The following is a 55,933-nucleotide window of genomic DNA, read 5'->3' as shown; positions in this document are numbered from 1 at the left end:
AGGAAAAATTCGCGGTCGAGGATCACATCGTCGCCGGCGAGGAAGGTCTGGATCTTGGCGTCTACAGCGACACCGGGCTTCTGCCAAAGAAGGTCTGCCATGGGGGCTCCGGAAACAGGTCGGTATGGGGTTCAGTGCGGGATCGAGGTCAGTTCGTCAATGCCCAGCGCGATGTTGAGGTTCTGCATGGCCTGGGTGGCCGCACCCTTCAGCAGGTTGTCCAGGGTTGCCACCACAACCACCCGCTTGCCGCCCGGGGCCAGGGTGAAGCCGCCGACCTGCGCGCCGTGGCGTCCGGCGATTCGGCTCACCCAGGGCGCTTCGTCCACGACGTCGACCAGCGCTTCCCCGTCATAGGCCTGCTGGAAACGCTCGACGATCTGCTCGCGGGTCTGCACGCGGTTCAACCACAGGTTGGCGGTCAGGGTGATGCCCCGGAAATGCGGTGCCACGTGCGGCATGAACTCAACCGGCACGCCAAGGTGTGCCGCTACCTCGCGCTCGTGCACATGGTTGGTCAACGCATACGGCATCAGGTTGTCGGCCAGCAGTTCGACATTGTTCTTGTCCGACGGCGAGGTGCCGGCACCGGAATAACCGGACACGCCGAAGCACTGCGGTGGGCCGGCCAGCAGATCCAGCAACGGGTGGATCGCAAGCTGCATCGCAGTGGCATAGCAGCCCGGATTGCTGATGTGCTTCTGCCCGTTGTAGCGGCTGCGGGTGAGCTCCGGAAGACCGTAATACCAGGTGTTCTCGAAGCGATAATCGGCTGACAGGTCGACGATCACGGTGTCGGGCCTGGCCGCTTCAAGTGCCGTCACGAACGGGGCGGCCAGGCCATTGGGCAGGGCCAGGATCACTGCGTCCACGCCCTTGGCGGCGACCGCCTCGGCATCCAGGTTTTCGTAGCGCAGCTCGCCCTGGAACTCGGGATGGTGATCGGCCAGGCGCTGGCCAGCGCGCTCGCGCGAGGACACGAACGCCAGCTGCAGGCGCGGATGCGCAGCCACCAGCTTGATCAGCTCGGCACCGGTATGGCCACGGGCGCCGATGATGCCCAGGGTGAAAGTCGAATCGTTCATGCGTGGCTGTCCAGACGGTGCTGCAGGTGGCGCTTCACGCCCTGCCACTCCGCGTCGATGATGGAGAAGATGACGGTGTCGCGCGGGGTGCCATCCGGGTGCCGGCGATGATTGCGCAGCACCCCATCCTGCTTGGCACCCAGGCGCGCGATCGCCGTGCGCGATGTGGAATTGAACCAGCTGGTTTCAAACACCACGCTCAGGCACTGCAGGCGCTCGAAGGCGTGGCTGAGCAGCATCAGCTTGGTTTCCGAATTGACGCCGGTGCGCTGCACCGACTCGCCATACCAGGTGTAGCCGATGCTCAGGCGCGGCACATCCGGCTGCAGGTCGTAGTAGCGGGTGGTGCCGACGATCTGGTCGTTGGCATCGAAGACCACGAAAGGAAGCACCTTGCCCTCGGCCTGTGCCTGCAGCGCCGCCTGCACATAGCCGGTCATGGTTTTCGCATCCGGAACCTGGGTGTACCAGAGCTTTGAAAGCGCACCGTCGCCCAGCGCGCCGCGCAGGCCATCGATATGGCCCATCTGCAGCGGTTCCAGCCGCGCATGGGTGCCGGACAGCGTGGGAACCCGGGTCCAATCGGCATGGTTCATCGCGCTCAGCCCTCCAGGCTCGGTGCACGCACGGCACAGTGATCGACATAGGTCCTGATGCGGTCGATGCCATCGGCGCCGTACCAGAACACCTTCCAGTGGCCCTGCTTGTAGCAGCCATCGGATTCGGCGTAGTAGAAGTGGTTGATCGGATTGCCGTTGCGCGAGCGCCAGAACAGCTGCGGGGTTTCCTCCAGCATCACGTTCCAGACGGCGCGGCCAAGGCCTTCGCCCTGCGCATCATCGAGCACCGCGAACTTGTCCAGGTACACACCCTCGGCCTCGTCGGTGAGGATCACCGCCGTGCGGTAGTTCTCGCTGACGTAGGCGCGCAGCAGCGTGGTCTTCTGGAAATAGTCCGGCACCAGGGTGCGGCCGAAACTGGATTCGATCAGGCCCTTCAGGCGTGGCAGGTCCAGTTCGTTCCACGTGGTGGCGCGCAGCACTTTCTCGCCCTTGCGCACCAGCGTGCCCGAGCCCTTGTGGGTGAACAGTTCCTTGGCCAGGTCGGCCGGACGGGTGATCGACACCGACGATTCCAGCGGCAGGCGATCCAGCAGGGATTTGATCTGTTCGATCTTCACCTTCATGCCGCCGTGGATCCATGGCTGCGCGATCAGGTGGTCGTACTCGGTGGACAGGTTGATCGAATCGATCACGCTGCCCTCCTCGTCCAGCAGGCCGCCGGTGCCGGTCAGGAAGATGATCTTGTACGGCTGCAGTTCCTGCACCAGCTCGTTGGCGGCGAAGTCGGCGTTGACGTTGAGGATCTGCCCGCCAGCGGTCTCGCCGAGGCTGGTGATGACCGGAATCGAACCCGCGCGCAGGCTCGCTTCGATCGGCGCCAGATTGACCTTCTTCACCTCCCCGACCAGGCCGTAGGTGTCCAGGCCCAGGTACTCGGCTTCGAACACGCCGCCGGTGATGGAAGTGGCGCGCGCGCCATTCTGCTGCAACGCTTCGACAAGGCGCAGGTTCGACTGCTGGAACACCCGGCGCACGATCGCCAGCGCTTCCGGCGAAGTCACCCGCAGGCCGTTGACGGTCTGCTTTTCGATGCCCGCTGCCGACAGCTCCGCATCCAGCTGCGGGCCGGCGCCGTGCAGCACGATCGGGGTCAGGCCGACTTCCTGCAGGAACGACAGCGACGAGGTCAGCGCTTCCAGATCGTCGCGCAGGACGGCACCGCCGACCTTGACCACGGCAAAGCGCTTGGCGTCCAGCTGCGAGAAGCGCTTGAGGTACTGGCTGATCTCCTTCGCGCTGGCCATGCTGGAAAGCAGGCGCACGATGGTCTGGCGGGTCTGGCGGTGGGGCTGGAGTGCAGGAGACATTTCGGATTCGTCACAGGCGGCGGTCGCCGCGTTGCAGTTCCGCCGTGCCGGGGCACGACGGCGTTGTGGGTCGATCAGGCGCCGGCGCCGATGATGCGGTGCACGGCGTCGGTGTAACGCTGCAGCTGCTCCAGCGTCACGAACTCATCGGCGGTGTGGGCCTGGGCGATATCACCCGGGCCGAACACCATCGTGGTGTAGCCACCGGCCGAGAACAGCGATGCCTCGGTCCAGAAGTCCACGGCGTTGCCGATCGGCAGGTCCAGCGCGTCGGCCACGTCGCGCGCCAGCAGGCGGCGGTTTTCGGCTTCGGCGATGTCACCGGCCGGCAGGCTGGGGCCGCGGAAAGTTTCAGTGAACAGCGCCGCTTCCGGCTCGGCGAAGCCGGCGAAGGTAGCCAGCAGTGCATCGATGTCCATCGACGGCAGCGGGCGGAAACCAAAGCGCACTTCCGCAGCGGGCGCGATCATGTTGGCCTTGATGCCCCCTTCCACACGCCCGATGTTGAAGCGCAGCCCGGTCAGGCCGCCGAAGCGCGTCGAGGCCAGCGTTTCCACGTGATCCAGCGCGCGGTTGCCCCAGCGCATGGCCTGGTGCAGCGCGCTGGCGGCGGCATCCTGCTTGCCCGAGGCATGCCCGGCGCGACCGGCGAACTGCATCAGCACCGAGCTGATGCCACGATGCGCCAGCACCGCCTCGCTCATGGTCGGCTCGGCCACCAGCACCGCTTCATACGGAATGCCGCGGGCCAGGAACGCAGCGATGCAGCGCGGATCGTTGGCTTCCTCGTCGCTGGAGAACAGGAATGCGGCATCGCCATCACTGGCATTGGCCGCGGCCACCAGCGCGGCGGCCGCGCCCTTGATGTCGCACACGCCAAGGCCGACCACACGATCGTCCAGGCGGCGCATCACGTGCGGGTCGGCACTCCAGTGCGGCGAGTCCGGCACGGTATCCAGGTGCACGTTGAACAGGTACTTCGGCGTACCGCGCACGGCGTACAGGCTGACCGCACCGGCACCGTGATCGATCACCTCGACGTTGAACCCGGGCAGGTTCGTGCGCAGGTAATCGAAGATGCCGCCGGTGGTGATCGCACGCGGCGGATTCCGGGTGTCGAAGGACACCAGCGCCTGCAGGTGATCGAGCGTCTGTTCAAGCATGAATCAACAATTCCTGTGGAATGCCGCCGGGCATGGCCCGGCGCTACCGGAGCGCGTCTGGTGGAGAGCCCCCTTCTTGTTGAAGGGGGCGCGCCGAAGGCGCAGGGTTAAGGTGAAATGCGCGGGCTCGTGCTCAAGTCAACCACGGTTGACTTGAGCAAAGAGCGTCGAGCTCATGCCGAACAGCTTGATGAAGCCTTCGGCCTCTTCCACGCCCCAGTCGGCCGACTGTGCGTAGGTGGCGCCCTTGGCGTTGAGCAGGTGCGGCGACTTCACCGCCACCGCGTCGACGCGGCCGCCACGGGTCTCCAGCACCACTTCACCGTTCACCTTGGCCTGCGAGGACTTCAGGAAGGCCTCGATATCGGTCTTCAGCGGGTCGTGGTAGAAGCCTTCGTACACCAGCTCCACCCACTTGCGCGCCACGTCCGGCTTGAAGCGGTTCTGCTGCTTGGTCAGCACCGCATCTTCCAGCGCGCGGTGCGCGGCCAGCAGCGACACCAGGCCCGGGGCTTCGAACACGATGCGGCCCTTCAGGCCGATCACGGTGTCACCGGTGTAGACGCCACGGCCGACGCCGTATGGGGCGAACAGCTTGTTGAGCTGGGCCAGGATCTGCTCACCCGGCAGTGCCTTGCCATCGAGTGCGACGGCCTCGCCTTCAACGAACTTCAGGGTCACGGTCAACGCCTGCTCCGGCCACTCGCTGCGCGGTGCGCACCAGCCACGGGCGCCCTCGCCCGGTGCTTCCCAGCGATCGATCTCGCCGCCGGACATGGTCAGGCCCAGCAGGTTCTCGTTGATGGTGTAAGCCTGCTGCTTGGCGCGCACGCCGAAGCCGCGCTCTTCCAGGTACTTCTGCTCGTAGGCGCGGGTCTGGGTGTGTTCCTTCTGGATCTCGCGGATCGGCGCGATGATCTGGTAATCACCCAGTGCCTTCACTGCCAGGTCGAAGCGCACCTGGTCGTTGCCCATGCCGGTGCAGCCGTGGGCGATGATGTTGGTGCCCAGTTCGGCGGCACGCTTGAGCGCGGCATCGACGATCAGGTAACGGTCGGATACCAGCAGCGGGTACTGGCCCTGGTAACCCTCGCCGGCCCACACGAACGGCTTGACGAAGCCGGCCCAGATGGCCGGGCCGCCATCGACGGTGACGTGGCTGGTAACGCCCAGCTCGGCGGCACGCTTCTCGATGAAATCGCGCTCTTCATCATCGACACCACCGGTGTCGGCGAACACGGTATGCACGTTGTAGCCGCGCTCCTGCAGGTAGGGCACGCAGAAGCTGGTATCAAGGCCGCCGGAGAAGGCGAGGACGACGTCTTTGTTGCTCATGGGGGGTATGTCCTGGTAGCGCCGGGCCATGCCCGGCGGATTGTCTGGAATGCTTGAACGGCTGGAGAGAATCAGCGCCCGGCGACCGCTGCCATGATCGCCTTCTGCACGTGCAGGCGATTCTCGGCCTCGTTGATGGCGATGCACTGCGGCGAGTCCATCACCGCGTCGGTGGCCTTGACGTTGCGGCGCAGCGGCAGGCAATGGCTGAACACCCCGTTGTTGGTCAGCGCCATCTTCCGTTCATCGACGATGAAGTGCTTGAACTCGTCACGGATCGGCTTTTCCGGTTCCCAGTTGCCGAAGAACGGCAGCGCGCCCCAGCTCTTGGCGTAGACCACGTCGGCACCGGCATAGGCGCTGTCGATGTCATGGCTGATCTTCAGCGAACCACCGCTCTCGGCGACGTTCTGCTCGGCCCAGCCCATGTAGCGGTCATCGAGGATGTAGTCGGCGGTCGGGCACAGCAGGGTCACGTCCATGCCCATGCGGGTGGCGATGGTCAACGCCGAGTTGGCCACCGCGGTGTTGAGCGGCTTGGGATGGTAGGTCCAGGTCAGCACGTACTTCTTGCCGCGAAGGTCCTGGGTGCCGAAGTGCTCCTGCAGCGCCATCACGTGGGCCAGTTCCTGGCACGGGTGGGTGATGGTCTCCATGTTGATGACCGGCACCGGCGAATACTTCGCGAAGCTGTTCAGCACGATGTCCTGGCGGTCGTAGGCCCAGTCAACGAACTTCGGGAACGCACGCACGGCGATGATGTCGCAGTAGCGCCCCAGCACCTTGGCCACTTCGGCGATGTGCTCCTCGGTGTCCCCGTCCATCACCGTGCCGAGGTTGAACTCGATCGGCCATGCGTCCTTGCCCGGCTGCAGCACCACGGCGTGGGCACCGAGCTGGAAGGCGCCCAGTTCGAAGCTGGTACGGGTGCGCATGGACGGGTTGAAGAACACCAGCGCGATCGACTTGCCCTTGAGCTGGTCGCCGAGCTTGTTGCGCTTGAACAGTGCGGCCTGGGTCAGCAGCGCGTCGAGCTCGCTGCGGCTCCAGTCCTGGGTGTTCAGGAAGTGCTTGGGGGACATCATCTTTCCTTGCATGGCGGCGCCGCTGATCGACGCTGTGGAAGGTGGAAGGGAGAACCAGGAAGCTGGGGTGGAAGGTAAACGTTGCAGATGAAATCTTCGAAGCGCGGAAACGAAAAAACCCAGCCGGCGGGCTGGGTTTTTTTCGGACGAACAGCAGAAAGCTCCGGGTTACCCAGCGAGAATGTGGGGTTCCGGTCGACGGGCACGCGACGTCATGCCAGTGGCCTGGCGGGCGGCGCTGCTGTCGTGCTGGAAGTCGGTGAGCTTCATGGCCGACAATCTTTGCATGCGGCCGGGGCCGGCGCAAGGGGCCGGCGTCGCAGAATCACGGAGTGCCGGCCGCAGCCTGCTCCGAGCCCACCCAGGGCGTGATCGAAACCCGGATCTTCAGCCGGTTGCCCGGGTCTTCCGGCAGGCGGGAGCGGTACTTGGTGCCCTTGTAGACGTAGTCCACGTCGTAGGCGATGGGCCGGCGGAATTCACGCCCGACCGGCACGATGCGGCAGTCGCGGGTCAGCATCGGGCCAGTGTTGGCCGGCGCCGGCGCCGGCGTTTCGGCCGGAACCTCTTCCAGGCCCTCCTCGTCGCTGCGCTTGAACATCGAGCGCACCGAGTCCCACAGGCGGCCGATACGGCCCTTGTCTTCGACCGGCTCCTCGCCGGTCACGTTCACCGGGGCCAGGGTGCGGGTCGAAACCGGCTCGCAATGCTCCTCGGTCCGGGTTGCGCGCAGGGTCTGGAACACCGGCTCCACATTGAGCACCTGGGCGTAGTCGAACTTCACGTTCTCTACGATCACCACCCGGTTGCGGGGCTCGGCCTCCTGGGCCAGGACCACGGCAGGCAGCGCCGACAGGCAGGCCAGGGTCAGCAACGCGGTGGTTTTCATTGGCGAGGAGTGCAGGGACACGGCAATAGTGTAGGCAGTGGTGACCGCAAGGGGCTGAACATTACCCGTCCGCGCCGCTCCTGCCCACCCCACCTTGGGTGGGCTTCAGGTCCACCGGTGGCAGCGCGTCGCCCCAAAGCGCCCCGACACGTTCTAAAATCACAGGCTTGTCCCCCAGACACAGCCCCATGACCCTGCGCCTGCACAACAACCTGACCCGCCAGCTCGAACCGTTCACCCCGCTCGATCCGGCCTGTCCGACCCTGTATGTGTGCGGCCCCACGGTCTACAACTACGTGCACATCGGCAACGCCCGTGGCCCGGTGGTGTTCGGGGTGCTGGCCGACCTGCTGCGGCGGCGCTTCGGCGGCCTGCGCTACGCGCGCAACATCACCGACGTGGACGACAAGATCAACAATGCTGCGCGCGAACAGGGGGTGCCGATCAGCACCATCACCGACCGCTTCGCCGCCGCCTACCGTGAAGACATGGCCGCGCTGGGCGTGGCACCGCCGGACATCGAGCCGGAAGTGACCGCGCACATGGCGCAGATCATCACCATGATCGAGCAGCTCATCGCCAACGGCCATGCCTATACCGCTGAAGGCCACGTGCTGTTCTCGGTGGCCAGCTTCGAAGGCTACGGCAAGCTCTCGCGCCGCGACCCGGAAGAAATGCTGGCCGGGGCCCGCGTCGATGTCGCCCCCTACAAGCGCGACCCGGGTGATTTCGTGCTGTGGAAGCCGTCCAGCGACGACCTGCCCGGCTGGGAATCGCCGTGGGGCCGTGGCCGTCCGGGCTGGCACATCGAATGCTCGGCGATGGCCGCCGCCCATCTGGGCGAAACCATCGATATCCATGCCGGCGGCGTCGACCTGCAGTTCCCGCATCACGAGAACGAGCTGGCGCAGAGCGAATGCGCGCACGGCGGCAGGATCTTCGCCCGCTTCTGGCTGCACAACGGCATGCTCAACTTCGGCGGCACCAAGATGAGCAAGTCGATCGGCAACATCGAGCGCGTGCACGACCTGGTTCGCCAGCATCCGCCCGAAGCGCTGCGCCTGGCCCTGCTGTCGGCCCACTACCGGCAGCCGCTGGAGTGGTCCGATGCGCTGATCGAGCAGTCGGTGCGCACCCTGGACCGCCTGTACGGCACCTTGCGCGAGCTGGCGGCGATCGAGGCGACCGCGCAGATCCCGGCGTCGGTCGAGGCCACGCTGGACGACGATCTGAACACCCCGCAGGCACTGGCTGAAGTGGCCCGCATCGCCGCCGACGCACGTCGTGCCACCGATCCATCCGAGCGGGCCCGCCTGAAGAGCGAACTGCTCGGTGCTGGCCTGGCGCTGGGCCTGCTGCAGGCCGACCCGGCGCAGTGGTTCGGCACCGCCGCCAGCGATGAAGGCGACGATGCACGCATCCAGGGCCTGATCGATGAGCGCGCCGCCGCCAAGCAGGCACGCGACTTCGCCCGCTCCGACGTCATCCGCGACCAGCTTGCCGCCGAAGGCATCGTGCTGGAAGACACCCCGCAGGGCGTGCGCTGGTCGCGCAAGCGCGGCTGACCTGCCCTGCCCCGTGGCCGGTGCGCCGGCACGCCCCTACAGTAGAGACCGTTGTGACCGAATCTCCGTTCCCGCTTGAACCCACTGCCGCCGAGGCCCAGACCGCCATCGCCGAGGAATTCGGCTTCTTCGGCGACTGGTCCGAACGCTACCAGTACCTGATCGACCTCGGCCGCAAGCTGCCGGCCTTCCCCGAAGAATGGAAGAGCGAAGAGCATCGCCTGCTCGGCTGCCAGTCGATGGTCTGGATCGTGCCGGAAGGCAATGCGCAGTCGCTGCGCTTCCACGCCATCAGCGATTCGGCCATCGTCTCCGGCCTGATCTTCCTGGCCCTGCGCGTCTACTCCGGGCGCAGTGCGCAGGAAATCCTGGACACCGAACCCAGCTACATCCAGGACATCGGCCTGGCGCGCCACCTCTCGCCGACCCGCAGCAACGGCGTGGCCGCGATGCTGGCGTTCATCCGCGATACCGCACAGGCCCAGCTGCAGCGCGACCCCTCGTGAGCGCGCCTGCCACGGCCGAAGAGACCGCGCTGGGCCTGCTGTCCCGCCCCGGTTTTGCCAGGCTGCTGGCGTACCGCATCTTCGCGATGCTGTCCTACCAGGTCGTGGCGGTTACCGTCGGCTGGCATATCTATGAAGTCACCCGCAACCCGTTCTCGCTGGGCCTGATCGGCCTGGCCGAGGTACTGCCGTTCTTCTGCGTGGCGCCGTTTGCGGGTTATCTGGTCGACCACCTGCCGCGCCGCCGGCTGGGCATGGCGGCCTGCAGTGGCCTGATCGCCACCGCGCTGGTGCTGACCAGCGTGGCCATGGGCTGGCTGCCGATTGACGGCGTTTGGCCGATCTATGCCGCCATCGCGCTGACCGGCATGGTGCGCGCCTTCCTGTCGCCGATCTACAACGCGCTGTTCGCCCGGGTGCTGGCCCGCGATCAGTTCGCCCGTGGCGCCGGCCTTGGCGCCGTGGTGTTCCAGGCCGGCATGATTGCCGGTCCGGCGCTGGGCGGCGTACTGGTCGGCGTCGCCGGCAAGGGATTGTCCTACGCGGTGGCCACGGTCTTCGCGCTGGTGGCGATGGCCTGCCTGGCCACGTTGAAGGTGGAAGAACCGGTCCACAGCGGCCCGGCCGCGCCGATCTTCAAGAGCATCGCCGAGGGTGCCCGCTTCGTGGTGGGCAACCGGATCATGGTCGGTGCAATGGCGCTGGACATGTTCTCGGTGCTGCTTGGCGGCGTGGTGGCGATGCTGCCGGCATTCCTGCACGAGATCCTGCACCACGGCCCGGAAGGGCTGGGCATCCTGCGTGCGATGCCGGCGCTGGGCTCGGTGTGCGTGGGCCTGTGGCTGGCACGCCATCCCCTGCACCGCAATGCCGGCCGCGTGCTGCTGTTCGCGGTGGCCGGCTTTGGCCTGTGCGTGATCGGCTTCGGGCTGTCGCAGCACTTCTGGCTGTCGGCGCTGATCCTGCTGTTCTACGGGGCATTCGATGGCGTGTCGGTGGTGATCCGTTCGACCATCCTGCAGTTGGCCACGCCGGAAGAAATGCGCGGCCGGGTTTCCTCGATCAACGGCATCTTCATCAGCTCGTCCAACGAACTGGGCGCGTTCTATGCCGGCACGATGGCCAAGCTACTGGGGCTGGTCCCGGCGGTGGTGCTGGGCGGTTTCGCGGTGCTGAGCGTGGCCGGGATCACGGCATGGAAGAACCCGACGCTGCGGAAACTGAATCTGCGCGATCTGCAGTAGCGCTGCGAACAGCGGATTCGGCGGCGCCGGGCGTTTGGCTGGGGCCGTTGCTCTCCCTCGATGTTGGACTTGTCACTTTCTTTTCGCGAAAAGAAAGTAACCAAAGAAACGCTCCGCCATCCGCGAGCCGGCGCTACGCGCCGGTGCCCTGTGCTCCTCGGTCCGTCGAGGGACGGCGCGGAACTCGCTGCGCTCAGACACCCGCGCCTCTTCGCCCTCGCCGGACCTGCGGTGCTCGGCTCGCTACAAGGCGGGCCCAACAGCCGCGAGCGCACGCATGATCGCCCCAGGTAGAGCCAAGCCATGCTTGGCCGTTCTTGCTTTCCTTCTTGCTTTTGCTCTTCCTCTTCCCCCAAGCCTTCGGCCCGAGCCGAGCATGGGCTCGGCTTTACAGCAACCGCGCACGCAGGAAACGGTCGAGAGCCTGTGGGTGGGTCCGGGCAGGACCGTCCGCGGCATGGATGCCGCGGCCGAGCTTACAGGGATGTACTTGCAGCGTGTCCTGCCCGGACCCACCCGCAGGCTCCCCCTAACACCCGCAAGGCGCCGCTCTCCGCAGCCAACCAGCAACCCAACAAAAAACCCGGCCGAAGCCGGGTTTTTCGCATGACGTCACAACGACCGGGAATCAGTCGCCCTGCTGCTTCTGCAGGTGCTCCCAACGCTCCTGGGCGTCGATGGTGCGCTCGGCGGTCAGGCGCGCTTCGAGGCGCTCCAGGCCGATCTCTTCACCGGTGTCCACGCAATACCCGTAGTCGCCTGCTTCCAGGCGCTTGAGGGTGCTGTCGATCTTGCCGATCAGCTTGCGGTAACGGTCACGGGTGCGCAGTTCCAGCGAGTTCTCGGTCTCGCGGGTCGCACGCTCGGCCTCATCGCCGATGTCACGCACTTCCTCACGCAGGTTCTCGATGGTCTGCTTGGATTCCTCCACCAGATCAGCGCGCCAGTTCTGCAGGCGCTGGCGGAAGTACTCCTGCTGCAGCGTGCTCATGTATTCCTCGTCCGAGGCCGGCTTGTAGCCTGCGGGCAGGATCGGGCGGCCAGTGGCCTCGTCGGTCTTGTATTCGACCACCTTGTACTTGCTGCGCGGCGCGGGTGCCGCCGAGCGGGCGGCGACGGCCACAGCGACCTTGCCCACTGGGCGGGTTACGGTCTTCGGAGCGGAATCGGATTTCACGGCGGTTTTAGCAGGCGATTTCGAAACGGGCACGGGATTCTTGGATTGCGGGGCGGTCGATGCGGCAGAAGCGGCGGCCGGGGCCGGCTTGGGGGCCGGTTTGGCTGCTGCCACTGCTGCGGTCTTGGCCGGGACAGACTTGGCCGGAGCCGGCTTGGCAGCTGGCTTCGGTGCGGACTTCACTACGGGGGCCGGCGTCGGCTTGGCCGCCGCCGGTGCAACATTCCTGGCAGCCTTGGCAGCAGGTGCCGGCTTGGCAGCTGCAGCCTTCTTCGCTGCCGGCTTGGCAGCAGGCGGGGCGACAACCTTCTTCACCACCGCCTTGGGCGCTGGCTTGGCGGCTGCCTTCTTCGGTGCCGGCTTGGCGGCGGTCTTCTTCACCGGCGCAGCCTTGCTGGCGACCTTCTTGACCACCGGCGCCTTCTTGCTGGCAGCGGCAGGCTTGGCCTTGACCGGCGCAGCAGGCTTCTTGGCCACTGCCGGCTTGCTGGCCTTGGCCGGCGATTTCTTTGCGGTAGCCTTCCTGGCCGCCGGTTGTGATGACGCTGCCTTGGTCGCCGGCTTGCTGGCCGGCTTCTTGGCAACGGGCTTGGCCGCCAACTTCTTCACAACAGGCTTGGCGGTTTTCTTGGCGGCCTTGACGGCCTTCTTTGCAGTTTTTTTAGCAGCCACGAAACGCTCTTCCTTGGATTCCCCGGGGCCCGGGAAAGCGGGCCTTTATAGCCTACCCGACCGGCAGCAGCAACCTCGGGGGCCCGCTCCATTCAGTCCAGGAGACAACGGGCCCAAAGGCGCGGTCCGACGAACACGGACCGCCTTGCGCGGTACGGAACCTGTCCGGCACCTGGTGGGTGCCGCGAGCGGTCGCAGGTCATTGGCGACATGCGACCAACAGCCCATCCTGCACAAATGCGGCCTTCATGCCAACTGGCATAAGATGACTGGGTGATCTCGCGCCTGCTCATCGCCCTGCTGCGCTTCTACAAGCGCTTCATCAGCCCCCTGCTGGGGCCGCGCTGCCGTTTCGTACCCAGTTGCTCTGAATACGCGATGGAAGCGATCTCGCGCCATGGCCCGTTGCGCGGCAGCTGGCTGGCGGCGCGCCGCCTGGGCCGCTGCCATCCGTTCCATCCCGGCGGCTTCGATCCAGTGCCCGAATCTCCCAACGCCCCCTCTTGCCGTTGCACAGGAAAACACTGACATGTCCTCCACGCTCATCACCAACGCCCGCCTGGTCAATGAAGGCCGCACCTTCGACGGCGACCTGCGCATCGAGAACGGCCGCATCGCGCAGATCGGCTCCGGGCTGACCCCGCGCGACGGCGAGCAGGTGGTGGACGCGGCCGGGCGCTGGCTGCTGCCGGGGATGATCGACGACCAGGTGCACTTCCGCGAACCGGGCCTGACCCACAAGGGTGACATCGCCAGCGAATCGGCCGCGGCCGTGGCCGGTGGCCTGACCAGCTTCATGGATATGCCCAACACCAACCCGCCAACGCTGGATTCGACCATCCTCGAAGCCAAGTACGAGCTGGCACGCGGCCGCGCCTGGGCCAACTACGGCTTTTACCACGGCGCCAGCAATGACAATCTGGAAGCCATCCGCGCACTGGACCCGAAGAAGGCCCCCGGCGTGAAGGTGTTCATGGGCGCCTCCACCGGCAACATGCTGGTGGACAACCCGGAAACGCTGGACGCGATCTTCCGCGAATGCCCGACCCCGATCATCACCCACTGCGAAGACACGCCGATGATCGATGCCAACCTGAAAGCCTTCCAGGAAAAGTACGGCGACGCGCTGACCCCGGAGATGCACCCGGACATCCGTTCGCGCGAGGCCTGCATCAAATCGACGCGGCTGGCGATGTCACTGGCGCGCAGGCACGGCACCCGCCTGCACGTGCTGCACATTTCCACCGCCGATGAGCTGGCGCTGTTCGAGAAGGGCCCGCTGATCCGCGCCGATGGCAGCCGCAAGCAGATCACCGCCGAAACCTGCGTGCACTTCCTGCACTTCGCGCGCCCGGACTATGCAACCAAGGGCAACCTGATCAAGTGCAACCCCGCCATCAAGGACGTGGCCGACCGCGAGGCGATCACCGCCGCGCTGGCCGACGACGTGCTGGACGTGCTGGCCACCGACCATGCCCCGCACACCTGGGAAGAGAAACAGAAGCCCTATGCACAGGCGCCGTCCGGCCTGCCGCTGGTGCAGTACGCGCTGGTCGCCGCGCTCGAGCGCGTGCACGAAGGCAAGCTGACCCGCGAACAGGTGGTACAGAAATTCGCCCATGCACCGGCCCAGCTGTTCGATGTGGAGGAGCGTGGCTTCCTGCGCGAAGGCTATTTCGCCGATCTGGTGCTGGTGGAGGATGTGCCGTTCACCGTCAAGCGTGAGGATGTGCTGTCCAAGTGCGGCTGGTCGCCGTTCGAGGGCACGACGTTCCGTTCGCGCGTCGCCTCCACCTGGGTCAACGGCCAGTTGGTGTGGGACGGCAGCAAGCTGGTGGGCGAACCCGCCGGCCAGCGCATGACCTACGACCGCTGATGCGTCCGGCTCTCATGATAGGGGCGCTGCTGCTGGCAGCCCCCCTGTTTTCCGCACCTTCGGCGCAGGCGCAGGATGGCATCGGCAGCCTGGTCGACAGCCGCGTGGTGTTTCCGGCCAGCGCGTCGCAGGGTGCGCTGGTGATCGGCAAGGTGCCCGCCGGCAGCCGCGTGCAGTACGCCGGCCGCCAGTTGCGGGTGAGTGGCTACGGCAGCGTGGTATTCGGCATCGGTCGCGACGAGAAGGGACCGTTGCAGGTGCAGGTGCAGCGCCCCGATGGTGGCAGCGAGACCGCAACTATCACGGTGACGCCGCGCGACTGGCCAACCGAACGTGTCAACGGCGTGCCGCCGAAGACGGTCAACCCGCCACCGGCCATCGCCGAGCGGATCAAGCGCGAACAGGCGCAGGTGACCGCTGCGCGTGCGCGCGACGACAACCGCACCGACTTCACCCAGACCTTCATCTGGCCGGTGCAGGGCCGCATCAGCGGCCGCTTCGGCAACGCGCGGGTGTACAACGGCCAACCTGGCGCAGGCCACTCCGGCATGGACATCGCGGTGCCGACCGGCACCCCGGTGAAGGCGCCGGCTGCAGGCATCGTGACCTTCGCCGGCCCCGACCTGTACCTGACCGGCGGTACGCTGCTGCTGGACCATGGGTTCGGTGTCAGCTCCAACTTCCTGCACCTGTCACGCATCGACGTGAAGGTTGGCGATCGCGTCGAGCAGGGCCAGGTCATCGCCGCCGTGGGCGCCACCGGGCGTGCCACCGGCCCGCACCTGCACTGGGGCATGAACTGGTTCGACACCCGCATCGACCCGCTGCTGGTGCTGGAACGCAAATAACGTCGCCGGGCATGGCCCGGCGAGCGCAGCGCCTTTACGCTCAGCCGCGCGCGGCCCACCACACGCGCAGCAGGGTGCGCACCGGGGTGGCTTCGATCGGCTTGCCGGCGGCCTGCGCGGCCACCCGGGCACGTGCCAGGCTGGACCACACGCGACGCGGGCGCGGGCCTGGCACGCGGCTGCCCCACCCCTTCAACAGCTGCTGTGCCCAACGCTGCGCAGCGGTGCTGGAATCCTCATCCAGCAGGCTGCGCGGCACACCGGCCACGCCGGCATCCTGCAGGCGCTGGGCCAGTGTCTGCAGCAGCACCGCACGGCCAGCACCATTACGCGGCTTGTCGGCGAACAACGCCGCTTCCACCGCTGCCACTGCATCTGCGTAAGGGGCCAGCGCGCGCTCGGCACCGGCGGCGTCCAATGCCACCGTGCGCGCTTCGATCAGATCGGGCAGCGCCTCGGCCAGCTGCGCCCATGGCGCACGCACCGGCTCCAGCACGCGCCCCAGCGGATGCCGCGAACGCTGCGCGGCCCAGCTTCGCAGCTCCTCGCCCCACCACGCCAGCTTGGCGTCGGCCGGCAGCGGGTCGCCGCTGGTGTTGAGCATGTCGTCGAATTCCTGCAGCAGCGCGAACCACGCCACCGCGATATCGCGGTGCGATTCGGCCACGAACGGCGCGGCCACCGACCATTCCGGCCAACGGCTGCGCCACTTGTCGAGGAAACTGTCCAGCGCGGTACTGCTCACTACGTTGTTCCTTACGGCTGGGCCGGGGCTGCCGGCCGGGTCGGCCAGAGGCTGGCCAGTTGCAGAAGTCCGGCGTTCTCCACCAGCACATCGGCCTGCCAGGCCAGCGGGTCATCGCTGTGCAGGCGGTAGCCCCACAGCGCTGCCACCGAGGGCATGGCGGCGGCACGTGCGGCAATGATGTCGCGCTCGTCGTCACCGACATACACGCAGTCCGCGGCGTCGATGCCGATGGCCTGCGCGGCATGCAGCAACGGCAACGGATGCGGCTTGCGCTCGGCCAGGGTGTCACCGCCAACCAGCACCGCGCAGCGCTGCTGCCAGCCGTACTGCGGCACGATCAGCCGCGCCAGGTATTCGGGCTTGTTGGTGACGATGCCCCACACCGCGCCGGCCGCATCCAGCGCCGCCAGCATGCCGGCGACACCGTCGAACAGCACCGCGTGCTGGCCGATCAGCGCCTCGTAACGCTGCAGGAACTCGGGAACCAGCGCATCGCGCGCGGCCGTGTCCAGTTCCGGGAAGGCGGCCGACACCATCGCCCGCGAGCCTTTGGACACCACCGGACGCAACACTGCCGGGTCGATCGGTGCACGGCCACGCTCGGCCAGCATCGCATCGAGGGTGGCGACGAAGTCCGGTGCACTGTCCAGCAGGGTGCCATCCAGATCGAACAACACCGCGCGTGGGAACCGTGCGGTGGTCATGCGCCCTTGACCGCGTGGGCCAGGTAGTTGATGTCGGTGCGGCTGCCCAGCCGCGCACGGTTGCGCCACGGCTCGTAGGCCATGCCGCTGACATCGGCCAGCTGCAGGTCGGCCTCGCGCAGCCAGCGCGCCAGCTCGGCCGGCTTGATGAATTCCTGGTAGTGGTGGGTGCCCTTGGGCAGCAGCCGCGCCACGTACTCGGCGCCGACGATGGCCACGGCAAAAGCCGCAGCGGTACGGTTGATGGTGGACAGGAACAGATGGCCACCGGGCTTCAGCAGGCGCTTGCAGGCCTCGATGATCGCGCCCGGGTCCGGCACGTGCTCGAGCATCTCCATGCAGGTCACCACGTCGAAGCTGCCCGGCTGCTCGGCGGCCAGATCCTCGGCGGCCTGTACCCGGTAGTCGACGGTGGCGCCGCTTTCCAGCGCGTGCAGGCGAGCGACCTTGACCAGTTCCGGTGCCAGGTCGATGGCGGTGACATCGGCACCGGCCTGGGCCAGCGCTTCGCTCAGCAGGCCGCCGCCGCAGCCGATATCCAGCACCCGTGCACCGCGCAGCGGCACGCGGTCGGCCACGTACTGCAGCCGCACCGGGTTGAGGGCATGCAACGGCTTCTGCGGGCCGTCAGCGTCCCACCAGCGGTTGGCCAGTGCGGCGAACTTGTCGAGCTCGGCCTGATCGAAATTGGAGGAAGCGTGGGGGGCAGTCATGGAGAGTCCTTGCAGCGCCGGGTTCAGGCGCGGATATGACGGATGCGCTCGCGCCACTGGCGCGCATTGGCGATGATGCCCGGCAGGTCCATGCCGACCAGCTCGCGCTGCACCAGCTTTGGCCTGCCGGCAATCCAGACGTCGCTGACCTGCTGGCGGCCGGTGGCGTACACCAGCTGCGACAGCACGTTGTGCAGCGGCTGGGTCTCCAGCGCGGACAGGTCGACGCAGACCAGATCGGCCTGCTTGCCGACTTCGATCGAACCGATGCGGTCGCCGAAGCCCAGCGCACGGGCGCCACCGAGGGTGGACGCGCGCAGGGTGGTGGCCGCATCCAGCGCGGTGGCGTCGTCGGCCACGGCCTTGGCCAGGATCGCGGCGGTGCGGTTCTCGCTGAACATGTCCAGATCATTGTTGCTGGCGCAGCCATCGGTACCGATGGCCAGGTTCACGCCGGCGCGCTGCAGGGCGCAGGCCGGGCAGAAACCGGAAGCCAGTTTCAGGTTCGATTCCGGGCAGTGCACCACGCTGACGCCACGCTCGGCGCACAGGTGGATCTCCGCTTCGGTGAGCTGGGTCATGTGCACCGCGATCAGGCGGTCATTGACCAGGCCCAGCCGATCCAGCCGTGCCAGCGGGCGCTGGCCGTGCAGCTTGATCGAATCGGTGATTTCCTGCGCGGTCTCGTGGGTATGCAGGTGCACCTGCATGTCGAGCTGGTCGGACAGCATCCGCACCCGCTCGAAATTGGCATCGTTGACGGTATACGGCGCATGCGGGGCGAACGCGGTGCCGATCAGGCTGTCGGTGCGCCACTGGTCATGCAGTTCACCGGCCTTGGCAAAGTACTCGTCATCGGTCTTGGCCCAGGCAGTGGGGAAATCGATGATGACCGCGCCGACCAGCGCGCGGAACCCGTGCTTCTTGTAGACCGCGGCCTGCACGTCGCCGAAGAAATAGTTCTCGTTGGCGCAGGTAGTGCCGCCGCGCAGCATTTCTGCGATCGCCAGCGTCGTGCCATCGGCCACGAACTCGGGACCGATCACCGCCGCTTCCACCGGCCAGATGTGCTGCTGCAGCCAGGTCATCAGCGGCAGGTCGTCGGCGACGCCGCGCAGCAGGGTCATCGGGTTATGCGTGTGGGCATTGACCAGGCCAGGCATCAGCGCCGCGTCGGGACGGCTGACCACCTGCGCGGCGTGGAAACGCGCACGGGCCTCGGCACGCGGCAGGATGGCGACGATCTCGCTGCCACGGACGGCCACTGCATGGTCTTCCAGCACCACCGCATGCGGCTCGATCGGGACCACGTAACCGGCTTCGATCAGCAGGTCGCAGGCTTCGGGGAGGTGCGGGCTATCGCTCATGCGGGCTCACTGGCTGGGGGGGCGGCGAGATACTTCTGGGGGACGCGCCCCTGAGTCAGGGGCTGCCGCGAAGCGGCGGGGTCTGGAGACTCGTGAAGCGGGGCCCATGATCTGCCGAAGCAGATCATGGGAGCGCCAGCGCGAATGCGATGGCGCGTACCCGAGCATGGCTCGGCTCTACAGTAGGGTCGGCCTGCGGCCGGAACCTTACTTGACGCGCGAGGAGTACTCGCCCGAACGGGTGTCGACCTTGATGATTTCATCCTGGTTGACGAACAGCGGCACGCGGACCACTGCACCGGTTTCCAGCGTGGCCGGCTTGCCGCCACCACCGGAGGTGTCACCACGGACGCCCGGGTCGGTCTCGGTGATCTTCAGTTCGACGAAATTCGGCGGCTGCACGAAGATCGGCGAACCGTTGAACAGGGTCACGATGCAGGACTCTTCGCCCTTCAGCCACTTCTCGGCGCCGCCCATGCCGGACTTGTCGGCCTGGACCTGCTCGAAGGTCTCCGGGTCCATGAAGTGCCAGTACTCGCCGTCGCTGTACATGTAGTCCATGTTGGTATCGACCACGTCGGCCACTTCCACGTCATCGGTCGCCTTCATGGTCATTTCGACCGTGCGGCCCGACTTGATGAAGCGATAGCGCACGCGGGTGAAGGCCTGGCCCTTGCCCGGCTTGATGAACTCGGTCTCGGAGATGACGGCCGGTTCATTGTTGACCAGGATCTTCATCCCGTTCTTGACATCGTTCATGCCCGCAGTGGCCATGCTCAAGCTCCTCAAATGGCGAAACCGCCGCGCGTGCGGCGAGCCGGATAGAATGGAAAGCCCACCGGATCCCCGGCGGGCAACTGTTTATGTGTCCATGATAACCGCAGGCCCCCTCTCCATGCAGCTTTCCGCCCTTTCCCGGCCCCGCTCGGCAGGCGCGCCCCCGCGCTGGCAGCAGCTCTGGCGGCAGGCGCTGCGCGACCCGCAGGCGCTGCTGGCGCGGCTGGATCTGGATGCGGCCGCGCTGGGCGTATCAGAGGCTGCCATGGCCCAGTTCGCGCTGCGTGTTCCGGAAGGTTTCGTGGCCCGCATGCGCCGTGGCGATGCCCACGATCCGCTGCTCCGGCAGGTCCTGCCGATCGACGCCGAGATGCGTCCTGCGCCGGGGTTCAGCTTCGACGCGGTGGGCGATGGCGCCGCGAAGAAGGCCACCGGGGTCATCCAGAAGTATCGCGGCCGGGCCCTGCTGGTGGCCACCGGCAGCTGTGCGATCAACTGCCGCTACTGCTTCCGCCGGCATTTCGACTACGGCACCGAGAACGCGGCCAAGGGCGGCTGGCAGGAGGCCGTGGAAGCCATCGCGGCGGATCGGGACATCGACGAGGTGATCCTGTCCGGCGGCGATCCGCTGTCGCTGGCCACCCACAAGCTGGTCGAACTGACCGATGCGCTTGGCCGGATCCCGCATATCCGCCGGCTGCGCATCCACACCCGCCTGCCGATCGTGCTGCCAGAACGCGTGGACGAAGCGTTGCTGGCCTGGCTCGGCTCCCTGCCCTGGCCGCTGGCGATCGTCGTCCACGCCAACCACGCCAATGAATTCGACGCCAGCGTGGATACCGCGATGGCCCTGCTGCGCGGCACCGGTGCGCAGCTGTTGAACCAGGCGGTGCTGCTGCGCGGGGTCAATGACAGCGTGCAGGCCCTGCAGGACCTGAGCGAGCGCAGCTTCGCCGCCGGCGTGCTGCCCTATTACCTGCACCAGCTGGACCGGGTCGAGGGCGTGGCCCATTTCGAAGTGGACGATACCCGCGCCAAGGCCCTGATCGCCGGTCTTACCGCGCGCCTGTCCGGCTACCTGGTGCCCAAGCTGGTGCGCGAACTGCCCGGCGACCCGAGCAAGCGCCCGCTGTAACAGCAGATCCACGCCATGCGTGGATCGCGACGGATCACGCCCCTGATTCGATCATCCGCACAACTTCGGTGGCGGTGACCGGGTGGCTCAACCGGTAGCCCTGGCCCAGATCGCAACCGCGCTGGGCCAGCAGTTCGAACTGCGCTTCCTGCTCGATGCCCTCGGCCACCACGGTGATGCCCAGCGCGTGAGCCATCGCGATGATCGCCGTAGTCAAGGCCAGATCGTCCGGATCGCGCTGCATGTCGGCAACGAAACTCTTGTCGATCTTGACCCCATCCACCGGCACCTGGCGCAGATGGCTGAGACCGGAGAAACCGGTACCGAAATCATCCAGCCATACCTTCACCCCTGCCCGGTGCAGCCGGTCCAGCAGCTGCGCGGCGAGCATCTCGTCCCCGATCACCGCCGTTTCGGTCAGCTCCAGGTGCAGGCGTGATGCGGGCAGGCCAGATTCCTGCAGGCACTGTGCGACCAGCGCGGGCAGCTCTCCGCCGCGCAGCTGCCGTGGCGACACGTTGACCGAGACAAACACCTCGTCGCCGGCGACCCCGCGCGGCCACTGCACCGCCTCCATGCAGGCCGCACGCAGCACCTTCGGACCGATGACCTCGATCAGGCCGCTCTGCTCGGCCACTTCGATGAACACAGAGGGAGGGATCGTGCCCAGGGTCGGGTGCTGCCAGCGCAGCAGCACTTCGACACCCACCATGCGGCGGTCGCGCATGCGGAAGATCGGCTGGTAGGCCAGCCGCAACTCGCCGCGCTCCCACGCACCACGCAGTTCCTGTTCCATGTGGACGCGGCGCTCGACCGCGTGATCCATGGCCCGGCTGTAATAGCGGTAGCAGTTCTTGCCGGCCATCTTCGCCTGGTACATGGCGATGTCGCCGTTCTTCAGCAGCGTGGTCGCATCGGCGGCATCATCGGGGAACAGGGTCACACCGATCGAGGTGCCCAGGAACAGCTCCCTGCCCTGCACCACCAGCGGCTTGCCCAGTTCGCGCACCAGCACTTCGGCCAGCAGGCGGGCATTGGCCGCGACATCACCATCGCCCACCAGGATCACGAATTCGTCGCCGCCGAACCGCGCAAGCAGCGCATCGTCGCCACCGGCTTCGGCAACGGCACGACCGATACGCTGGGCGAACTGCAGCAGGGCCTCATCGCCGGCCTCATGGCCCAGGGTGTCGTTGACCCGCTTGAAATCGTCGATGTCGGCAAACAGCAGGCCCAATCGATGGTTGGACGCACGCGCGGCCATCAGGCGGTGGTCCAGCGCCTCGCGGAACGCCAGCCGGTTGGTCAGCCCGGTCAGGGCATCGGTATAGGCCATGTGCCGGACTTCACGGTCATGCCGGGCAATCGCATCACGCATGCGCACAAAGCCACGTACCAGCTCGCCCACCTCATCGTCGCGGCTGTTTTCCTGCAGCGGCGCCTGGTAGTCGCCCGCTTCGATACGCCGTGCCGCAGCCGCCAGCTCGCGGATCGGCGCGACCAGGGTGCGCTGCACGTACAGGATCACCACTACCCCGATCACCACCAGCAGCCCGAGCATCAACAGCAGCCAGCCCAGGTGGCGGCTGCCGACCTGCTGCAGGCGCTCGCCCAGGGTGGCGTTGGCCGCCTGTTCGCGCTGCTGCACTTCGTCCAGCGCCATGCCGACGCGGACGCCGCCGATGCGCTGCTTGCCGACCATGATCGGCATGGTGTTGTCGAGCACCAGCGGCGACGCCTGCACCACCAGCGACTGCGCGGCCACGGCCCCGGGCGCCAGCGGATCGGTCATCGGCCGGCCGAAATCCGGCACCCCCACCGATCCGTCGTGCACCAGCCGGCCACGATCGTCGAACACCAGCACGTAACGCACCACCGGCTGCCGCGAAATGCTGCGCACCAGTGCACCGACCTGGTCCAGGTCGTTGTAGTACAGCGGATTGGCCAGTGCGTCGGACAGCTCGCGCACCATTGCTTCACCACGGCTGCGCACACTGCGGTCGAACAGTTCATGCAGGACGTTGCCGCTGAGGCTCTTGACCTCGGTCTGCATCGCCGCCTGCCGCCCCAGCAGCACTGCCAGGATCGCCACCACCACCAGCATTGCCCCGCCCATCGCAAGCAGGAATCGGGCCTGCATCCCGGAGCCGAGCCACTTCATTCCACTTCCATCCGCACGCGCGTCAACCCTTGTTTCAATTCATCCAGCCGCTGCTGCGCATGCGCATCGACGCGGTGGAAACCAGAAGTGCCAAAAAACTGTTGCAACGCCCCCTGTGCCCGTGGATCGGCAGCCGCCTGCAGCAGAACCTCCTGCAATCGATCGCGCACCCGTGGGTCGAGATCGGCCCGCACCATTTCCACCGCGCGCGGATACGGTTCGGTCCGCAGCAGCACGCGGAAGTCGCGGCGGAACGCAGCCGGCACCCGCCGCTCGTCGTCCCAGTCCACACTGCTTACCGCACCGCCATCGACCAACCCCTTGTGCACCCACGTGGCGATGTTCAACTCGCTGCGTGCGAACACATAGCCCACGCTGTCCGGGCCGGGAGTGTCCCATGCCCCCGCCAGGATCTGCGGGGCCACGCCATGACCCAGCAGCGTCACCACCGGCACCAGATAGGCACTGGTGGAAGCGGTGCTCTGCAACGCCAGGCGATGCCCCTTCAATTCCTCAAGGTGCTGGATCGGACTGTCGCGACGCACGAAGAACACCGTGTGGTACTCACGCACGCCACTGCGCTCGGTCAGCAGCAGCGGACGGGCGCCGCTGCGCTGGCCCAGCGACATTGCCGTGCCGGCGGTCTCGGTCACCCAATCCACCCGCCCCCGCCGCAGGAAACTGGACATCTGCTGCGGATCGCGCGCCATCAGGATCCGGCCTTCGCGGATTCCCACCCCATGCATGTGTGCCACCACGTAGTCCAACAACGGCTGCAACTGCGTGTAATGCGCCTTCGGATCATCGCTGATCCGCCCCAGAACCAGCACCGGGTCATGGTCAGGCGCAGCATGGGCCACCCCGGCCAGCAGCACCAAGGCCAGGCTCAGCAGACTCCCCTGCAGCGCCTCCCGCAGACCCGTCACGGCATCATCCCCCCAAGGACATCCGGACAGACTACCCGAAAAAACCGGAACCTCGTCAGCCGTCCTTGTTGTCGCTGCGCGCGATCCTGGCCATGCGCTGGGCGTCGGCGAGGACGCCGCGCAGCAGGCGCACTTCGGGCTCGCTCAACGCGCTGCGCAGGAACAGGCGGCGCAGCTTGCGCATTGCCGAATCCGGTGCGCGCCCCTTGTGGAAATCGATCTCGTCCAGGGTGTCGCCCAGCTGCGCGAAGAAGCTCTCCATCTGGTCGTGACTGGCAGCCTGCTCGCGATTGCCCGGCCCTGCCTCGGCAACCGGCTGCGCGCCCAGCAGCTGCATGCGCACTTCATAGGCCAGCACCTGAACCGCGGCGGCCAGGTTGAGCGAGCTGAACTCAGGATCGGACGGAATGTGCACGGCGGCATGGCACAGCTGCAGCTCTTCGTTGGTCAGGCCGGTGCGCTCACGGCCGAATACCAGCGCCACTTCGTCGCCTTCGCCGGCCCGGGTCACGGCGCGGGCCGCGGCATCGGCCGGCAGGAATTCCTCCAGCTGGACCCGCCGGGCGCGCGCGGTGCAACCCAGCACGAAGCGGCAGTCGGCCACGGCTTCGGCCAGGGTGGCGACCACCGGCGCGTCGCCGAGCACATCCTCGGCACCGGCCGAGCGCCGGAAGGCCTCTTCATCAAGCGGCTTTTCCGGCGCCACCAGAACCAGGCGGGCCAGGCCCATGGTCTTCAGGGCACGGGCGGCGGCCCCCATGTTGCCGGGGTGTTGGGTGCCGACAAGGACGAATCGGAGGCGGCTGGCAGCGGGAAACTGGGACATGAACAGGGAAAAGGTCGAGCTGGACGAAGACCAATGGTAAACTGTGCGGCCGGCCACTGCGCCGGACCTGCTCTTTTCCCCCGCCAGCCCTTCTCTTCTGCCTTTCCGGGAGCCCACACCATGCAGAAACCCGCCGTAACCGTCATGGTCAAGGCCGCCCGCCTCGCCGGCAACGTCCTGTTGCGCAACATCAACAAGCTCGAGGCGCTGAATGTGGTGCAGAAGGGCCGCATGGACTACGCCAGCGAAGTCGATGCAGATGCGGAAAAGGTCATCGTCAAGGAACTCAAGCGCGCCTACCCCGAGTACGGCATCTTCGGTGAAGAAGGTGGTGTACAGAGCGAGCGTCGCCACATGTGGGTCATCGACCCGCTCGACGGCACCAGCAACTACCTGCGCGGCGTGCCGCATTACTGCGTGTCGATCGCCCTGGTCGAGAACGGCGAGCCGACCGATGCGGTCATCTTCGACCCGTTGCGCAATGAACTGTTCACCGCCAGCCGCGGCGCCGGTGCCGTCCTCAACGATCGCCGCATCCGCGTTGCCGACCGCAAGGACCTGGAAGGCACCATGATCCACACCGGCTTCGCCCCGCGTGAGCGCGCCCGCGCCAGCGCCCAGCTGAAGTCGGTCGACACCCTGCTGGTCCAGGCCGAGGATATCCGCCGTACCGGTTCGGCCGCGCTGGACCTGGCCTATGTGGCCTGCGGCCGCGCCGATGCCTATTTCGAAGCCGGTGTGAAGGCATGGGATATCGCCGCCGGCCTGCTGCTGGTCCGCGAGGCCGGTGGCAAGGTCTGCGACTTCAAGGGCGCGACCCTCGGCCGCATGGACAACCGCGGCCCGGACAACCACCAGATCGTGGCCGGCAACCTGAAGGTGGCCGAGGCGCTGCAGAAGGTGCTGGTCAATACCGGTTACGCCGCCGAGTTCGACGCGAAGTTCTGATACCCGCGTAGAAACGGTTCAGCGGAACGGCGCCTGCGAAGGCGCCGTTCCTGTTTGCGCTGTCATGCACCGGTAGCGCCGGGCCACGCCCGGCGGATCGTTTCCGCGCTGCCAGCTCTCGCCTCCAGCGCGCTCGGCCACCGCCGTCAGGGGTCGATATCGCGGAACCCGCGCTCGTCCAGCACCGCCTGCACGGCACCGGAGTCTTCATCGATGATGCGCAGTCCAGCCGGCGGCGCCTCGCTGCTGCCGGTGAGCACGTAGGCCGAGCAATGGGCCAGCAGGTAGCGGTGCTGCCACGGAAGGTTGTTCCAGGTCGGCATCGTCATCACGTTGCCACCGCGCTTGCCTGCGTGGCGCAGATCGATGAGGCCCACTTCCTGGCTGTCCCTGATCAGGTCGGGACACATTCCAAGCAAGGAAGGCGGAAACGCGGGAGACGGGCCCTCCGGCCCCTGGTCGCGGGCAGCGACCGATGCGCTTGCGGCCAGCAACAACGGAAGCCAGGTCATGGCGTATCGCATGGATGTTTGTCCTTGAACATCACCGGTGAGCAGCGGCGTCACGTTACCACGCGTGATACGCCCTGCCCGACCAGCCCCGACACGGGCGTCGGGGCCAGTGCGGACACCTGCACATCGGCGCCGCCGCAACGGAAAACGCCCGGCACAAGGCCGGGCGTTGGTGTTTCCGGGTGCGGCCCGACGCTTACGCCGCGGTGGATGCCCGCAGCGCGGCGATGCGCTCTTCCAGCGGCGGATGGCTCATGAACAGCTTCCTGGCCGTCGAACCGGCAATACCGAATGCGGCAATCTGGGTCGGCAGCGTGCTCTGGCCGTGGTTGAGCTGCAGGCGTTCCAGCGCGGCGATCATCTTCTGGCGGCCGGCCAGCGAAGCACCGCCGGCGTCGGCACGGAACTCGCGGTGGCGCGAGAACCACATCGAGATCATCGTGGCGAACAGGCCGAACACCATTTCCAGCACGAACACGATGATGAAGTACGCAAAGCCGCGGCCGCCGCCTTCGCGGTTGCCCGACAGCGCGCTGTCGATGATGCCGCCGACCACGCGGGCCAGCACGATCACGAAGGTGTTCAGCACACCCTGCAGCAGCGCCATGGTGATCATGTCACCGTTGGCGACGTGGGCGATTTCATGGCCCAGCACCGCCTCGGCCTCGTCTTCGCTCATGTTGTGCAGCAGGCCGGTGGACACCGCCACCAGCGCGTTGTTGCGGTTGGCGCCGGTGGCGAAGGCGTTGATCTCCGGGCCGTCATACACCGCCACTTCCGGCATGCCGATGCCGGCCGCCTTGGCCTGGCGCTTGACGGTGGCCAGCAGCCAGCGCTCGGTCTGGTTGCGCGGTTCGGTGATGACCACCGCACCGGTGGAGCGCTTGGCCATCCACTTGGACAGCAGCAGCGAAATGAGTGAACCGCCGAAACCGAAGATGGCCGCCATGACCAGCAGGCCGCTCATGGAGCGGGAGTCCACGCCCAGGATCGACATCACGATGCTCGCAAGGATCAGCACCGCAAGGTTGGTCGCTAGAAAGAGGGCAATACGGGTGAACATGGGAAATTCCGGCTCGGAAGGGGTCGATATCCGTCAATTTGCGGTGCGCTCAGCTTGAATTCAAGCGCCAACCTGACCGACGATTCAGTCTGCATGACTGCCAACGCCCCCTGCGGCCGCTTCGCACCTTCGCCGACCGGCCTGCTTCACCCCGGATCCCTGCTCGCCGCCTTCGGCAGCTGGCTGCTTGCCCGTCATCATGGCGGCGCCTGGCGCCTGCGCATCGAAGACGTTGATCCGCCGCGCACGGTACCCGGCGCGGCGCGGGCACAGCTGCAGGCGCTGGCGGCGTTCGGCCTGGTCCATGACGGCCCGATCCTCTGGCAGAGCACGCGCGGCGGGGCTTACCAGGCCGCGCTGGACGCGCTGCTTGCCGGCGATCAGGCCTTCGTCTGCCACTGCAGCCGCAGCGAGCTGGCCGCCAGCGGCGGCATCCACCACCGTTGCGTGGCGCGGCAAGCGCGGCCGGACCCTGCCGTCCGCTTCCGCGTGCCGGCCGGCAGCATCGTGCAGTTCGACGATGGCCTGCGCGGCCTGCAACAGCAGGACGTGCATGCCGACGTCGGCGACTTCGTGCTGCGCCGTGCCGACGGCTGCTGGGCCTACCAGCTGGCGGTGGTGGTCGATGATGCCGCGCAAGGGGTTACCGAGGTGGTGCGCGGCGCCGACCTGCTGGACTCCACCGCACGGCAGATCCTGCTGCAGCGGGCGCTGGGCCTGGCGGTACCGCGTTACTGGCACCTGCCGCTGCTGCTCGATGCGCCGGGCCACAAGCTGTCCAAATCACTGGCCGCACTGCCGGTGGACAGCGCGCAGCCGCTGCCGGTGCTGCGCCAGCTCTGGCAGCTGCTTGGCCAGCCTCCCGCCGCGCTGGACGCTGCATACGATCTGGCCGCGCTGCTGGCCGCTGCACGACAGGCCTTCGACCCCGCCCGGCTGCCGCGCGCTGACATCCTGATTGGAGCGGGCCTGCTGCCACCCGGCGCACTTTCAGCCCCGATGTTGCAGAATCCATCTTCCCCCACCTGATATCCGGACAGCTCTCCATGACATCTCGCGTCGCACTGGTCACCGGCGGAACCGGCGGCATCGGTACCGCCATCTGCCAACGCCTGGCCGACCAGGGCCACCGGGTCGCCACCAATTACCGCGACGAAGCCAAGGCACGCGCCTGGCAGCAGGTGATGACCGAGCGCGGCTACGGCGTGTCCCTCTTCCCGGGTGATGTGTCCGAGCCGGGCAGTGCCGAAGCCATGATCCGCGCGGTCGAGGCCGAACTCGGCCCGGTCGAGATCCTGGTCAACAACGCCGGCATCACCCGCGATACCACCTTCCACCGCATGCGCGCCGAGCAGTGGCACGACGTCATCAACACCAACCTCAATTCGGTGTTCAACGTCACCCGCCCGGTCATCGAAGGCATGCGCCGCCGTGGCTGGGGCCGGGTCATCCAGATCAGTTCGATCAACGGCCTGAAGGGCCAGTACGGCCAGGCCAACTACGCCGCCGCCAAGGCCGGCATGCACGGCTTCACCATCTCGCTGGCGCGCGAGAACGCGGGCTTCGGCATCACGGTCAACACCATCTCGCCCGGCTATGTGGCCACCGACATGGTGATGGCGGTGCCGGAGGAAGTGCGCGCCAAGATCATCGCCGACATTCCCACCGGTCGCCTCGGCAAGCCGGAGGAGATCGCCTACGGGGTGTCGTTCCTGGTCGCCGAGGAAGCCTCATGGATCACCGGCAGCAACCTGGACATCAACGGCGGCCACCATATGGGCTGGTAAGCGGCCAGGCCGCGCCGGGTCCGACACCCACGCAGCGCTACCCTGCCGTTGGTCATGCTGCGCAGCACGCAAACCCTTGTTGCGCAACATTCTGCGGGCCGAAAGCCAAGCCTGGCGGGGGCTGGGGCGGTTGCAACGGCTGCTGCACTGCGCCATGCTGCGCGTCTACTGTGACGAGTACCGCTTCATGGCTGCGACCCGCATCATCAAGAAGTATCCGAACCGCCGTCTGTATGACACCGAGATCTCCAGCTACATCACCATAGAGGATGTGCGCCAGCTGATCCTCGACGGCGAAGACTTCGAAGTCCGTGACGCCAAGAGCGGCGACGACCTCACCCGATCGGTCCTGCTGCAGATCATCGCCGACCAGGAACAGGACGGCGAGCCGATGCTCTCCACCCAGCTGCTCAGCCAGCTGATCCGTTTCTACGGTGATTCCCTGCAGGGCTTCATGGGCAACTACCTGGAGCGCAGCATGCAGGTCTTCCTGGACCAGCAGCAGCAGTTCCGCCAGCAGATGGGCAACCTGCTGGGGCAGACCCCCTGGGCCATGATGAACCAGCTGACCGAGCGCAACCTGGAGCTGTGGCAGGAATTCCAGCGCAACATGGGCAGTGGTTTCGGCGGCCCGCGTCCAGGTGGTACCGGCACGGGTACGGGCACCGGCACCGGCACCACCGGCAAGCCGAACGAGTCCGGCACCAGCACCGGCGGCAAGACGCGCCGCTGAGGCGAACACCCCGGGATGAACAAGAACGGCGCGCCATGGGCGCGCCGTTTTTTTTGTTCTATCCATCCGCCTGCCAAGGCACGGCGTGGATCTAGCGCTTGGCCTTGCACCCTGTGCACACGCGCTCGACCTTGTAGCCCTTGGCCTTCAACTTCTCCACCAGGCCATCGCTGCCCAGCAGGTGCAGGCCGCCGACCACCACCAGCGTGCCGCCCTGCCCGGCCTGCAGGTACGGCAGCAGTTTGGGCACCCATGCATCGTTGCGGTCGGTATTGATGCGCTTGTAGAGCTGCGGATACTGCTGGCGCATTTCAACGCCCATCTTGTTCCACAGGAAGCGCTCGTCGCCACGTCGCCATGCCTCATGCAGCATGCGCGCCTGCTCATCGGCCTTGCCAGCCTGGTCCAGCGCTTCGGTCAGCATCTGCCGCTGCTCCTGCAGACTCATGCCATCGAGCAGGTTGATCTGGCTGGCCATGTCTTCCAGGCCCGCCGTCTTCCTGCCGGTCTTCTGCGCACGCTGCATGAAATGCCGGTCCAGGCCGAGCTCAGGGTCCAGCCCCAGTTTCTGCATCTGCCCGACACTGATGGTCAGGCCCACGAACCATGCTTTCATGCCCTGCAACTGGGCCAGCGGCAGCTGGTTCTGCGCCGCGTAGGCCTGCAGCTTCTGCCACGTCGGCGCATCCAAATCACGCTTGAGTTCGCTGCCATCCTTGCGGGTGGCCACCTGCACCATCTGGCTGGCCATCTGTGGCGACTGAAGCTCTTCGGGAGTGACCTCGAACAGCACGCGCTGCGAAGCATCGAATGCCTGTTCGACATCGACCGACAGCGGATAGTCCTGCGGCTTCAACAGATGGAAGGAGCCCAGCAGGAACAGGCGCGCATCGCCCTGCCCGGTGACCTTCCACAACAGCGGCAATGGCGGCTTGCCCGTCGCCGCATCCGCGGCCGCATCCCGCGCGGTCGCCAACGGCGCAATGGCGCACGCAAGCAGAAATACAGTACTGCGCAGCAGCAGTTTCATCGTCATTTTCAGCCCTCTCCTTCAGGCAGGTGATATGCCTTCTCGCCGGCTTCCACGCGCAGGTCCAGGCGGTTTTCCGGTGGCGCCAGCGGGCAGGTGGCATACGCGGTGAACGCGCACGGCGGGTTGGTGGCGTGGTTGAAATCGAGCAGCACATGGCCGTCGGCCGTGGGCGCATCGGTATCCAGGTAGCGCCCGGCAGGATAGCTGCCATGGCCGCTGGTGCGATCGGCGAAGATCAGGAACAGCGGCTGCCCCGGCTCGCCGATGGCCTGCAACCGCCAGCTGCGGCCATCGCGCTCGAACTCGACCGTACCGGCACTGGGCATGGCAGTGGTCAGGCCGGTGATGTCCACGATCGGCATGGTCGTGCCCGGCGGGTGCGGAATGAAGCGCGCCTTCAGCTGCCAACCCGGGCCACCGGGCCAGTACTGCAGGCCGGCGAAATCGCGCCGTGCCGGCGCATCGGCGTGCTTGACCCGCAGCGCATCACGCGGACCGCGACGGATCAGGCTGAGCTGGCCTTTGCCGCCATCGAAGGCCAGCAGGGTCGGCTGCGGATCCTTGTCGGTATCCATGCGCACGCGGCCACGCACCGGCTGCCCGTCCAGGGTGACATCCGTGCCGGATTCGGGAGTGAACCACCACTGGTCGCCCTCGCGGCGCAGCAGGCCAAGCTTGGCCGGCCCCACCGCGAGACGGATGCCGCTGGTGGCGCCACTGCCAACGAAGTGCGACCGGTTCTGCAGCCAGTGCAGGCCGACCAGCGCGGTCCAGCCGTCCGCCCGGGTCAGGTCCTGGTAGCGCAGCACGCGCCATTGCTGTTGCTGCGCGGCGAATGCCGGATCTTCAACGGCCGGCGGCGCCGGCGTCGGTGCCGGGCTGCAGGCGGCCAACAACAGGGCAGCCAGCAGGCTCCCCAATCCCCAATGTCGCATCAGTGCTCCCCTCAACGTCCGCGCAGGAACCAGCGGTCGATCTCCGCCAGCGAAAAACGCGCCCAGGTCGGTCGACCGTGATTGCACTGACCCGAGCGTTCGGTGATTTCCATGTCGCGCAGCAGTGCGTTCATTTCCGGCACCGTCAAGCGCCGGTTCGCACGCACCGCGCCATGGCAGGCCATGGTCGACAGCAGTTCATCGCGCGCGGTTGCGATGCGCCGGCTCTGGCCATGCTCGCGCAGGTCGGTCAGCACATCGCGCAGCAGCCCTTCCGGCTCGGCATTGGCCAGCAATGCCGGGATGCTGCGCACGTGGAGCGCGCCAGGACCGGCACGGGTGATTTCGAAGCCGAGCGCGGCCAGCGTCTCTGCCTCCGCTTCGGCAGTGTCGGCCTCACGCTCACCCACCGCCAGGGTGATCGGCACCAGCAACGGCTGCGACTGCAGGCCGATGCCATCGTGGGCATTCTTCAATCGTTCGTAGCCGATGCGCTCGTGCGCTGCATGCATGTCGACCACGATCAGGCCTTCGGCATTCTCGGCCAGGATGTAGATGCCGTGCAGCTGGGCGATGGCATAGCCCAGCGGCGGCACGCCGGCATCCGCACGGGTGACCGGCAGCCCGTTCTCCATCGGCATCGGCGGCAACGCCGCACCACGCTCGGCAGCGCCTGGCGACGAATACAGGGCCGCGTAGGCCGCCGGTGCATCGGCCACCTGCAGGCCCAACGGCTGCTGTGGCCGCCAACCGGAGAATCCACCGCCACCGCCCGACCCTGCACCGGGCGCCGGGCCGCGGACGAAACCATAGCTGGACGCCGTCATGCCAGCCGTGGCCGCCGCACCTTCCATCGCGGCCGCATGCGCGGCACCTGCACCGATCTCCTGCGCTGTCACCCCAGCGCGGGTGTCGGCCAGTGCATCCTTCAGGGTGCGGTAGACGAAGTCGTGCACCAGCCGCGAATCGCGGAAACGTACTTCGTGCTTGGCCGGATGCACGTTCACATCCACCCGGGTCGGGTCCAGTTCCAGGAACAGCACATAGGCCGGCTGGCGGCCGTGGTAGAGCACATCGCCGTAAGCCATCTTCACCGCGTGCGCGACACTGCGGTCACGCACCGAGCGACCATTGACATACAGGTACTGCTGGTCGGTACTGGCACGCGAATAATGGGGCTGCGCGATCCAGCCGTGCAGCCGCAGGCCGGCACCGCTGTGGTCCACGCGCACCGCCTGCGCAGCGAAATCCTCGCCCAGCGTTTCGGCCAGGCGCACATCCGAATACAGGTCGCCCGGCTTGTAGCGGCGCGACGCCTTGCCGTTGTGCGACACGCGCAGTTCGACATCGGGGCGGGCCAGCGCCAGCGAGCGCAGCCATTCCTCGATATGCCCCAGTTCGGTACGCTCGGCACGCAGGAACTTGCGTCGCGCCGGCACGTTGTAGAACAGCTCGCGCACTTCCACCGTGGTGCCTGGCGCATGCGCGCGCGGGGTCACCTCGCCGATCTTGCCGCCTTCGATCTGCAGCGCCGAACCATGCTCGTCATGGGCGCGGCGCGAGGACAGGGTGAAACGGCTGACCGAGGCAATGGACGGCAGCGCTTCGCCACGGAAACCGAGCGTTGCCACCGCTTCCAGCTCATCAAGGTTGGCGATCTTGCTGGTTGCATGCCGCGATACCGCCAGCGGCAGCTGTTCGGGCGCAATACCACTGCCGTTGTCGCGGATGCGGATCAGGCGCACACCGCCTTCCTCCAGCTCGATATCGACGCGGCTGGCACCGGCATCGATCGCGTTCTCGACCAGTTCCTTCACCACCGATGCGGGGCGTTCGACCACCTCACCGGCGGCGATCTGGTTGATCAGGATTTCCGGCAGCGGCCGGATCGGACGCGGATCGGGCGCGGTCATGGGGCTGGCTGGGTTTCAGACGTCATGCCCTGATGATAACGGAGCTGCACTTCCGCCGGGCATGGCCCGGCGCTACCGTAACCCGCTGCGCGGGTTACTTGCTGCCGCCGGCGACGGTGCTGGCGGCGTCGATCTCGGCCTGGGCACGGGCGGCATACAAGGTACCCGGCGGCGGCTGGCGGCTGAAGAAGGTGTGCACGCCATCCAGCACTGCGCCGGCCACCTTGCGCTGGTACGCCGGATCGATCAGGCGGCGCTCTTCATCCGGGTTGGAGATGAAGGCGGTTTCCACCAGCATCGCCGGCATGTCCGAGGTGCGCAGCACGGCAAAGTTGGCGCGCTCGATGTTCGGCTTGTGGTTGTTGCCGATCCTCTTCAGACCGCCCAGCACGTGCCCGGCCGCGTCCTCGGAGGACTTCATGTAGCCGCTCTGGGCCAGGTCCAGCAGGACGTTGGCCAGCGTCCCTTCGGTCTGCTGCAGGCGCACGCCACCGACCAGGTCGGCCGCGTTTTCCTTGTCCGCCAGCCAGCGTGCGCGCTGCGACGACGCGCCCTTGGTCGACAGCACATAGACCGAGGAGCCGGTGGCCGAACGGTTCTCGGCCGCATCGGCGTGGATCGAAATGAAGATGTCCGCCTTGTTCGCGCGGGCCTTCTGCGCACGCATCGGCAGCGGAATGAACACATCGCTGTCGCGGGTCAGGAAGGCTCTCAGGCCGGGCGTGGCATTGACCTGGCGCGCCAGTTCACGCGCCACCGCAAGGGTGACGTCCTTTTCGCGCTTGCCGGTCGGACCGATGGCGCCGGGATCCTGGCCGCCATGGCCGGGATCGATCGCCACCACCAGATGACGCATCCCCGGCTGCATGCGGATGCGCGAGGCATCACTGGGCATGCTGGGGCGCGGCGATTCGGCCTGCGCGACAGGTGTCGGCGCGGGGCGCGGCGGATTGGCAACCACTGCGGCGGTCGGCTGGCCGGCAAGGATCGCCGCTGCCGAAGACGGCGGCGTGCTGCTGGCCGTCGTGCCGGCCGCTGCAACCTGCACCGGGGTAGTGCTCGGCGCCGGTGTCGGCACCGCGGGCGCGGCGGCACTGGCACTGGCCTGCTGCTGCACCTGTGCGGTCAGCAGGGCCGTGGCCCGCGCAGCATCGCCACGTGTCTGCGGGTTGGGTGCCGACGGGACCACCGTGGGCTGTTGCGGCACCGGTGCCGGCGTTGCAGCCTGGCGCGCAACCGGTGCCGGACCATCGCCCGGCCACTCGATGACCAGCTTGGATTCATTGCCTTCGCGCTGCATCTGCGGGCGGAAAGGGGCGACCGTCTCGGCCAGGTCGAACACGACGCGGAAGGTGCCCGGCACCGGCTGTCCGGTGCGCACTGCGGTGACCACGCCCTGCGGCGAAGGCATCTTCAGGTTGCGCACCGCGCTGGAATCGGGGAAATCCACCACCAGTCGATTGGGGCCGGCCAGGGACAGGGTCTTGTAGCCGCCACTGCCGACCAGCGCGATTTCCGCACGGGTGCCGGTGGCTCCCGTATTCAGCAGAACCTGGCGGACTTCGCCGGCCCACGCACTGACGCTCGCCAGACTCAGTCCGACGGCGGCACAGATGGCAATGAGACGGTTCCCCGGGCGCATGACTCAGGATTCAATCACCGCGCTGAACGGAATGCAACACCTTTTTCCTTAATAATCCGTAACCTGCCGACAGTTGTTCTCGTCAGCCGACAGAAATGGCCTGCAAGTCGCCCGCTTGAGGGAGCCGCTGCAGCCATTCACGACCCGAGTCGCTGGTGCCGGTGAGACGGACGCGACGGCCCTGCCCCTCGATTTCCAGCGCCACCACCAGATCGGTCGGCGGCAGCGCGCCGGCGCCGCGTTCGGGCCATTCCACCAGCCACAGCACCGCACTGCCCTCGTCCAGCCCGAGAAAATCCAGCTCACCGGCCTGGCCGATGCGGTAAAGGTCCATGTGCCAGGCCTCTCCGCCACTGGCCAGCGGGTAGCGCTCGACCAGGGTGTAGGTGGGGCTGCGGATCGCGCCCTGCACGCCCAGTGCGCGCAGCAATGCCCGCGCCGTGGTCGACTTGCCCGCGCCAAGGTCACCGCGCAGTTCAACCAGCGCCTGCGGCGGGCGGGTGGCGGCCAGCCACTGGCCAAGCAGTTCGGTGGCATCGCTGTCGGCGAGGAAGAATTCGGTCATCGGGATCGTTCCGGGTTGGCCAGCCGCCGCAGGGGCGCCAGCAGATCAGTAGGGAGCAGGCCGCGGGCGCCGTCAGCGGCGGCGATATCCCCGGCCAGGGCATGCAGGAGTGCGCCGCCGGCCGCTGCGTCGAATGCAGGCAGCCCCTGCGCGCGCAGGCTGGCGATGATGCCGGTCAACAGGTCGCCCATGCCACCCACGGCCATGCCGGGATTGCCTGCTGCAATCAATCGCGGCGTGCGGCCCGGCGCGGCGATGATGCTGCCTGCCCCCTTCAGCACCACCACCGCGTGGTAACGCTCGGCCAGCGCCTGCGCGCTGGCATGGCGGTCCAACTGGATCGCCGCCGTAGTGGTTTCCAGCAACCGCGCCGCTTCGCCGGGGTGTGGGGTCAGGATCGCATCGGGCAGCGCACGGGCGTCGCGTGCAAGCAGGTTCAACGCATCGGCGTCGATCACCAGCGGCAGGCCGGACTGCAGAACGCGGGCGTACAGCGCGCGCGCCCAGTCGTCCTGCCCCAGCCCGGGACCGATCGCAACCACCCTGGCCTTTGCCAGCAATGCCGGCAGCACATCGCCGTCTTCCACGGCGTGGGTCATCGCCTCGGGCAGGCGCGCCAGCAACGGCCCGACGTGGTCGCGGCGGGTGCCGATGCTCAACAGGCCCGCACCCGCGCGCAGCGCCGCCTCGGCGGCCAGGGCGATGGCGCCGCCGCTGCCGTGGTTGCCGCCCACGCACAGCACATGGCCGGATTCGCCCTTGTGGCTGTTGGCGCGGCGCGGCGGCAGCAACGGCGGCAGGCGGTCCTGCACCCAGCGATGCACCGCCGGCAGCACGTCCTGCCAGGCCGCGTCGGGCAGCTGCAGCGGCGCCAGTTCGCGCGCGCCCGCATATTCCAGCGCGTCACCGGTATACAGCCCGCGATGGGCGACGATGAACTGCACGGTTACGGCGGCTTTCACCGCAACGCCCGGCGCGCTGCCACGGTCGGCATCGACGCCGCTCGGCACATCCAGCGCCACTACTGGCGCCGACTGCGCATTGAGCGCTTCGATCAGCGCCAGCGCCGCAGCGGCCGGCGCACGGTCCAGCCCCAGCCCGAACAGCGCATCAACCCAGACATCGGCCTCCGGCAGCACTCCGTCGAAGTCCGTCACACGGCCACCGGCGGACCTGAAATCCGATGCGGCACGCTGCGCCAGCGCGGTGGAAGGGCCCTTTCCAGGCAGCGCGACCACCTGCACCTGCCGGCCGGCCTGCAGCGCATGGCCAGCCAACACGTAGCCGTCTCCGCCATTGTTGCCGCTGCCGACCACCACGCCGATCCGCCGGGCCTGTGGCCAATGCTGCAGCAGGCAGTGCCAGGCCGCTTGGCCGGCCTGCGCCATCAGCCCCCAGCCAGCGTCGCCCGCCAGTGCGGAAGCGCGGGCATCCAGCGTGCGCGCAGCAACGGAATCGAACAGATCGGCAAGGTTGGCCATCCGGGGATTTTATACTGGTGCGCATGTTCCCCGTCCCTGCCCCCCTCAACCCGGCCCTGGCCGTGCAGCGCATCCGCGATCTGGCGCGTGCGCACGGCTTCCAGCGCTGTGGCATCGCAGGCATCGAACTGGGTGAGGACGAGGCACACCTGGCCGATTGGCTGGGCCAGGGCCTGTACGGCACGATGGACTGGATGGCCCGCCACGGCACCCTGCGTGCGCGCCCGGCCGAACTGCTGCCCGGTACCGTACGGGTGATCTCGGTGGGCATGGATTACAGCCACAAGGACGATACCGAGGCCTGGGCCACCCTGGCCGACCCGGGGCGCGCCTACGTGGCCCGCTACGCATTGGGCCGCGACTACCACAAGCTGATGCGCAACCGCCTGCAGAAGCTGGCCACGCAGATCAACGATGAAGTGGCACCACTGGGTTACCGCGTATTCGTCGACTCCGCGCCGGTGCTGGAGCGTGCGTTGGCGCGCAATGCGGGGCTTGGCTGGATCGGCAAGCACACCTGCCTGATCGATCGCCACGGCGGCTCGTGGTTCTTCATCGGCGAGATCTACATCGACCTGCCGTTGCCGATCGATACGCCGGCCAGCGCACACTGCGGCACCTGCACCCGCTGCATCGACGTCTGCCCGACCCAGGCCATCACCGGGCCGCAGCGACTGGATGCGCGTCGCTGCATTTCCTACCTGACCATCGAACATGACGGCGCGATCCCGCTGGAAATGCGACCTCTGATCGGCAACCGCATCTATGGCTGCGACGACTGCCAGCTGGTCTGTCCCTGGAACAAGTTCGCCAAACGCACCGATGAGGCGGACTTCCGCGCCCGCAACAACCTGGATACGGCACGCCTGGATCAGCTGTTCGCCTGGGACGAAGACGAATTCCTGCGCCGCACTGAAGGCAGTCCTATCCGCCGCAGCGGCCATGAGCGCTGGTTGCGCAACATCGCGGTGGCGCTGGGCAACGCCCCCGGCTCCGAGCAGGCACGTGCTGCGCTGCACGCGCGCGCCGACGACGCCTCGCCGGTGGTGCGCGAACACGTGCAATGGGCGCTGCAGCAACATGACGGCTGATTCGTTCACCTCAGCGGACAGGGCGATTGAATTCCGCTACGTCGATGTCATCGACTTCCTGCGCAGCCATGCCCTGCTCGGCATGACAGTGCAGCAACGGGCGCAGTCGCTTGTCGAGCTTGGCCTGATCGCGCAGCCGGACCCTGCCGTGGCGATGGATGAGGCGTTCAACGCTGCGCTGCGTGATGCGCTCACGTTCAGCCCGCTGATCAGGAACGCCCACTGGGAGCGAACCATCGCTGCGCTCACCGGGACGGCGATACGCATCATCGACCACGCCGATGCATCACTCGGCGGCACCTGCTGCCCCGCCTGCGCCTACCGGGTGTTCACGGACCGGGAAGACGCCTTCCACGGAATCTGCCCGGTGTGCCGCTGGCAGAACGATGGCACGAGCGGCGAAACACACAGTGGCTGCAACCGCGTCACGATGAACGCCTACATCTCCAGCAGCGACTTCGCCAGCCGGGCGCAGGCAGGCGCGTTGCTGTATCTGCGGGCAGAACCTCTGCCGGCACCTGCACCCGCAGTGCCGGCACAGGATTCCCCACAGGCGTGATCCCTGCGCGGCAACGTGCGATCCTGAGCCCCCGCTCCACCTGCCCCACTCCGTACCCATGCAGCCACGCAACAACGACGTCCTCACGCCCAGCCAGCTCAATACGCTGGCCCGCGACCTGCTGGAAGGCAGTTTTTCCGCGATCTGGGTGGAAGCCGAACTCGGCAGCGTGGCACGCCCGGCGTCGGGCCACCTGTACTTCACCCTGAAGGATCCGCGTGCGCAGCTGCGGGCGGCGATGTTCCGGATGAAGGCGCAGTACCTGAAGTTCGTGCCCCGCGAGGGCATGCGCGTGCTGGTGCGCGGCAAAGTGACGCTCTATGACGCCCGTGGCGAGTACCAGATGGTGCTGGACCACATGGAAGAAGCCGGCGAAGGCGCGTTGCGTCGCGCCTTCGAGGAATTGAAGGCGCGGCTGGAGGCGGAAGGCCTGTTCGACCCCGCGCGCAAGCGCCCGATGCCGACGCACGTGCAGCGCCTGGCGGTGATCACCTCACCGACCGGTGCCGCCGTGCGCGACGTGCTGAGCGTGCTGCAGCGCCGCTTCCCGCTGCTGGAGGTGGACCTGCTGCCGACGCTGGTGCAGGGCGCCAGTGCCGCCGCGCAGATCACCCGGCTGCTGCAGGCGGCCGATGCCAGTGGTCGCTACGACGTGATCCTGCTGACCCGTGGCGGCGGTTCGCTGGAAGACCTGTGGGCCTTCAACGATGAAGCGCTGGCGCGGGCGATTGCAGCCAGCGCCACGCCCGTGGTGTCGGCGGTGGGGCACGAAACCGACTTCAGCCTCAGCGATTTTGCTGCCGACCTGCGGGCACCGACGCCTTCGGTGGCCGCCGAACTGCTGGTGCCCGACCAGCGTGACCTGGTGCTGCGCCTGCGGCGCAATGCGGCACGGATGGTGCAGCTGCAACGCCATGCCATGCAGCAGGCCATGCAACGCGCCGATCGCGCGCTGCTGCGCTTGAATGCACAAAGCCCACAGACACGCCTGGACCTGCTGCGTCGTCGCCAGCTGGACCTGGGCCGGCGCCTGCACGCGGCGCACCGCCAGCAGCAGGAACGACGCGCTGCCCGCCTGCGGCATGCCGCGGCCGTGCTGCGCGGGCACCATCCGCAACGCCAGCTCGAGGTGCTGCGGCAACGCCTGGGTGCCCTTGGCGGACGCCCGCAGGCCGCGCTGCAGCGCCTGCTGCAGCGCGATGCCCTGCGCCTGCGCGGACTTGCCCGTTCGCTGGAAGCGGTGAGCCCGCTGGCGACCGTGGCGCGCGGTTACAGCATCCTCACCCGCAGCGATGATGGCGCGCTGGTACGCCAGGTCGCGCAGGTGCAGCCGGGGGATGCGTTGCAGGCCCGCGTGGGCGACGGGGTGATCGACGTGCAGGTTACTGCGGTCAAGTAGCGGGTTGCCCGGCAGGGCTGCGCCCTGCCGAACCACCCTTCACTTTGCCTGCTCGCAGAACTTCTGCCGGTACTCCAGCGCCTTCGGCATCAGCGCCTGCAGGTTCTGGATTCGGGTGCCCGGATTGGGGTGGGTCGAGGAGAACTCCGGCGGCGACTGGCCACCACCGGCCTGGCCCATGCGCTGCCACAGCGGTACCGCCTCGCGCGGATCGAAGCACGCCGCGGCGGCCAGCATCAGCCCCACTTCATCGGCCTGCGTCTCGTGACTGCGCGCGTACGGCAACAGGTAACCGTAGCCCATCGCCGACATCATCATCTGTTGCTGCTGCGCATCCATGCCACTGGCGGCGCCGGCCACCTGGCCGATCTGGGTCAGCTTCTGCTGCGCCATGCGCTGTGCCCCATGGCGCAGCAGCGCATGGGCGATTTCGTGCCCCATCACCACCGCCATCGCATCGGTGGTACGTGCCACCGGTACCAGCCCGGTGTACACCGCCATCTTGCCGCCGGGCAGGCAGAACGCGTTGGCCTGGTCGGATTGGATGACGTTGACCTCCCATTCGAAATCACGCGAGAAATGCCCGGGCTGCAGGCCATGCTCCTGGGCGAGCGCCGTTTCGACCACATCGACCTTGGCGATCAGGCGCTGTGCGATCGCGCGGACGTCGCGCGAAATCTGTGCATTCGGATCCAGCGGCCGTTCCTGCGACAGAATCTGCTGGTAGGCCTGCAGGCCCAGCGCCTTTTCCTGGCTGGCGTCCAGGCTGCTGTCGATCAGCACCTTCTCGCCGGTGTAGGGGTCGACCGCGCGGTTGGAAAACCAGTAGAACGCCGCATAGCCCGCGGCCAACACCAGAACCCACCAGCGGATGTTGCCGAACAGGCCACGCCGCTGCGGGCGCTGTTGCGGCGAGCGGGAAAAGGGGTCGTTGCGCATCGGCAGGTCTTCCGGCTGACCCCGCCGGTCGGCGGGCACGGCGCAATAGTAGTGCGCCGCCGCCATTGCGGGGTGAAGCCGGCACGCGCTCAGATGCCGCGGACCAGACGGAAGCCGATGCGCGCGTTGGTGGTGTCCGAATCCTGCGATTGCCGCCAGGCCGCACGGGTCTGTTCCGGGGCATTGGCCCAGTTGCCGCCGCGGATCACCCGCGAACGACACCCCGGGTTGAACCACGCCGCGCCATCGGACGGTGCACGCCTGTAACTGGCGTGCCAGCAATCGGCCACCCATTCGCTCAGGTTGCCGCCCATGTCGTGCAGGCCAAAGCCGTTGGCCTGGAAACTGGCAACCGGCGCCGGGCCCCACCAGCCATCGCCATAGCCGACGAAGGCGTTGTGCCAGTGCCGGCCCGAAGGTGAAACGTCCTTGCTGCCGGTGTAATTGCCGCTGCCGTCCGGCGGCAGGCCGGCATCGCCCCACGGATAACGTCCGCTGCTGCCGGCACGCATCGCATACTCGAATTCAGCCTCGCTGGGCAGCCGGTAGCTGCGGCCGGTCTGCTCGGACAGCCATGTCGCGTAGTTTTCCGCATCGCGCACGCTGACGTGCATCACCGGCGAATTGCCCAGCGCTCGCCCACCGTCATAGTCCGAACGCCAATCCACGCCACTGCGGCGGATGAAATTGCCACTGCGTTCGTCGTAGACCACCGAATGGCCACGGCGCGTCGCCCGCGGCCGGGCATTGGTCGCCTTCACGTAACGCTCGAAGTCACCCACGGTGATCTCGGTGATCGCCATCGCATACCCGCGCTCGAAGCGCACGTAGTGCGAGGGGCGCTCGGCGTCGGTCGCACCCGGCTCGGTATCGCTTGCGCCCATCTGGAAACCACCGTGGGGCACGACGATCATCTGCGGCCCACGACCACCGTCACGCAACGCGTCACTGAACACCTGTCCGGGGCGGAAGCTGCCGTAGTGGGTGGCCAGTTCGATGCGTTCGCGCAGCTGCGCCACCACCGCATCGCCTGGCAGGGCGATGCGCAGTGCTTCGGCCAGCTTCTCGCGCGCCGGCTTCAGTCCCTGCGGGGTAGTCAGGTCGTGCAGGCCGCCATCGCGCAACTGCACCAGCGCGGCTGCACGGATCTGCTCGATGCGCTCGAATGCATCGGCAATCGTCGGTGACGAATCGCGTACTTTGCTGGCCTCCGCCAGCCACGCACCAGCAGCAGCGAAATCACGGATGCGCGCCGCCTCCTCGGCACGGCGGATCAGGCCACTTTCCGCGGCCGCCAGACCCTGTCGCGCACGACGGTTGTCCGGGTCCAGTGCCAGCGCTTCACGGAAATTGCCGATGGCGCCGTCGCCCTGTTCGCCAATACGGTCAGCGCGCAGGTCATCCTCGCCGGCGCGGTTGTAGGCCACCACCCGCTGCGCGGTCTCCACGCGGCCCTGCAGCGCCCGCACCTTTTCATCCTTGGGTGCCAGGGTCAGCAGCACCAGCGCCTGGCGGCTGGCTTCCGCCAACGCCTCGCGCTGCTGCAAGGGCCGCTGCAGCAACGCATCGGCCTGCTGCAGCAGGCGCTGCCGGGCACGTTGCAGGCCCAGCCGGGCCGGGCGGTCGTCCGGCGCCTCTTCCTGCACCGCCAGCCACAGCGGCACTGCGGACTCGGCATCCTCGTACAGGCGACCCTGCGCGAATGCCTGTTCGGCCGCCCGCCGCAGCTGTGCCAGCGTGCGCCCCTGGCGATCCACCCGGGGCGGCGTCCACTGCTGTATGTCCTCGGCCGCGTCGTCACCGGCAATGGTCACCGTGCCCTGCCCCGCGTCGGCGTTCTCCGCGTCGCGCGCGGGCGCTGCCGGGCGCCCGGCGCTGGGGGCGGTTGCCGGCGCAGTGGGCGACGGCGCGCACCCTGCCAGGGTCACAACCAGGGCGCAGCACAGCGCGGACGACAGCAGAAAACGCAAGCAGGGGCTCCTTCGGCACGGACGCGCACCGACGTTAGGCTATTCTCCCCTGCCTGAGCAAACCCGAGTAGTAGGCCCTGACCCGTGGCAACCTGGATCACCACCCCCGCCGAGCTGGACGCATACCGCCAGCAACGGCCGACCCGTATCGGCCTGGACACCGAATTCATCCGTGAACGCACGTTCTGGCCGCAGCTGGCACTGGTGCAGATGGCGATCGGCGATGACATTCTGCTGATCGACCCGTTGATTCCCGGCATGCCCGAGGCGCTGGCGCCGTGGCTGGCTGATGAATCCATCACCAAGGTGATGCACAGTGCCAGCGAAGACCTTGTGGCATTCAAATGGACCTGCGGCACGCTGCCGCGCCCGCTGTTCGACACCCAGATCGGTGCTGCCCTGGCCGGTATCGGCGGCGGCATGGGCTACCAGAAGCTGGTGCAGGAGATTACCGGCGTGGCACTGGAAAAGGGCGAAACCCGCTCGGACTGGATGCGCAGGCCGCTGTCGGAGTCACAGCTGAAGTACGCCGCCGACGACGTCGAGCATCTGTTCGCGCTGCATGATGCGATCTCCGCGCGGCTGGAATCGCTGGGACGCCAGCAGTGGCTGCACGACGACGGCGAGCGCCTGCTGGCCAGCGTCGCCAACGATGAGGACCGCTGGCCGCACCTGGGCATGCGCTCGGCGCAGTTCCTGGATCCCGCCGCGCAGCGCCGCCTGCTGCGACTGCTGCGCTGGCGCGATGCACAGGCGCGGGCCAGCGACCGTCCGCGCAGCTGGATCCTGGACAATGAACTGGCCGCCACGCTGGCGCGCACCCCGCCCGCCGATACCGCTGCGCTGGGCAAGCTGTTCGAGCAGTTCCCCAAGGCCCCGCGCAAGCTGGCCGCAGCCGTGTGGCAGGCGCTGGATACACCACTGGACGACGAAGCCGATGCACCGCTGGCGATCCAGCCAAGCGATGCCAGCAAGAAGGTGATGAAGGAACTGCAGGAAGCCGTTGCCGAGCGCAGTCGCGAACTTGGCCTGGCCGATGGCGTGCTGGCCTCGCGCAAGCACTTGGAAAGCTACCTGGAACATCGGCAGTGGCCGGCGGCGCTGGCGGGATGGCGTCAGCAGGAACTGGAAGCGCGGTTGCAGGCGTTGTTGCCGCAGCGCTGAAGGCCGGGCTCGCGATCAAGGCGACAATGGTTGCAGCGCTGCCGAGCCAGCATGATGGCCGGCACAGCAGCATCCCAATGCGGCAGAAGCACGAGAGCAGGCCCCTGCCCAGCGGCGCGCGACACCTGCAATGAGATCCGGATTGCGTTGCGCCGGCCTTCACCGCGCGATCATGTACGTACGGCAACGTGCCCGCCGCTCACTCCGCACGGGCATGACCGCAGACACATACGCGGTTGTTCGACGCATGCAAGAGTGAGTCGCACCGGCACTTCCACGCTTCAACGACGTAGATGGATATCGTCCCCTGCAGAACCCTGCGAGCCGCACGGGTTCTGCCCACGCCGCAGCGCAAGGACTCACATGCATACGATGACTTCCCGAAGGACCGCAGTCGTTCCCCCTTCCACCGCGCGCGGCCTGCGTTGGTGGCTGGGCATGTCACTTTTCTGTGCAGCGGTCAGCGCGAGCGCCGCCGATGATCTGCAGACACGTGTTGCACAGGCCATCAAGGGCACCCCCGTTCCTGCGCTGGGTGTGCTGGTCATCCGCGATGGCAAGATCGCCGAACAGGCAGTCAGCGGTGTGCGCCGCAATGATGCCAGGACTGTCGCGATCCAGAACGATCCGTGGATGATCGGCTCCACCGGCAAGCCGATCACCGTAGCGATGATCGCGCGACTGGTCGAACAGGGCGTATTGACCTGGGACGCGCCGCTGTCGGCCATGCTGCCTGATCTGGCCGCGCAGATGCAGCCCGCCTATCGTGATGTCACTTTGGTGCAATTGCTGTCGCATCGCGCCGGCCTGCCGGAAAACCTCACTGACGGAGCTGCGCTGGATGCGTTCTTCATCGACCAGCGCACCCTGCCGGTACAGCGCGAGGCCTACACCAAGGCGGCACTTTCGGAAGCGCCGGTGCATCCGCCCGGCACCGAATTCGCCTACAGCAACAGCGGCTTCCTGATCGCGGCCGTGATCGCCGAACGTGCCACGGGCACGTCAGCGGAAACGTTGATCGAGCGTGAAGTGTTCCAGCCATTGGGCATGACCGGTGCCGGCTTCGGCACACCGCCGGTTGGTGGACTGCTGGGCCATCGCGGCGGCAAGCCGGTGACGAGCGCCCCACGCAAGGCCGATGATGGCGTACCTCCGATCTACACCGCTGCGGGCAACCTGCATATGCGCCTGCAGGATCTGGCGCTGTTTGCCATCGACCAGCTGGCTGGCAGCCGCGGCGCGGGCAAGCTGCTGTCGCCGGCATCCTATGCACTGATGCAGACCGCTCAACCCAGCAGTCCCTCCGGACTGGATTGGGGCGTGCAGCCCTCCATTGCCGGCCGCCAGGGTCCGGTGCTGGTGCACGGTGGTTCAGATGGCAATTGGCTGGCCTGGGTAGTGCTGTTCCCCGGGCAGGACAATGGGGTGATCGCCATTGCCAATGCGGCCGAAGACATGGGCGCCGATAAAGCCAGCATGGGCCTGCTCGGAGGCCTGTTCGCCGAACTGGCGCCGGCCGCGACGCCTGCCGCGGCCCGATAAGCGAGACTTCCATGAAAAACGACAACGCCCAGCAGGTGCTGGGCGTTGTCGTTGATCCGGAGCCGTACGCTGCGGCACCGCGACGACGCGCGGTGCCGCTACGTGATGCTTACCAGTTCATGTTCAGCGAAACGCCCACGGTGCGCGGTTCGTTGTAGACCGCGGCCATGTAGTTCTCGATCACACCCTTGAGATTCTTCTCGTTGGTGATGTTGCGCGCGAACAGCGCCACTTCGTAGGCACCGTAGTTGCCCGAGTAGCCGATCTTCAGGCCGCCCTCGAAATCACCCTTGGAGTTGAACTCCTTGCTGTCATACAGCACGAAGCTGGTGTAGCCCTGCTTGTTCCAGTCGGTGGACACGAACATCGTGGCCGCATCGCTGACCGGGAAGTCGTAACGTGCTGCCAGGTTGATGTTGTACTTCGGTGCGTTCGGCAGCGGGTTGCCATCGATCTGCGCGAAGGTGTTGGCACCGACCTTGATGGTCGGATCGTTCACCGTGCACACCACCTGACCGTTCAGGCCGCACACCTGCGCGTACACACGCTTGTCCTGGATCTCGCTGTGCAGCAGGCTCAGGCCGGCGCTCAGGGTCAGATTCTGGATCGGGCGCAGCTCCATGTCCGCTTCGAAGCCGTAGGCCTTGGCCTTGTCGGCGTTGAACAGCACGCCGTTGCCGTCCGAATCGTTGCCGTTGAGCTGGATGTCATTGACGGTGTAGGTGAACGCGGTGGCGTTCAGGCGCAGGCGGTTGTCCCACAGGCTGCTTTTCACGCCCGCCTCCCAGGACACGATCGTCTCCGAATCGGCCGTGGTGAAGTCGGCATTGAACACGGCCGAACGCCCCTGGATGGTCGGGCCGCGGAAGCCACGTGCGACCTTCGCATAGACGCTCACATCCGGGGTGATCTGGTACATCGCGCTCAGATCCCAACTCGGGGTGGTATCGGACATCTTGACGTCGGTACGGCCCTTGTAGGTGACCAGGCCGGCGGCGGTATCAGCCGTCTTCAACAGACGCGTGTGCTTCTCGTCGCGGGTCTGGCGCAGGCCGGCGGTGACGGTGAACTTGTCGGTGAAGGCGTAGCTGAGCTGGCCGAAACCGGCCCACGAGGTGTTCTTGTTGCGCAGGCGCACCCAGTTGTTCGGGTTGCGCGCGGCGCCCTTCAGGAACCAGGCGCGCTGGTAGAAGTCGGTGGTGTCGCTGCCGTTGAAGTAGAACGCGCCAGCCTGCCACTGCAGGGCGCTGTCGTCATGGCTGGCCAGGCGGAACTCCTGGGTCCACTGGTCCAGGTCGCGGATCTGGCCCATCGACTGGCCGTAGCCGTTCGGCACGCCATTGACCGGGAAGTTCACTGCCGCGCCGCCATCGGTATCACCGCGGCTGTAACCGGAGGTGGTTTCGTAGGCGGTGATCGAGGTGAAGTCGACCGCGCCGAAATCGTAACGCGCCTTCACCGAACCACCGTAGGTCTTGTACGCCTGCGGATTGTTGTCGGCCTCGTCGTAGGCGACCTGGTCGCGCGGCACGTCGGTCTTGTTGGAGCCCTTGGTCAGCGCGTTGCGCAGGAACAGGGTCGAGGTACCTTCGTAGTCGCGGGCGTGGGCCGAAGCGAGGATCGAGAACTGATCGCTCGGGGTCAGCAGCAGCTGCGCGCGCACGTTGCGGTCATCGAAGCCGCCCATCGCGTTCTTCTTCGGGCTCACCGTGCCATCGGCGCTGGGGCCGGTGTAGGTGTTGTCCACGTAATCATCGCGGTGCTGGTAGAGCGCCGACACGCGGAACGAGGCGATGTCGTTGATCGGACCGCCGAAGCCACCGTCGATCGACACGCTGTTGTAGGAGGCATAGCTGGCGCTGACGCGACCGCTGTAGTCCTGGGTCGGCTTGAGGGTGTCGAACTTGACGATGCCGGCGGTGGTGTTGCGGCCGAACAGCGAACCCTGCGGGCCGCGCAGCACTTCCACCTGGTCCACGTCATAGACCGGGTTGGACTTCAGCACCACGTGCTCCAGCACCACGTCGTCCTGGATGATCGACACCGGCTGCGAAGCACCCAGGTAGAAGTCGATGTTGCCCAGGCCGCGGATGTAGAAGCGCGGGAAGATGCGACCGGTGGTGGTTTCCGCATACAGGCTCGGCACGCGGCCGGACAGCGCCAGCAGGGTGTCGTCGCCGCCGGCGGTGAAGTCGCGCATGCGCTCGCCCTGCACCACGCCCACCGACACCGGCACTTCCTGCAGGTTCTGCTCGCGGTGCTCGGCGGTCACGGTGATGGTGTCCAGCCCGGTCGGGGTCGGCGCACTGTCCTGCGCGGCAGCACCGAAGCTGGCAGCCAGGACCAGGCCTGCACAGGCCAGGGCCAGCGGATTGCGACGGAAGGAAACAAGGGAGGACGACATGCCCGACGAACGGCGGGAATCGGAATGGGAAGGCATCGAAAGCTCTGAGGAGGCGTCCGTGCGGCCTGCGCTGGCCGGGCGGCAAATAGGAGGAAAACTGCGCAAGCGGCCATTATCCTCCAAATTGTTACAATTTCGTTGCGCCGGCCCACAACCCGGCCATCAAGCCGCTTTCGGCACAGTCCGGCGTCAGCCTTCCTTCGAGAGTGGCGCCAGCGCGACGTCGACCATCGCCAGCAGGCGTTCGCGGCTGATGCCGTCACGTGCCTGCACCGAGATGCCGTGCAGCACAGTGGCGAAGTGGTCGCCCAGCGCCTGCACCGCCGCATCGTCGCCAAGCTCACCTGCCACCTGCGCCTGCTGCAGGCGCGCGATGATCGCTGCAGTGCGCTGGCGGCGATGGCTGGCCAGCCAGTCACGCACGCCCTCGCCATCGGGCGACACGCTGCTGGCCGAAGACACCACCAGGCAGCCATGCGGTCGGCCACGCCGGGTGTAGGTCAGTACCGCATCGCGCAGCATGCTGCCGATCGCCTCGCGCAGCGAGGCCTGTTCCAGCGCGCGCGGCGCGAAACCACCCTCGCCATCCTCATAGAGCGCAACGGCTTCGCGGAACAACTGCTCCTTGCTGCCGAACGCAGCATAGATGCGTGCCGAAGCAAGGCCCAGCGCTTCCACCAGCGCTGACATCGAGGTGCCCTCGTAGCCGTGCTGCCAGAACAGCAGCATCGCCTTGCGCAATGCCTGGTCCCTGTCGAATTCGCGCGGTCGCCCTGCCATCTGCCTGCCTGCCGTTCTGAGGCGCGCAGTGTAACGCGGGTGTTGACCGCAGCGACCCTCGCGCCTATTCTTTGTCAATCGTTCAATAATTGGAGCAACACATGCAGACCCTCAAGGGCCCCAGCCTGCACCTGGCGCAGTTCGCAGGCGACCAGGCCCCGTTCAACAGCCTTTCCGGCATCGCCGCGTGGGCCGCCGGCCACGGCTTCAAGGCGCTGCAGATTCCCGCCTGGGACGCACGCCTGTTCGACCTGGCCACCGCCGCCGACAGCCAGGACTACTGCGACGACATCCGCGGCACGCTGGCCGAGCACGGCCTGCAGGTCAGCGAACTGACCACCCACATCCTCGGCCAGCTGGTGGCTGTGCATCCGGCCTACGATGAACTCTGCGACGGCTTCGCTCCCGAAGCACTGCGCGACAATCCGCAGGCGCGTACCGAGTGGGCGCAGCAGCAGTTGCATCTGGCCGCCCGCGCCTCGCGCCGTCTCGGCCTGCAGGACATGGGCACCTTCTCCGGCTCGTTCGCCTGGCCCTACCTGTTCCCGTTCCCGCAACGCCCGCCGGGTCTGATCGATGCGGCCTTCGACGAACTGGCACGCCGCTGGCGGCCGATTCTCGATACCTGCGAGGACAACGGCATCAACCTCTGCTACGAGATCCATCCCAGCGAAGACCTGCACGATGGCACCAGCTTCGAACGCTTCTTCGAGCGCGTCGGCCAGCACGAACGCTGCCGCATCCTGTTCGATCCGAGCCACTTCGTGCTGCAGCAGCTGGACTACCTGCAGTATCTGGACATCTACCATCCGCTGATCCGCATGTTCCATGTCAAGGACGCGGAGTTCCGCCCCAGCGGCCGCCAGGGTATCTATGGCGGTTACGCCGACTGGACCGAGCGGGCGGGCCGCTTCCGCTCGCTGGGCGATGGCCAGGTCGACTTCAAGTCGATCTTCTCCAAGCTGGCCCAGTACGACTACCAGGGCTGGGCAACGCTGGAATGGGAGTGCTGCCTGAAGGACCAGGAAGCCGGCGCGCGCGAAGGTGCCGCTTTCATCCGTGACCACATCATTCCGGTCACCGACAAGATCTTCGACGACTTCGCCGGTGCGCCGATCAGCACCGCACAGATGCAGCACATGCTCGGCATCGCCTGAGCCCCAACGGAGCACCCCCATGAACACACTTTCTTCTTCCGCTGGCACTGCCGGCGACGATGCCCTGCGCCATCACTACCTGCGCATCGACGGCCAACGCATGCATTGCGTATCGGCTGGCAACGGCCAGCCCGTGCTGCTGATTCCGGGCTGGCCGCAGACCTGGTATGCCTGGCGCCATGTGCTGCGTGCCCTCGCAGAAGCAGGCTTCGAGGCCATCGCGGTCGATCCGCCCGGCATCGGGGAATCCGATCGTCCTGCGCATGGCTACGACACCGGCAGTGCCGCGGCGGTGCTGCACCAGACCATGCAGGCGCTGGGCCACGAGCGCTACCAGGTAGTCGGGCACGACATCGGCATGTGGATCGCCTATGCACTGGCCAGTGACCAGCCGCAGGCCGTACAGCGCCTGGCCGTGACTGAAGCGGTCATCCCCGGGCTGGCGCCGGAACCGGGCATCTTCGCCGCACCGGCCGACAACATCTTCCTCTGGCACTTCATGTTCAACCAGGTGGCCGACCTGCCGGAGGCCCTCATCACCGGCCGCGAACGTGCCTACCTGGAATTCATGTTCGACCGCTGGTCGTACCGCCGCGATGCGGTGGCCAGCGATACCTACATCGCCGCCTACAGCCGGCCCGGCGCGTTGCGCGCAGGGTTTGCGTGGTACCGCGCGATTCCCGAAACCATCCGCCAGAACCAGTTGCGTGCGCAGCGCCGGCTGGCGATGCCGGTGCTGGCGATCGGCGCCGAGCATGCCACCGCCGATGCACCGATGCTGACCCTGCAGCCACATGCCGATGACCTGCGCGGCAGCGTGATTGCCGGCTGCGGCCACTTCATCATGGAAGAAGCACCGCAGGCCTTCCTTGCGCAGTTGCTGCCGTTCCTGCAGGAGGCCGACCATGCCGCTTGAACCTGCCTTGCAGTCGTTCGTGGATGCGGTGGCGTCACAGCCGCTGCCCGACGACCTGCTGGAGCTGCGCGCGCTCAGCGAACAGGCACTGCCGACGCTGCAGGGCACTACGGAAACGGTGGCGCATGTGGTCGAGCATGTCATCACCGCGCGCGACGGCCATGCCCTGGTCGTACGCCTGTATACCCCCGCAACCGTGGCCGCAGCCCCGGCACCGGCCCTGCTGTTCGCGCATGGCGGTGGCTGGTTCCAGTGCTCGCTGGCGGTGTACGACGGGCCTTGCCGGGCCCTGGCCAATGCCAGCGGGCACGTGATCGCTGCGGTCGGCTACCGGCTGGCCCCGGAGTTCCCGTTCCCGGTGCCGCTGCATGATGTGGCCGATGCCTGGCTGTGGCTGCAGTCCCATGCAGTGGAACTCGGGCTCGACCCGTCGCGCCTGGTGATCGGTGGCGACAGTGCCGGTGGCAATCTGGCAGCTGCCTGCTGCCTGCTGCTGCGTGACCAAGGCCTGCCGCTGCCATCACATCAGCTGCTGCTGTACCCGGCACTGGACGCCACCATGGCCAGCGATTCCTATCGTGAATTTGCCAGCGGCTACTACCTCAGTGCCGAACTGATGCAGCGTTGCTGGCAGGCCTACCTGGGCGATGGCGATCGCCGGCAACCACTGGCGTCGCCCCTGCTGGCCGAAGATCTGAGGGGGCTGCCCGCCGCGACGGTGCTCAGCTGCGCCTTCGATCCACTGCGCGATGAAGCTGAACATTACGCGGCACGCCTGCGGGACGCTGGGGTGGACTGCACGCTGGAGCGCCTGCCGGGGATGATCCATGCGTGCATCCATCTGCACAGCATCTGCGCGGCGACCGGCATCGCCATCCAGCGCGCGGCGGCGCAGATGGCCTGTGCCGCGGCGGGTTGACCGCCCCCTTGGCAGCCGGCACATGGCGGCGCTATGCTAGGGTCGTCACGTGGCGTCAGCTCCGCTGCCCCACGCGATGCAACACACCGTGGGGCCATAGCTCAGCTGGGAGAGCGCGTCGTTCGCAATGACGAGGTCAGGAGTTCGATCCTCCTTGGCTCCACCATTTACCGTAAAAAGCCCCGGCAGACTGCCGGGGCTTTTTACTTTGGCGGCATGCGCTACCGTCGCCGGCAGCATTATTCCCGTCCACCGGCCGCTGCCCACTCACGCCGGATCGGCATCACCCTCCTTCCGCAGCGGTTTGCGAACGTGCTCGTCATGCACCTGCTGATCCTGCTGCCCCGGCCGCTGCCGGGCGACATCGTCCTGCCTGCGGTCCTGCCGGCTTTCCTGGCTGCCCTGCCGTTCTTCGCCCTGCGTCGTTGTTTCCCTGCTCATTGCTGATCCTCGCTGGCAACAGTCTGCACAGTGCTGCAGGACCGATAACGCGACCGTCATCGTCGCGCGAGCGGCGCGTGCATGCGCCACGCGCCAGGTGGCGATCGTCATCGTGACCCGCCCACAATCGCGCTTCGTTCCGCACAATTGGACGTTGCATTCACTCTGCAGGCCACCGGCACCGACCAGGGCCGGCTGCACCTGAACAGCCCCCGGGTCCGGATCAGCGATCCGCGTCAGCGAAAGCCTGCGCCTTGCGTGCGCGCCGGGGCCGCCGGCAATGGCACCGTCCGCGTGTCGTGCTCAGGTGCGGGTGATCGAAACACCGCCCTCCACCCGCAACGCGCTGCCGGTTACGAAACTGCTCTCGTCGCTGGCCAGGAACAGCGCCGCATTGGCGATTTCCTCCGCTTGCGCCATGCGCTTGAGCGCATGCAGCGAACGCACGAAATCCTGCGCCTGCTCGGTGGCCGCCGCCTGCCGCCCCATCTCGGTGTCGGTGCCGCCCGGGACCAGCACGTTGCTGCGGATGCCGCGTGCCCCGTACTCGGTCGCGATCACCTGGCTCAAGCCGATCAGTCCGGCCTTGCTGGCCGCGTAGGCGGTCATGCCCGGCAGGCCGACGGTGTGGCCCACGATCGTGCCAACGAATACCAGCGACCCGCCGCCCCGCGCCAGCAATGCCGGCAGCTGCGCGCGGGCGGCAAGAAACGCCGCATCCAGGTTGGTGGCCATCACCTGCCGCCACGCGTCAACGGGCAGCTCTGCGGCCGGCATCGCGGGGCCGAGCATGCCGGCGTTGTTGATGGCGATATCCAGGCCGCCAAAGGCCTGCTGCGCAGCGTCGACCAGCGCCTGTGCGGTGTCGGCCGCAGCCACATCACCGGCGTGCACCACCACGTGTCCGCCGGCCGCGCGGATCTGTTCGGCCAGTTCCTGCAGTGGCTGCAGGCGGCGCGCATTGAGCACCAGCCGGGCGCCTTCGGCAGCGAACCGCAGCGCACAGGCGCGGCCGATGCCGGCGCTGGCACCGGTGATGAGGGCAATCTTGTCGTGCAGGCGCATGGTCATGTCCAGGGTGTGAAGTGGCCACCACCCTGCCGCGCCGCAGTCCCGCCGACACTCCGTTTCAGGGCCCGGCCGGCGGGTGCAGGAAACGGAGTTTCCCGCCGCCGGACGCGTGCCAGAATCGCGCCATGGACAGCAACGCAACCACCCTTTTCGATGCCCGGGTTGAACGGGTCTGCCGCCACCTGCAGGCCAGCCTCGACGAGCCTTCGCTGCAGGAACTGGCAGACCTCGCCGGCTGCAGCCCCACCCGGCTGCACCGGCTGTTCAAGCAGGCCACCGGGCTGACCCCCAAGCAGTACGCCGCTGCGCTGCGCGCCGACCGCCTGCGCAGTGGACTGCAGCAGCAGGCGCGCATCACCGATGCCTTCCACGATGCAGGCTTTGGTTCCAGCGGACGCTTCTACGAGAACGCGCCACGGCTGCTGGGAATGACACCCCGGCAGTGGCGCGCCGGCGGCCGCGGCGAGGTGATCCACTTCGCCATCGCCCAGAGCACCCTGGGCAGCGTGCTGGTGGCCAGCAGTACCACCGGCGTGGTCGCGATCCTGCTGGGCGATGATCCGGAGGCGCTGCTGCAGTCACTGCAGCAACGCTTCCGCCAGGCCGAGCTGGTCGGTGCCGACGCAGGCTACGAGCAGCTGGTGGCGCGCGTCATCGCGCTGGTCGAAGATCCCGCCCGCGGCGCCCGCCTGCCACTGGATATCCGTGGCACCGCGTTCCAGCAGCGCGTCTGGCAGGCCCTGCAGCAGATACCGCAGGGCCAGACAGCGTCCTATGCCGACATCGCCGCGCGCATCGGCGCACCGCGCGCCAGTCGCGCCGTGGCGCAGGCCTGTGCCAGCAATCCGCTGGCGGTGGCGGTGCCCTGCCATCGCGTAGTGCGCCGCGATGGCGACCTGTCCGGCTACGCGTGGGGCGTGGCACGCAAGCGCGAACTGCTGCGCAGGGAAAAAGCCGCGAACGGCTGACCTGGCCTGCGCCGGACCACCCACGCCACGGTGGCGATGGGCCATGCCCGGCAGATGCTCAGCGCGCGCTCAATCCAGCTTCACCACCAGCTTGCCGAAGTTGCGCCCCTGCAACAGGCCGAAGAACGCTTCGGGCGCACTCTGCAGCCCCTGCACCACGTCCTCGCGGTACTGGATGCGACCGTCACGCAGCCACTGCGCCATTTCGCGTTCGAAGTCCGGCCACAGGTGCTTGAAGTCGTGGACGATGAAGCCGCGCACGGTCAGGCGTTGGCGCAGGATCTGGCTGAACAGTGCCGGCAGACGGTCCGGGCCAGGCTGCTCCACCCCGCGCGCGTTGTAGGTGGCAATGGTGCCGCACACCGGGATGCGCGCGAAGTCGTTGAGCAGCGGCAGCACCGCATCGAGCACATGCCCGCCGACATTCTCGAAGTACACGTCGATGCCGTTCGGCACCGCCGCCTGCAACTGCGCGGCGAAGTCGGCCGCGCGATGGTCCAGCGCCACGTCCACGCCCAGCGTCTGCAGGTAGGCACGCTTGGCTTCGCCGCCGGCAATGGCAACCACGCGCGCGCCCTTCAGCTTGGCCAGCTGGGCCACCGTCGCGCCAACCGGGCCACTGGCAGCGGCCACCACCAGGGTTTCGCCGGCCTGCAACCTTCCAATTTCAATCAAGCTGGAATACGCGGTGAAACCCGGCATGCCGTACACGCCCAGGGCCGTGCTCAGTGGCAGGCCGGCCGGGTCCAGGCGGCGGCCGATCGCATCGGCATTCACCACGGCGTGCGTCTGCCAGCCGCCGCCGGCCAGCACCAGGTCGCCCACCGTCACGCCGGGCGCCTGCGACTGCAGCACCTCGGCCACCGTCTGCCCTTCCATCACTGCATCCAACGCAACCGGCGGTGCATACGACGGGCCGTCGTCCATGCGTCCGCGCATGTACGGGTCCAGCGAGAGATAGCGGTTGCGCAGCAGCACCTGGCCCTGCGCCAGCACCGGCAGCGGCGCCTGTTCCAGGCGGAAGTTGGCAGCAACCGGTGCCCCCTGCGGGCGTGAGGCGAGCACGATGCGGGTGGTGGTGGTCGGAATCTCGGACATGTCCAGCAGCTCTGCTGTTGCCAGCGTCGGAAAGGAAGGCCGACAGTACGCCGTCGCGCCGCGCTGCGGAGGCCGCGAAAACAGCGTTCCACCGGTCTGCTCGCTGGCCGCCGCGTGCAGCCGTTGCGGCAGCGACATTGGCCACGGCAGCGGGTCGCTGATTTCCGCCGT

Annotated in this window: 52 protein-coding genes and 1 tRNA gene (1 of these 53 cut by a window edge); 21 read left to right on the top strand and 32 right to left on the bottom strand. The window is 67.2% G+C overall.

Annotated elements, in window-relative coordinates; genetic code table 11:
* From argH to ACVOLJ_RS05180, 8 genes are all read right to left on the bottom strand, one after another.
* Positions 1 to 101: the 5' end (the start) of an argininosuccinate lyase gene (gene argH / locus ACVOLJ_RS05215; protein ID WP_481563627.1), read on the bottom strand. 1,195 nt of this gene lie to the left of the window's left edge; only the first 101 of its 1,296 coding nucleotides appear in the window; the start codon lies at positions 99 to 101; its stop codon lies off the left edge, out of view.
* Between the two features lie 30 nt (positions 102 to 131).
* A complete protein-coding gene (argC, locus tag ACVOLJ_RS05210; protein WP_481563626.1) occupies positions 132 to 1,085 on the bottom strand; it encodes an N-acetyl-gamma-glutamyl-phosphate reductase in 954 nt (317 codons plus the stop codon).
* Positions 1,082 to 1,681 (bottom strand): GNAT family N-acetyltransferase, encoded by a 600-nt coding sequence (locus tag ACVOLJ_RS05205; RefSeq protein ID WP_475280255.1) that lies wholly within the window; start codon positions 1,679 to 1,681, stop codon positions 1,082 to 1,084. Before ACVOLJ_RS05205 ends, argC begins: the two co-directional genes overlap by 4 nt.
* 5 nt (positions 1,682 to 1,686) lie before the next feature.
* Positions 1,687 to 3,015 carry an acetylglutamate kinase gene (locus tag ACVOLJ_RS05200; RefSeq protein ID WP_475280256.1) on the bottom strand — a complete coding sequence of 443 codons (1,329 nt, stop codon included), beginning with the start codon at positions 3,013 to 3,015 and terminating at the stop codon, positions 1,687 to 1,689.
* Between the two features lie 74 nt (positions 3,016 to 3,089).
* Complete coding sequence (locus ACVOLJ_RS05195) at positions 3,090 to 4,178, bottom strand: acetylornithine deacetylase (RefSeq protein ID WP_475280257.1); 1,089 nt, start codon at positions 4,176 to 4,178, stop codon at positions 3,090 to 3,092.
* A gap of 138 nt (positions 4,179 to 4,316) precedes the next feature.
* Positions 4,317 to 5,513: an argininosuccinate synthase gene (locus ACVOLJ_RS05190; protein WP_481563625.1), complete on the bottom strand. Its 1,197-nt coding sequence runs from the start codon at positions 5,511 to 5,513 to the stop codon at positions 4,317 to 4,319.
* A gap of 71 nt (positions 5,514 to 5,584) precedes the next feature.
* A complete protein-coding gene (locus tag ACVOLJ_RS05185) occupies positions 5,585 to 6,595 on the bottom strand; it encodes an N-acetylornithine carbamoyltransferase (RefSeq protein ID WP_475280259.1) in 1,011 nt (336 codons plus the stop codon).
* Positions 6,596 to 6,923: 328 nt separating this feature from the next.
* The gene (locus ACVOLJ_RS05180; RefSeq protein ID WP_475280260.1) at positions 6,924 to 7,487 is read right to left on the bottom strand and encodes a hypothetical protein; all 564 of its coding nucleotides are present in this window, start codon (positions 7,485 to 7,487) and stop codon (positions 6,924 to 6,926) included.
* Positions 7,488 to 7,675: 188 nt separating this feature from the next.
* On the opposite strand from ACVOLJ_RS05180, the gene cysS reads away from it, so the two are divergent.
* The 3 genes from cysS to ACVOLJ_RS05165 are packed head-to-tail and all read left to right on the top strand — an operon-like array spanning position 7,676 to position 10,802.
* Positions 7,676 to 9,052, top strand: a complete 1,377-nt coding sequence (gene cysS, locus ACVOLJ_RS05175) for a cysteine--tRNA ligase (RefSeq protein WP_481563624.1) — start codon at positions 7,676 to 7,678, stop codon at positions 9,050 to 9,052.
* 53 nt (positions 9,053 to 9,105) lie between these two features.
* A complete protein-coding gene (locus ACVOLJ_RS05170; RefSeq protein ID WP_481563623.1) occupies positions 9,106 to 9,558 on the top strand; it encodes a SufE family protein in 453 nt (150 codons plus the stop codon).
* Positions 9,555 to 10,802, top strand: a complete 1,248-nt coding sequence (locus ACVOLJ_RS05165; protein WP_475280263.1) for an MFS transporter — start codon at positions 9,555 to 9,557, stop codon at positions 10,800 to 10,802. The genes ACVOLJ_RS05170 and ACVOLJ_RS05165 overlap by 4 nt, the downstream gene beginning before the upstream one ends.
* A 628-nt stretch (positions 10,803 to 11,430) precedes the next feature.
* Here ACVOLJ_RS05165 and dksA read toward each other — a convergent pair.
* Positions 11,431 to 12,651, bottom strand: a complete 1,221-nt coding sequence (gene dksA, locus ACVOLJ_RS05160) for an RNA polymerase-binding protein DksA (protein WP_481563622.1) — start codon at positions 12,649 to 12,651, stop codon at positions 11,431 to 11,433.
* A gap of 273 nt (positions 12,652 to 12,924) precedes the next feature.
* Here dksA and yidD point away from each other — a divergent pair, with 273 nt between their 5' ends.
* From yidD to ACVOLJ_RS05145, 3 genes are read left to right on the top strand one after another with little or no spacing between them, the layout of a single operon-like run.
* Positions 12,925 to 13,179 (top strand): membrane protein insertion efficiency factor YidD, encoded by a 255-nt coding sequence (gene yidD / locus ACVOLJ_RS05155; protein WP_005414016.1) that lies wholly within the window; start codon positions 12,925 to 12,927, stop codon positions 13,177 to 13,179.
* 1 nt (position 13,180) lies between these two features.
* Entirely contained in the window at positions 13,181 to 14,527 is a 1,347-nt protein-coding gene (locus ACVOLJ_RS05150; protein ID WP_481563621.1) for a dihydroorotase, read from the top strand.
* Positions 14,527 to 15,375 carry a M23 family metallopeptidase gene (locus tag ACVOLJ_RS05145; protein ID WP_481563620.1) on the top strand — a complete coding sequence of 283 codons (849 nt, stop codon included), beginning with the start codon at positions 14,527 to 14,529 and terminating at the stop codon, positions 15,373 to 15,375. The genes ACVOLJ_RS05150 and ACVOLJ_RS05145 overlap by 1 nt, the downstream gene beginning before the upstream one ends.
* A gap of 40 nt (positions 15,376 to 15,415) precedes the next feature.
* Here ACVOLJ_RS05145 and ACVOLJ_RS05140 read toward each other — a convergent pair whose 3' ends face one another.
* The 5 genes from ACVOLJ_RS05140 to efp form a co-directional block, all read right to left on the bottom strand.
* Positions 15,416 to 16,120 (bottom strand): squalene/phytoene synthase family protein, encoded by a 705-nt coding sequence (locus tag ACVOLJ_RS05140; RefSeq protein WP_475280267.1) that lies wholly within the window; start codon positions 16,118 to 16,120, stop codon positions 15,416 to 15,418.
* A gap of 11 nt (positions 16,121 to 16,131) precedes the next feature.
* On the bottom strand, positions 16,132 to 16,827 hold the full coding sequence (locus tag ACVOLJ_RS05135) for a phosphoglycolate phosphatase (RefSeq protein ID WP_475280268.1): 696 nt from the start codon (positions 16,825 to 16,827) through the stop codon (positions 16,132 to 16,134).
* Positions 16,824 to 17,540 (bottom strand): bifunctional 2-polyprenyl-6-hydroxyphenol methylase/3-demethylubiquinol 3-O-methyltransferase UbiG, encoded by a 717-nt coding sequence (gene ubiG, locus ACVOLJ_RS05130; protein ID WP_475280269.1) that lies wholly within the window; start codon positions 17,538 to 17,540, stop codon positions 16,824 to 16,826. Before ubiG ends, ACVOLJ_RS05135 begins: the two co-directional genes overlap by 4 nt.
* Before the next feature lie 23 nt (positions 17,541 to 17,563).
* Positions 17,564 to 18,907, bottom strand: a complete 1,344-nt coding sequence (locus ACVOLJ_RS05125; protein ID WP_475280270.1) for a TRZ/ATZ family hydrolase — start codon at positions 18,905 to 18,907, stop codon at positions 17,564 to 17,566.
* A gap of 207 nt (positions 18,908 to 19,114) precedes the next feature.
* Positions 19,115 to 19,681: an elongation factor P gene (gene efp / locus ACVOLJ_RS05120; protein ID WP_046988145.1), complete on the bottom strand. Its 567-nt coding sequence runs from the start codon at positions 19,679 to 19,681 to the stop codon at positions 19,115 to 19,117.
* A gap of 97 nt (positions 19,682 to 19,778) precedes the next feature.
* Between efp and epmB the strand changes: the two genes are divergently transcribed.
* Positions 19,779 to 20,819, top strand: a complete 1,041-nt coding sequence (gene epmB / locus ACVOLJ_RS05115) for an EF-P beta-lysylation protein EpmB (protein WP_475280271.1) — start codon at positions 19,779 to 19,781, stop codon at positions 20,817 to 20,819.
* A 34-nt stretch (positions 20,820 to 20,853) separates the two neighbouring features.
* Here the strand turns inward: epmB and ACVOLJ_RS05110 are convergent, their stop codons facing one another.
* Genes ACVOLJ_RS05110 through ACVOLJ_RS05100 form a run of 3 tightly spaced genes read right to left on the bottom strand, consistent with a single transcriptional unit; the run spans position 20,854 to position 24,732 of the window.
* Positions 20,854 to 22,980: a putative bifunctional diguanylate cyclase/phosphodiesterase gene (locus ACVOLJ_RS05110; protein WP_475280272.1), complete on the bottom strand. Its 2,127-nt coding sequence runs from the start codon at positions 22,978 to 22,980 to the stop codon at positions 20,854 to 20,856.
* Positions 22,977 to 23,906 (bottom strand): phosphate/phosphite/phosphonate ABC transporter substrate-binding protein, encoded by a 930-nt coding sequence (locus ACVOLJ_RS05105; protein WP_481563619.1) that lies wholly within the window; start codon positions 23,904 to 23,906, stop codon positions 22,977 to 22,979. The genes ACVOLJ_RS05110 and ACVOLJ_RS05105 overlap by 4 nt, the downstream gene beginning before the upstream one ends.
* A 55-nt stretch (positions 23,907 to 23,961) precedes the next feature.
* Complete coding sequence (locus tag ACVOLJ_RS05100) at positions 23,962 to 24,732, bottom strand: RNA methyltransferase (protein WP_475280274.1); 771 nt, start codon at positions 24,730 to 24,732, stop codon at positions 23,962 to 23,964.
* 120 nt (positions 24,733 to 24,852) lie between these two features.
* On the opposite strand from ACVOLJ_RS05100, the gene ACVOLJ_RS05095 reads away from it, so the two are divergent.
* Complete coding sequence (locus tag ACVOLJ_RS05095; RefSeq protein ID WP_475280275.1) at positions 24,853 to 25,680, top strand: inositol monophosphatase family protein; 828 nt, start codon at positions 24,853 to 24,855, stop codon at positions 25,678 to 25,680.
* A gap of 146 nt (positions 25,681 to 25,826) precedes the next feature.
* Here ACVOLJ_RS05095 and ACVOLJ_RS05090 read toward each other — a convergent pair whose 3' ends face one another.
* Both ACVOLJ_RS05090 and htpX read right to left on the bottom strand, forming a co-directional pair.
* Complete coding sequence (locus tag ACVOLJ_RS05090; protein ID WP_475280276.1) at positions 25,827 to 26,246, bottom strand: hypothetical protein; 420 nt, start codon at positions 26,244 to 26,246, stop codon at positions 25,827 to 25,829.
* A gap of 142 nt (positions 26,247 to 26,388) precedes the next feature.
* Positions 26,389 to 27,255, bottom strand: a complete 867-nt coding sequence (gene htpX, locus ACVOLJ_RS05085; RefSeq protein WP_481563618.1) for a protease HtpX — start codon at positions 27,253 to 27,255, stop codon at positions 26,389 to 26,391.
* A 93-nt stretch (positions 27,256 to 27,348) separates the two neighbouring features.
* Between htpX and gluQRS the strand changes: the two genes are divergently transcribed.
* The 3 genes from gluQRS to phaR all read left to right on the top strand — a co-directional run bounded on the left by gluQRS (position 27,349) and on the right by phaR (position 29,775).
* Positions 27,349 to 28,284: a tRNA glutamyl-Q(34) synthetase GluQRS gene (gene gluQRS, locus ACVOLJ_RS05080; RefSeq protein ID WP_475280278.1), complete on the top strand. Its 936-nt coding sequence runs from the start codon at positions 27,349 to 27,351 to the stop codon at positions 28,282 to 28,284.
* 17 nt (positions 28,285 to 28,301) lie between these two features.
* Positions 28,302 to 29,042, top strand: a complete 741-nt coding sequence (phbB, locus tag ACVOLJ_RS05075) for an acetoacetyl-CoA reductase (RefSeq protein WP_481563617.1) — start codon at positions 28,302 to 28,304, stop codon at positions 29,040 to 29,042.
* 187 nt (positions 29,043 to 29,229) lie between these two features.
* The gene (phaR, locus tag ACVOLJ_RS05070) at positions 29,230 to 29,775 is read left to right on the top strand and encodes a polyhydroxyalkanoate synthesis repressor PhaR (RefSeq protein ID WP_481563639.1); all 546 of its coding nucleotides are present in this window, start codon (positions 29,230 to 29,232) and stop codon (positions 29,773 to 29,775) included.
* Between the two features lie 91 nt (positions 29,776 to 29,866).
* Here the strand turns inward: phaR and ACVOLJ_RS05065 are convergent, their stop codons facing one another.
* The 6 genes from ACVOLJ_RS05065 to ACVOLJ_RS05040 all read right to left on the bottom strand — a co-directional run bounded on the left by ACVOLJ_RS05065 (position 29,867) and on the right by ACVOLJ_RS05040 (position 37,344).
* Entirely contained in the window at positions 29,867 to 30,811 is a 945-nt protein-coding gene (locus tag ACVOLJ_RS05065) for a TraB/GumN family protein (RefSeq protein ID WP_481563616.1), read from the bottom strand.
* Positions 30,812 to 30,813: 2 nt separating this feature from the next.
* A complete protein-coding gene (locus tag ACVOLJ_RS05060; RefSeq protein WP_481563615.1) occupies positions 30,814 to 31,743 on the bottom strand; it encodes a DUF1684 domain-containing protein in 930 nt (309 codons plus the stop codon).
* An 11-nt stretch (positions 31,744 to 31,754) separates the two neighbouring features.
* Positions 31,755 to 33,656: a DNA mismatch repair endonuclease MutL gene (gene mutL / locus ACVOLJ_RS05055; RefSeq protein ID WP_475280282.1), complete on the bottom strand. Its 1,902-nt coding sequence runs from the start codon at positions 33,654 to 33,656 to the stop codon at positions 31,755 to 31,757.
* A 94-nt stretch (positions 33,657 to 33,750) separates the two neighbouring features.
* On the bottom strand, positions 33,751 to 35,298 hold the full coding sequence (locus tag ACVOLJ_RS05050) for an N-acetylmuramoyl-L-alanine amidase (protein ID WP_475280283.1): 1,548 nt from the start codon (positions 35,296 to 35,298) through the stop codon (positions 33,751 to 33,753).
* Between the two features lie 82 nt (positions 35,299 to 35,380).
* Positions 35,381 to 35,863: a tRNA (adenosine(37)-N6)-threonylcarbamoyltransferase complex ATPase subunit type 1 TsaE gene (gene tsaE / locus ACVOLJ_RS05045; protein WP_481563614.1), complete on the bottom strand. Its 483-nt coding sequence runs from the start codon at positions 35,861 to 35,863 to the stop codon at positions 35,381 to 35,383.
* Positions 35,860 to 37,344 (bottom strand): NAD(P)H-hydrate dehydratase, encoded by a 1,485-nt coding sequence (locus tag ACVOLJ_RS05040; protein ID WP_481563613.1) that lies wholly within the window; start codon positions 37,342 to 37,344, stop codon positions 35,860 to 35,862. Before ACVOLJ_RS05040 ends, tsaE begins: the two co-directional genes overlap by 4 nt.
* Positions 37,345 to 37,367: 23 nt before the next feature.
* Between ACVOLJ_RS05040 and queG the strand changes: the two genes are divergently transcribed.
* From queG to xseA, 3 genes are read left to right on the top strand one after another with little or no spacing between them, the layout of a single operon-like run.
* Positions 37,368 to 38,435 carry a tRNA epoxyqueuosine(34) reductase QueG gene (gene queG / locus ACVOLJ_RS05035; protein WP_475280286.1) on the top strand — a complete coding sequence of 356 codons (1,068 nt, stop codon included), beginning with the start codon at positions 37,368 to 37,370 and terminating at the stop codon, positions 38,433 to 38,435.
* Positions 38,425 to 38,994, top strand: coding sequence for a CPCC family cysteine-rich protein (locus ACVOLJ_RS05030; protein ID WP_481563612.1), 570 nt, complete (start codon positions 38,425 to 38,427; stop codon positions 38,992 to 38,994). The genes queG and ACVOLJ_RS05030 overlap by 11 nt, the downstream gene beginning before the upstream one ends.
* 58 nt (positions 38,995 to 39,052) lie before the next feature.
* A complete protein-coding gene (gene xseA / locus ACVOLJ_RS05025) occupies positions 39,053 to 40,393 on the top strand; it encodes an exodeoxyribonuclease VII large subunit (protein ID WP_475280288.1) in 1,341 nt (446 codons plus the stop codon).
* A 39-nt stretch (positions 40,394 to 40,432) separates the two neighbouring features.
* Here the strand turns inward: xseA and ACVOLJ_RS05020 are convergent, their stop codons facing one another.
* Positions 40,433 to 41,332: a M48 family metallopeptidase gene (locus tag ACVOLJ_RS05020; RefSeq protein ID WP_475280289.1), complete on the bottom strand. Its 900-nt coding sequence runs from the start codon at positions 41,330 to 41,332 to the stop codon at positions 40,433 to 40,435.
* 89 nt (positions 41,333 to 41,421) lie between these two features.
* Positions 41,422 to 43,302, bottom strand: a complete 1,881-nt coding sequence (locus ACVOLJ_RS05015) for a formylglycine-generating enzyme family protein (RefSeq protein WP_475280290.1) — start codon at positions 43,300 to 43,302, stop codon at positions 41,422 to 41,424.
* Between the two features lie 84 nt (positions 43,303 to 43,386).
* Between ACVOLJ_RS05015 and rnd the strand changes: the two genes are divergently transcribed.
* Positions 43,387 to 44,466, top strand: a complete 1,080-nt coding sequence (gene rnd, locus ACVOLJ_RS05010; RefSeq protein WP_481563611.1) for a ribonuclease D — start codon at positions 43,387 to 43,389, stop codon at positions 44,464 to 44,466.
* A 438-nt stretch (positions 44,467 to 44,904) separates the two neighbouring features.
* On the top strand, positions 44,905 to 46,008 hold the full coding sequence (locus tag ACVOLJ_RS05005; protein WP_475280292.1) for a serine hydrolase domain-containing protein: 1,104 nt from the start codon (positions 44,905 to 44,907) through the stop codon (positions 46,006 to 46,008).
* Positions 46,009 to 46,117: 109 nt separating this feature from the next.
* Here ACVOLJ_RS05005 and ACVOLJ_RS05000 read toward each other — a convergent pair whose 3' ends face one another.
* Entirely contained in the window at positions 46,118 to 48,448 is a 2,331-nt protein-coding gene (locus tag ACVOLJ_RS05000) for a TonB-dependent receptor (protein WP_481563610.1), read from the bottom strand.
* A gap of 153 nt (positions 48,449 to 48,601) precedes the next feature.
* Positions 48,602 to 49,192, bottom strand: a complete 591-nt coding sequence (locus ACVOLJ_RS04995) for a TetR/AcrR family transcriptional regulator (RefSeq protein ID WP_481563609.1) — start codon at positions 49,190 to 49,192, stop codon at positions 48,602 to 48,604.
* Between the two features lie 101 nt (positions 49,193 to 49,293).
* Here ACVOLJ_RS04995 and ACVOLJ_RS04990 point away from each other — a divergent pair, with 101 nt between their 5' ends.
* The 4 genes from ACVOLJ_RS04990 (at position 49,294) to ACVOLJ_RS04975 (ending at position 52,350) form a co-directional block, all read left to right on the top strand.
* On the top strand, positions 49,294 to 50,349 hold the full coding sequence (locus tag ACVOLJ_RS04990) for a sugar phosphate isomerase/epimerase family protein (RefSeq protein WP_481563608.1): 1,056 nt from the start codon (positions 49,294 to 49,296) through the stop codon (positions 50,347 to 50,349).
* 19 nt (positions 50,350 to 50,368) lie between these two features.
* A complete protein-coding gene (locus ACVOLJ_RS04985) occupies positions 50,369 to 51,265 on the top strand; it encodes an alpha/beta fold hydrolase (RefSeq protein ID WP_481563607.1) in 897 nt (298 codons plus the stop codon).
* On the top strand, positions 51,255 to 52,184 hold the full coding sequence (locus tag ACVOLJ_RS04980; RefSeq protein WP_481563606.1) for an alpha/beta hydrolase: 930 nt from the start codon (positions 51,255 to 51,257) through the stop codon (positions 52,182 to 52,184). The genes ACVOLJ_RS04985 and ACVOLJ_RS04980 overlap by 11 nt, the downstream gene beginning before the upstream one ends.
* A gap of 90 nt (positions 52,185 to 52,274) precedes the next feature.
* Positions 52,275 to 52,350: transfer RNA gene (locus tag ACVOLJ_RS04975), tRNA-Ala, on the top strand.
* Between the two features lie 101 nt (positions 52,351 to 52,451).
* Here the strand turns inward: ACVOLJ_RS04975 and ACVOLJ_RS04970 are convergent.
* Both ACVOLJ_RS04970 and ACVOLJ_RS04965 read right to left on the bottom strand, forming a co-directional pair.
* Positions 52,452 to 52,736 carry a hypothetical protein gene (locus ACVOLJ_RS04970; RefSeq protein WP_481563640.1) on the bottom strand — a complete coding sequence of 95 codons (285 nt, stop codon included), beginning with the start codon at positions 52,734 to 52,736 and terminating at the stop codon, positions 52,452 to 52,454.
* A gap of 192 nt (positions 52,737 to 52,928) precedes the next feature.
* Entirely contained in the window at positions 52,929 to 53,690 is a 762-nt protein-coding gene (locus ACVOLJ_RS04965; RefSeq protein ID WP_481563605.1) for an SDR family oxidoreductase, read from the bottom strand.
* 131 nt (positions 53,691 to 53,821) lie between these two features.
* Here ACVOLJ_RS04965 and ACVOLJ_RS04960 point away from each other — a divergent pair, with 131 nt between their 5' ends.
* Complete coding sequence (locus tag ACVOLJ_RS04960) at positions 53,822 to 54,664, top strand: bifunctional transcriptional activator/DNA repair enzyme AdaA (RefSeq protein ID WP_481563604.1); 843 nt, start codon at positions 53,822 to 53,824, stop codon at positions 54,662 to 54,664.
* Positions 54,665 to 54,733: 69 nt separating this feature from the next.
* Here the strand turns inward: ACVOLJ_RS04960 and ACVOLJ_RS04955 are convergent, their stop codons facing one another.
* Positions 54,734 to 55,762 carry an NADP-dependent oxidoreductase gene (locus ACVOLJ_RS04955; RefSeq protein ID WP_481563603.1) on the bottom strand — a complete coding sequence of 343 codons (1,029 nt, stop codon included), beginning with the start codon at positions 55,760 to 55,762 and terminating at the stop codon, positions 54,734 to 54,736.
* Between the last annotated feature and the right edge of the window lie 171 nt (positions 55,763 to 55,933).

Source organism: Stenotrophomonas sp. STEN046, assembly GCF_056759755.1.
Note: the sequence above shows the minus strand (reverse complement) of the source record. Positions and strands in the feature narration are given on the sequence as shown.

Bases quoted from the DNA above. Each gene is read 5' to 3' on its own strand.
- argC (WP_481563626.1), bottom strand. From the start codon at position 1,085: ATGAACGATTCGACTTTCACCCTGGGCATCATCGGCGCCCGTGGCCAT.
- ACVOLJ_RS05205 (WP_475280255.1), bottom strand. From the start codon at position 1,681: ATGAACCATGCCGATTGGACCCGGGTTCCCACGCTGTCCGGCACCCAT.
- ACVOLJ_RS05200 (WP_475280256.1), bottom strand. From the start codon at position 3,015: ATGTCTCCTGCACTCCAGCCCCACCGCCAGACCCGCCAGACCATCGTG.
- ACVOLJ_RS05195 (WP_475280257.1), bottom strand. From the start codon at position 4,178: ATGCTTGAACAGACGCTCGATCACCTGCAGGCGCTGGTGTCCTTCGAC.
- ACVOLJ_RS05190 (WP_481563625.1), bottom strand. From the start codon at position 5,513: ATGAGCAACAAAGACGTCGTCCTCGCCTTCTCCGGCGGCCTTGATACC.
- ACVOLJ_RS05185 (WP_475280259.1), bottom strand. From the start codon at position 6,595: ATGTCCCCCAAGCACTTCCTGAACACCCAGGACTGGAGCCGCAGCGAG.
- ACVOLJ_RS05180 (WP_475280260.1), bottom strand. From the start codon at position 7,487: ATGAAAACCACCGCGTTGCTGACCCTGGCCTGCCTGTCGGCGCTGCCT.
- cysS (WP_481563624.1), top strand. From the start codon at position 7,676: ATGACCCTGCGCCTGCACAACAACCTGACCCGCCAGCTCGAACCGTTC.
- ACVOLJ_RS05150 (WP_481563621.1), top strand. From the start codon at position 13,181: ATGTCCTCCACGCTCATCACCAACGCCCGCCTGGTCAATGAAGGCCGC.
- ACVOLJ_RS05145 (WP_481563620.1), top strand. From the start codon at position 14,527: ATGCGTCCGGCTCTCATGATAGGGGCGCTGCTGCTGGCAGCCCCCCTG.
- ACVOLJ_RS05135 (WP_475280268.1), bottom strand. From the start codon at position 16,827: ATGACCACCGCACGGTTCCCACGCGCGGTGTTGTTCGATCTGGATGGC.
- ubiG (WP_475280269.1), bottom strand. From the start codon at position 17,540: ATGACTGCCCCCCACGCTTCCTCCAATTTCGATCAGGCCGAGCTCGAC.
- ACVOLJ_RS05125 (WP_475280270.1), bottom strand. From the start codon at position 18,907: ATGAGCGATAGCCCGCACCTCCCCGAAGCCTGCGACCTGCTGATCGAA.
- efp (WP_046988145.1), bottom strand. From the start codon at position 19,681: ATGGCCACTGCGGGCATGAACGATGTCAAGAACGGGATGAAGATCCTG.
- epmB (WP_475280271.1), top strand. From the start codon at position 19,779: ATGATAACCGCAGGCCCCCTCTCCATGCAGCTTTCCGCCCTTTCCCGG.
- ACVOLJ_RS05110 (WP_475280272.1), bottom strand. From the start codon at position 22,980: ATGAAGTGGCTCGGCTCCGGGATGCAGGCCCGATTCCTGCTTGCGATG.
- ACVOLJ_RS05100 (WP_475280274.1), bottom strand. From the start codon at position 24,732: ATGTCCCAGTTTCCCGCTGCCAGCCGCCTCCGATTCGTCCTTGTCGGC.
- ACVOLJ_RS05095 (WP_475280275.1), top strand. From the start codon at position 24,853: ATGCAGAAACCCGCCGTAACCGTCATGGTCAAGGCCGCCCGCCTCGCC.
- htpX (WP_481563618.1), bottom strand. From the start codon at position 27,255: ATGTTCACCCGTATTGCCCTCTTTCTAGCGACCAACCTTGCGGTGCTG.
- gluQRS (WP_475280278.1), top strand. From the start codon at position 27,349: ATGACTGCCAACGCCCCCTGCGGCCGCTTCGCACCTTCGCCGACCGGC.
- phbB (WP_481563617.1), top strand. From the start codon at position 28,302: ATGACATCTCGCGTCGCACTGGTCACCGGCGGAACCGGCGGCATCGGT.
- phaR (WP_481563639.1), top strand. From the start codon at position 29,230: ATGGCTGCGACCCGCATCATCAAGAAGTATCCGAACCGCCGTCTGTAT.
- ACVOLJ_RS05065 (WP_481563616.1), bottom strand. From the start codon at position 30,811: ATGACGATGAAACTGCTGCTGCGCAGTACTGTATTTCTGCTTGCGTGC.
- ACVOLJ_RS05060 (WP_481563615.1), bottom strand. From the start codon at position 31,743: ATGCGACATTGGGGATTGGGGAGCCTGCTGGCTGCCCTGTTGTTGGCC.
- mutL (WP_475280282.1), bottom strand. From the start codon at position 33,656: ATGACCGCGCCCGATCCGCGTCCGATCCGGCCGCTGCCGGAAATCCTG.
- ACVOLJ_RS05050 (WP_475280283.1), bottom strand. From the start codon at position 35,298: ATGCGCCCGGGGAACCGTCTCATTGCCATCTGTGCCGCCGTCGGACTG.
- tsaE (WP_481563614.1), bottom strand. From the start codon at position 35,863: ATGACCGAATTCTTCCTCGCCGACAGCGATGCCACCGAACTGCTTGGC.
- ACVOLJ_RS05040 (WP_481563613.1), bottom strand. From the start codon at position 37,344: ATGGCCAACCTTGCCGATCTGTTCGATTCCGTTGCTGCGCGCACGCTG.
- queG (WP_475280286.1), top strand. From the start codon at position 37,368: ATGTTCCCCGTCCCTGCCCCCCTCAACCCGGCCCTGGCCGTGCAGCGC.
- ACVOLJ_RS05030 (WP_481563612.1), top strand. From the start codon at position 38,425: ATGACGGCTGATTCGTTCACCTCAGCGGACAGGGCGATTGAATTCCGC.
- xseA (WP_475280288.1), top strand. From the start codon at position 39,053: ATGCAGCCACGCAACAACGACGTCCTCACGCCCAGCCAGCTCAATACG.
- ACVOLJ_RS05020 (WP_475280289.1), bottom strand. From the start codon at position 41,332: ATGCGCAACGACCCCTTTTCCCGCTCGCCGCAACAGCGCCCGCAGCGG.
- ACVOLJ_RS05005 (WP_475280292.1), top strand. From the start codon at position 44,905: ATGTCACTTTTCTGTGCAGCGGTCAGCGCGAGCGCCGCCGATGATCTG.
- ACVOLJ_RS05000 (WP_481563610.1), bottom strand. From the start codon at position 48,448: ATGCCTTCCCATTCCGATTCCCGCCGTTCGTCGGGCATGTCGTCCTCC.
- ACVOLJ_RS04995 (WP_481563609.1), bottom strand. From the start codon at position 49,192: ATGGCAGGGCGACCGCGCGAATTCGACAGGGACCAGGCATTGCGCAAG.
- ACVOLJ_RS04990 (WP_481563608.1), top strand. From the start codon at position 49,294: ATGCAGACCCTCAAGGGCCCCAGCCTGCACCTGGCGCAGTTCGCAGGC.
- ACVOLJ_RS04985 (WP_481563607.1), top strand. From the start codon at position 50,369: ATGAACACACTTTCTTCTTCCGCTGGCACTGCCGGCGACGATGCCCTG.
- ACVOLJ_RS04980 (WP_481563606.1), top strand. From the start codon at position 51,255: ATGCCGCTTGAACCTGCCTTGCAGTCGTTCGTGGATGCGGTGGCGTCA.
- ACVOLJ_RS04970 (WP_481563640.1), bottom strand. From the start codon at position 52,736: ATGACGATCGCCACCTGGCGCGTGGCGCATGCACGCGCCGCTCGCGCG.
- ACVOLJ_RS04965 (WP_481563605.1), bottom strand. From the start codon at position 53,690: ATGCGCCTGCACGACAAGATTGCCCTCATCACCGGTGCCAGCGCCGGC.
- ACVOLJ_RS04960 (WP_481563604.1), top strand. From the start codon at position 53,822: ATGGACAGCAACGCAACCACCCTTTTCGATGCCCGGGTTGAACGGGTC.
- ACVOLJ_RS04955 (WP_481563603.1), bottom strand. From the start codon at position 55,762: ATGTCCGAGATTCCGACCACCACCACCCGCATCGTGCTCGCCTCACGC.